A 57,671-nucleotide genomic window follows, 5' to 3' on the forward strand; every position below is an offset into this window, starting at 1 on the left:
TTGGGGGCGCTGCCCTGCAGGCGCGGCTCGATAAAGCTGGCGTACCAGTCCACGAACTGCTGCACGCCGCCCTCGTGGAGCTGCGAATAGGGGCCGGGCTCATAGGCGGGCGAGCGAATGCCCAGCGCGTTTTCCTCGACGATACGGCGGTCCTGATCGTTGGTCTGCATCCAGACGTGAGTCAGGTCCTCAAGGTTGTAATCCACCCCCTCCACGGCATCCTTGTGGACCAGCCACTTGGAGGTGACGGCGGTTTCATTGGGCCCGATCGGCGTCACGCGGAAGGTGACGGCGTGATCGACCAGCACATGGTTCCAGGTGGTGGGATAGTGGAACAGCATCAGCGCACCGATCTTCTCGGCGGTGACAGCATCGGAGAGCGGACGCGACACGGCGCGCTTGCCGGTCATGGTGTAGCTTTCGGCCTCGCGCAGCAGCGGCGCGCGGATGGCGCGGAACTGGCCGCTGTCATGGATCTGGAAACGGGCGGGCAGACCGGCCTGTTCGCAGTGGTCCCAGTGGGCAGCCATCTGGGGATCTTCGCCGCCGCCGCTCACGCCGGTGACATTGGGCGCTTCGTCATAGGTCTTGCACAGTTCGGGGTGGCTGCCCGCGCAATGGTAGCATTCGCGGTTGTTTTCCCAGACCAGCTTCCAGTTGCCCTTTTCCACGATGGTGGATTCGAAGGCGACCTTGGCATCGGCCAGATTGTGGGGCGCGAAATAGGGCTCCATCAGGCTGCGGAAGGGCTGGAAATCGACCGGCTCGTCGGCCAGACAGATGAAGATGTATCCCGCCACGCTGTTGCAGGCGATGGGCTTGAGCGCATGGTCGGAGACATCGAAGCCCTCGCCCATCTGGCGCGCGAAGGCCAGCTTGCCGTCCAGATTGTAGGTCCATTGGTGATAGGGGCAGACCAGCTTGGCGGCGGTGCCCTTGGGCTGGTTGCACACGCGGCTACCGCGATGGCGGCAGGAGTTGTGGAAGGCGCGGATCTCGCCCTCGCGGTCGCGCAGCACCACGATGGGATAGGCGCCGATCTGCAGCGTGAGATAGCTCCCCGCTTTGGGCAATTCGCACGTGTGCCCGGCAAAGAGCCAGTCGCGATACCAGATCAGCTCCATATCGAGGTCGAAGAAGGCCTGATCGGTGTAGAAGGGTTGGGGCAGGGAATAGCCGGGCTTGCGGCCACGGATCAGATTGAGCATCTCACTGCGCAGGTCCATGATCTTGTCCTTTGTTCGATCCGGACCCGCCCGGCGGCAACCTTGCGGTCCATCGCGCCAAAACGGGAGTCCAGACATCCTTCTCGGTCTTTTGTGTCGATCTGTTTTGAGCCGGTTTGCTGCTGCCTTTGGGGCTTTGTGCAAGGTCCGGGGCCAATCGCGACAGTCTTTCTCCATTCACAGGGCTATCGCAACGGCCTGTCCAGCCAATAGGACGATTGCGCCATGCATGGCGCCATATGCGACATGCCCTATTGCGGCCAGCTGACATCCACCTCCACATGATCCAGCACGCCGCGTACCGGGGCATTGGGCTTGCGGATCACCACCCGGGCTTGCATCACCCGCGCGAAACCCTCGCACAGGGATTTGGCGATATCGAGCGCCAGCGCCTCAATGAGGAAACGGCGGCGGCCCGAGACGATGCGTTCGATCTCCTGAAAGACCGCTCCGTAATCGACCGTATCGGCGATCTCATCCTCCTCCAGCCCGCGCAGGGCATCGACCTGCAGCTCGACATCGACATGGAAGCGCTGCCCCAGCGCCTTTTCCTCGTCGAACACGCCGTGATTGGCGAAAAAGCAGCAGTTCTTCAGTCGGATGACATACATGGCGGGGCGTGCCTGAAGGCGATCCGGCGCGCAGGCCCCGGATCGCGTGAGGGTGAGGGCGGTCAGCTCTTGGGCTTCAGGTTCTGGGGGTCATAGAGCGGCTTGTAACCGACCGAGGCGACCTCCACCGGATAGATCTCGCCGAAATATTCGACCTGAAGCGCGCGGCCTTCTTGGGCATAAGCCCAGGGCAGATAGGCCAGAGCGATGTTCTTGCCGATGGTCGGCCCGAAGGCCACCGAGGAGGTGTAGGACCGGCGGCCCAGCTCATCGACCAGCGTTTCGCCCGTTTCCGGATCCATCACCGGCATGATGCCGACGGGATAGCGCTTCACCCCCGTGCTGTCGGTGTGCTCCGTGAAGACCAGCGTGCAAAGCTTGGCGGGCTGATGCTCCCGCGCGCGATGCTCCAGATGCTTGGCCTTGCCGCGGAAATCGGCCTCCTTGGCCTTGGGGCGGGCCAGATCGGCTTCCAGCAGATTGTAATGCGTCAGCAGATCGGCGTTCTGCAGGCGCAGGCTCTTTTCCATGCGGCGCGAGTTGGCATAGGTTTCCACACCCACCGCCGTCACCCCGGTCGAGCGCAGCGCGTCCCAGACGGCCAGACCGTCCTCGTAGCGCATATGCAGTTCCCAGCCCTGTTCGCCGACATAGGAGATGCGGAAGGCCGTGACGTCCTTGCCCGCGATGCGCAGCGGGCGGATCGCCGCGAAGGGGAAGTTTTCCAGCGACAGCGCCTCGGGGTCTTCCACCACCTTCTGCAGATTGACGCGGGCGTTCGGGCCCCAGATGCCGACCGTCACATACTGCTCGGTCACATCGGTGACGGTCACGTCCAGCCCGCGATCCTGCGCCACGCGGCGCATGTAATTCACATCGCGCGGGCCGGCATCGGCGCCGTTCACCAGACGGCAGCGGTCGGCCATGCGGAAAACGGTGAAGTCGGCGCGGACATTGCCTTCGTCATCAAGGAAATGGGTGTAGACGCCCTTGCCGATGGTGGCATCCCCACCGACCTTCGCCGCGCAGAGCCATTCCATCAGCGCCACATGATCGGGCCCCTCGATGTCGGTGATGTGGAAGTGCGAGAGGTTGATGAGGCCGCAATCGGCGCTCATCTCCAGCTGCTCGGCGTTGGAGACGCGCCAGAAATGGCGGTTGTCCCACTCGTTTTCGCGGACCGGCACCTGATCCTTGTACTTTTCCAGCAGATGCTCGTTGGCGGCATAGCCATGGGCGCGTTCCCAACCGCCCAGCTCCATGAAATGGGCGCCCAGCTCCACCTCGCGCTCATAGAAGGGCGAGCGGCGGATGCCACGGCCCCCGGCGAAGGGCTCGCGCGGGTGGACGGGGGGATTGTAGATCTTCTGCGCCGTTTCGAAGCAGCGCTCCTCGATGTACTTCGCCTCAAGCTGGAAAGGGTTGAAGCGGCTGTAATCGATGCTGGCATGATCGATGGAGGTGCGCCCATCGGTCATCCAGTCGGCCACCAGCTTGCCCATGCCCGGGCCGTCCTTCACCCAGATGCCCACGGCATACCACAGGCCACGCACCTTCTGGCTCTCGCCGATCGAGGGGCCGCCATCGGTGGTGGTCTGCAGCAGGCCGTTGAAGGAATGGCCCTCATTGTAGCCCAGCTCGCCCAGGATCGGGGTCAGCTCGATGGCGCGTTCCAGCGGTTCGAGGATCTGGTCCATCTCCAGATCGCGCTGCGAAGGAGAGAGGCGGGCAAATTCCTTTTCCAGAATTTCGCGCGGGTGAACCAGACGGGGTTCGGTCTCCTCGTAATAGCCCCATTCGATCTGGCCGCCCTCGGTGGTCTTCGGGTCGCCGGTGTCGCGCATATAGGCCGAATTGCCCTGATCGCGCAGCAGCGGGAAGCCGATGTCCTTGCCGGTGTTCTCGAACTCCTTGTAGGGGCCGAAGAAGGTCAGCGGATGGTCGACCGGGAAGACCGGCAGATCCTCACCCGCCATCTCCGCGATCAGGCGGCCCCACAGGCCGGTGCAGACCACGACATAATCGGCCATGATGGTGCCGCGCGTGGTCTCCACGCCCTTGATGCGCCCGTCTTCGATGATCAGCGAGAGCGCCGAGGTGTTGGCATAGACCTTCAGCTTGCCCGCATCGACCGCCTGATCGACCAGCTTGCCCGCCACCGTCTGCGAACGCGGCACGACCAGACCGGCATCGGGGTCCCACAACCCGCCCTGCACGAGGTCTTCCTCGATCAGCGGGAATTTGGCCTTGATCTCGGCGGGGTCAATCAGCTTGGCGCGCGTGCCGAAGGCCTTGCCCGAGGCGACCTTGCGCTTGATCTCATCCATGCGCTGGTCGTCGCCGACGCGGGCGACCTCGATGCCGCCGATGCGCGAATAATGGCCCATCTTCTCGAAGAAATCGATCGAGTAGAGCGTGGTCCAGGTGGTGAGGTAATCATGGCTGGTGGCGTAGCAGAAGTCCGAGGCATGGGCGGTCGAGCCGATGTCGGTGGGCACGCCGGACTTGTCGATGCCGACGATGTCGTCCCAGCCGCGCGCGATCAGATGATGGGCGACCGAAGCGCCCACGATGCCGCCGATGCCAACGATGGCGACACGCGCCTTTGCGGGAAATGTTGCCATGGAAAATCCTTTCATAAAAGTGTTGCGGGCCTCTGGGGGCAGGGGCTCAGCGCAGATCGGGATCGGGCAGGCCCGCGCGGCGGTGCGCGGCCAGCAGGGCATTGTGCATCAGCGTCATGATCGTCATCGGGCCGACGCCGCCCGGCACCGGGGTGATGGCGCCCGCGCGCTCTTTCGCGACGGCGAAGTCCACATCGCCCACCAGCACCTTGCGCCCATCGCGGACGATACGGCTGGTGCCGACATCGATCACCGTGGCGCCCGGCTTGATCCAGTCGCCCTTGATCATTTCGGCGCTGCCGACAGCGGCGACGACGATATCGGCCTGAGCGACCTTGGCGGCCAGATCGCGCGTGCGCGAATGGGCGATGGTCACGGTGGCGTTGCGTGAGAGCAGCAGCTGCGCCATCGGCTTGCCCACCAGAATGGAGCGGCCCACCACGATGGCGTCCAGCCCGGAGAGCGAGCCCAGCTGCGCCTCCAGCAGCATCAGGCAGCCCAGCGGCGTGCAGGAGACGAGCCCCGGCAGGCCCGAAGCCAGCAACCCGGCGCTGATCGGATGCAGCCCGTCGACATCCTTGGCCGGGTCGATCGCCTCGATCACCGGCAGCGAGTCGAGATGGCCGGGCAGGGGCAGTTGCACCAGAATGCCGTCCACGCTCTCATCGGCGTTGAGCTGTGCCACCAGCGCCAGCAGTTCTTCCTGACTGGCACTTTCGGGCAGCACATGTTCGAAGCTTTCCATGCCCAGCTGGCGGGCCATCTTGCCCTTGCTGCGGACATAGACTTCGCTGGCCGGATCGCTGCCGACCAGCACCACGGCCAGACCGGGACGCCGACCGGTGGCGGCGGTGAAAGCCGGAATGGCGCGGGCAATCCGCTCCCCCAGACCTTGCGAGAAGGCCTTGCCGTCGATGATGTTGCCGCCAATGATGTTGTCGTTTGTGATTTTGGCTGTCATCGCACATCCATTCCCAAAGAGCGTTTCGGTGTTGCTCAGCCCGCGCCGGGTTGTGACTGAGGAGCGCGGCGCGGGCTGAACCTGCCGATCAGGGCGTGAAGACCACCGTGCGATGGCTGTTGAGCATCACCCGCCCTTCCAGATGGCTCTTGACCGCGCGGGCCAGCACGCGGCTTTCGGTGTCGCGGCCCGTCGCCACGAAATCCTCGCTGGTCAGGCTGTGGCTGACGCGCTGGGTTTCCTGCTCGATGATCGGGCCCTCATCCAGATCGGGGGTGACGTAATGGGCGGTCGCGCCGATCAGCTTGACGCCGCGCGCATGGGCCTGATGATAAGGCTTGGCGCCCTTGAAGCTGGGCAGGAAGGAATGGTGGATGTTGATCACCATGCCAAACAGCTTTTCCGACAGATCGTTCGAGAGCACCTGCATATAGCGGGCCAGCACCACCAGCTCCGCGCCCGTGTCCTGCACCAGCTTCAGCAGCTTGGCCTCCTGCTCGGCCTTGTTCTCCTTGTTGACCGGCCAGTGGTGGAAGGGGATGCCCTCGATGTCGGCGGCCTTGCGGGCGTCTTCGTGGTTGGAGACGATGGCGGCCACTTCGGCGTTCAGCCAGCCCACCTTGATCTGATAGAGCAGGTGATGCATCGCATGGTCGAACTTCGAGACCATGATGATGATCCGGGGCTTCTTGGCCACATCGGTGACCTTGAGGTTCAGGTCGAAACGGTCGACCGAGGGCTTGAGCGCCAGCTCGATATCGTCGCGCGTCACCTCGGGGGGCACGATGACGGCGATGCGCAGGAAGAAATGATCGGCTTGTCGGTCCCAGAACTGGTTCGATTCCAGAATGTTGGCGCCCCGGGCGGCCAACGCCGTGGTCACCGCCGCCACGATGCCGGGTTGGTCGGCGCAACTCAGCCGCACGATGTAGGATGTGTCACTCATGATGATGCCTCTCCCGGAGGTCTGGCGTTACAGGGAAAGCTGCTGTTCGAAGGCGGGGACCAGCTCGAAGAGGTCGCCCACCAGCCCGTAGTCGGCGACCTGGAAGATCGGCGCATCCGGGTCCTTGTTGATCGCGACGATGACCTTGGCGTCCTTCATCCCCGCCAGATGCTGGATCGCCCCCGAGATGCCGCAGGCGACATAGAGATCGGGCGCAATGATCTTGCCGGTCTGGCCCACCTGCCAGTCATTGGGCGCATAGCCCGCATCGACCGCCGCACGTGAGGCGCCCACGGCGGCCCCGAGCCGGTCGGCCAGCGGCAGGATCGTGTCGCGGAAGCTTTGTTCGGAGCCCAATGCGCGTCCCCCCGAAACCACCAGCCGGGCCGAGGCCAGTTCGGGCCTTTCGCTGACGGCAAAGCGGTTTTCCTTGAAGGCCGACAGGCCAGAGGCGGGCGATGCGCCGATGTCCTCGATGGGCGCTGCCGCATTGCCATGGGGGGCAGGGGCGAAACCGGCGGTGCGCACGGTGATGACCCTGGTGTTATCGCTGCTCTGCACGGTCTGCACCGCATTACCGGCATAGATCGGGCGCTTGAACGTATCGGGCGCAACCACGGCAATGATCTCAGACACCTGCATCACGTCGAGCAGGGCGGCGACACGGGGCAGGATGCTCTTGCCGGTGGTGGTCGCCGCAGCGACGATGTTGGTGTAGCCGGAGGCCAGAGAGAGCAGCAGCGCACTGGCCGGTTCGGCGAGGTGATGTTCGAGATCGTCGCTCTGGGCGAGCAGCACCTTGCGGATGCCTTGCAGATGCGCGGCAGCCTCGGCCACGGCTTGCGCCGCCTTGCCGATGACCAGAACATCGACCTCGGCGCCGATCTGGAGCGCTGCCGTCAGCGCGCGGGCGGTCTGTTCGGACAGGACCGCATTGTCATGTTCCGCGAGAAGAAGGGTGGACATGATGAGAAACTCCCGGAAAAATCAGAGCACGGCGGCTTCGGTCTTGAGCTTGCCGACCAGTTCGCCAATGTCGCTGAGCTTGATGCCGGCCTTGCGCGCAGCCGGCTCCTCGGTGGCGATGACCGTCAGGCGGGGGCGGATCGCGACGCCGTAATCGGCGGGGGCCTTTTCCTCGATCGGCTTTTTCTTGGCCTTCATGATGCTGGGTAGCGAGGCATAGCGCGGCTCGTTCAGCCGCAGATCGACCGTGACGATGCTGGGCAGCGTGACCTCGATCACCTGCAAGCCGCCGTCGACTTCACGCGTGACCTCCGCCTTGTCGCCGGACAGGCTGATGTGCGAGGCGAAGGTGGCCTGCGACCAGCCCAGCAGGGCCGAAAGCATCTGGCCGGTCTGGTTGCAATCATCGTCGATGGCCTGCTTGCCCAGCAGGACGAGGCGGGGCTGTTCAGCCTCGATCACGCCCTTCAGCAGTCGGGCGACATCGAGTGGCTCGACGGCCTCATCGGTCTTGATCAGGATGGCGCGGTCGGCGCCCATGGCCAGGGCATGGCGCAGCACATCCTGAGCCTGCGCAGGCCCGACGGAGACGGCGATGATCTCCTCGACCAGACCCGCTTCCTTCAGCCGCACGGCTTCCTCGGTGGCGATTTCGTCGAAGGGGTTGATGGACATTTTGACATTCGCCAGATCCACGCCCGAACCGTCGCTTTTGACGCGGATCTTGACGTTGAAATCCACGACTCGTTTCACCGGCACCAGGACTTTCATGACCTCATCCTCTCAGGTTTTCGGGCGAGCGGCGGCGCGCGGATGACCTGCACCGGCGGGCGTGCTGCCCATCGGCCGATTGCGATCGCTCTTCCCGTTTTCCCTTGTCTGCCCGGTGCGGGGGTTCCGGCCGGACAGACGGTTTCCTTATGCTTTTGCTGCGATCTCCCCGGGCTCTTGCAAAGGGCCGGAGCGCCTTGGTCGGGGCTCCGGCTCAGGTGCAGGATGCTGCGGGGTGTCCATCAGCAGACGAACTATTGCGTCGCATCCGTCCCGGCGAAAAGAATGATTGCGTCAAATCACACCCATCTCTACGACATCGGGCAGAAAATAATGGAGAGTGATGCATGGATTTGTCGCGCAATGAGTCGCGTCCCGGCCTCCAGTCAACCCTTGCAGCAGCAGCGCGGCATCGAGCAGGCGGCCCCCGCCTTTCGATCGGGTTTATCCTGACCAAGCGCTTCACTTTGTGTGCTTTTGCCAATTTCGTCGATGTGCTGCGACTGGCCGCCGATGAGGGGGATCGCAGCCGCCATATTCTGTGCGAATGGACGATCGTATCGGATACGATGCGCGCGATTCCCTCCAGCTCGGGCATCGCCATTCAGCCCGATGAGCGGTTGGGCGATCCGCGTCGCTTCGATTACATCGTGGTGGTCGGCGGGCTGATCGATGAGATCGAGGATTTCGGCAGCGATTACATCGCCTATCTGCAACAGGCAGCGGCGCTTGGTGTCCCTCTGGTGGGGGTATGCGGGGGCGCTTTCCTGCTGCATCTGGCCGGGGTGCTCAAGGGCTACAAATGCTGCGTGAGCTGGTTTCATCACCGCGATTTTCTGGAGCAGTTCGAAGGGCTTGACCCGGTGTCCGACCAGATTTTCATCGTCGATCGCGACCGGCTGACCTGTTCGGGCGGCGCGAGTTCGGCGCATCTGGCGGCCTATCTGGTTGAGAAGCATATCGGGCGCGCGCAGGCCAGCAAGAGCCTGCACATCATGATCATTGATGATGCCTTGGCCGGCGAAAAACCGCAGCCGGGCATTCCGCTCGATCTCAAGGCGCAGGACCCCATCGTTCAGCGCGCCCTGCTGATCACCCAGCAGAACATCGAAACGCCGCTCTCCGTGGCCGAGATCGCCACCCGCATGGGCAAGAGCAAGAGGCAGCTTGAAAGGCGCTTCCAGACGGCGCTGGGCGTGTCGCCTCAGGTGGCCTTCATGGATGTGCGCCTGTCCTTCGTGAAGCATTTTCTGGAGACCACGGACCGCTCGATCACGGCCATCGCCGTGGAATGCGGTTTTTGCGATTCATCGCATATGAGCCGGATGTTTCGCCGCCGTTTCGGCCATTCGCCTGTAGAGGCGCGCATGCAGGCGGGCAAATCCGGGCCGGTGGCAGCGCCCCGGATCGAGGAGGTGGCCGCGATCCCCGTGGCTTGATAGTTCGGCCCGGCTAGCTGCCGGGCTGACCGTCAGAAGTAATAGCCCATCAGCACCAGGACGGCGGATTTGAGCCGGTTGTCTCCCCCTTGCGCCGCGCCCGAGACATATTGCCCTGCGCCCACATAGGGATCGTTGCGGCCCACCATCAGTTCGGACCACACGCGCACATGGCCATGGGCCTTGTCGGTCCAGAAAGCGCCCAGCGTCAGGCGTTCGCTGTCGGCGAAGCCGGCCTGTTGTTTCAGAAAGCGGGCGTAATTGGCATAGAGGCTCAGCTTGACCGGCAGCTTGCCGGTGTCGATCTGGCGGCCCACCTCACCGAACAGCATCGTGCCTCTGGTGGCGATGTTGAAGGAGGAATCGTAATCGCCCACTGCGATCAGATCGTTGCGGATGGGATTGCGCGCATCGATATCCTGTCGCGCGGCCAGCAGCTTGGCATGCCAGGCGCCCTGTTCGAGCTTGGCGCTCAGTGCGAAAGCGCGGCGGGTGCCGTCCTGCCCGGTGTCGAAATTATGGATGGTTGAAAACCAGCCTGATCCCATCAGCGTCAGCGTCGCGCCCTGCGGGGTGGTGGTGCGATAGTTGACACGCCCTACCACCATATTGCGCTCGGTGTTGTGCGAGGCGGCAGGCAGGTAGCTGTCACCCTTGACGAAATTGACGGAAAAGCGGGCACTGTCCTCGCTGATGCCGAAAGCATTGGCGGCCGTTGTCGGAAAGTAACCGACATCGAAGCCGACATGCTTGCCTTGATGGGACACTGTTACGCCCATGTTGTAGACTTCTTCCAGCCCATAGACGAAGCCAAGGCTGTTGAAGAAGGCCGATCCCCACCAGCGTTCATCGAAAGGAACCGGTTGCAGCCCGACAGTGACTTTGTCACGCGGACTCAGCTTGGCGCCGACATAGGCATACATGGGAAAGCTGATCTCGCCGGGGTAGTTCTTGTAGCCGCTGGCCCGGCCATAGATGAAGCTGCCGCCATAGAAGCGATATTGTGCCGAACCGAAGATCACCGATGAATCGTAATCGGCGGTGAGAAGCAGCGTGTCGAAAGAGAGATGCGAGGATGTGTCTTTCTGGCCCTGTCCATTCACATCGTTGAAGCGCAGATCGTAGCGTGCCCGGATCGCGCCGCCCAGCTTGAGTTTGCCCTTTGGGGGCGATGCCTCGATGGCGGCGGGCGGATCAGGAGGGGGCTGCGCATCGCTGCTTGCCTCGCTTTGGGGTGGGACAGGGGGCAGTGTGTCGACCGCTCCGTCAGGCAGCACAGCTGCACCGGCCAACGCCGCCAGCAGCAGGGCGATCATGCCGGCCTCCAGCGCAGGATCGCGTGATGCATGGGCACGGGAACAGGCCCCGCGCCGGTCGGTAGGGATGCCATGCGTGAAATCCTCTCTGGGTTGGCGCGTTGCCGGGCTCTTCTGGCCGGTTGCGCTCTATCGGTGATGGCGTTTTGAGGCGGCGGCCCTCACCGCCGCCTCAACGCTTCAGGCTTCTGCCAGTCCGTGGCCGTGTTCGGGGGCTCTGGCCAGCAGGCTGGTCTGCTGGGCCGCCGATAGGGCCAGATAGCGCTCGAACTGGAGCAGAATATCGGCAATCAGCTGATCCTGAGACAGGCCCATCACATCATAGCCCCGGCTGCCGTCCGAGAAGTAGGTGCGTGCCTCATGGCGCTGGTGGGTGGTGATGCCATCGACGCGTGAGAACACCTCTTCAGTCTGACTGGTCGTACGCAGCCCATAGAGGAAACCGCGACGCCCGGCATCGGCTGAGGCCAGCCACAGCAGCCCGTCCTCGCGTGCCACGGTGGCGGGGCGCCCGCGCTGGGTCAGTTCCCGGGCCACGGCCTGAAGCGCCGGCTCGGCGGTCTGGACGATGAACTGGGCGATGTCGCGCTCGCCCGGCCTTTGCAGGGCCAGCGCAAGGCGGGATTGCCATGGCAGTTCGGTCACGGGATGCTGCGGCGCGCGGCTCTGATGCGTGTTATATTGCGCCATATCCGCGGCCATACCCTTGAACAGGCCGAAGATCAGCACCAGCATTACCATGGCAAAGGGCAGGGCCGCGATGATCGTTGCTGCCTTGAGCGCGGCCAGACCGCCAGCGATCAGCAGGATGATCGTCACCAGCGCTTCCAGCACGCACCAGAACAGGCGCTGCAGCAGAGTGGTCTGCGTCTTGCCGCCCGATCCGATGATGTCCATCACCAGTGAGCCCGAGCTTTGCGAGGAGATGAAGAAAATCGCCACCATGAAGATCGCCAGACCCGTGGTGGCGGTGGAGAATGGCAGATACTGGAAGAATTTGAACAGGGCGATCGAGACATTGCCCGTCACCGCTTGTGAGATCGCGCCCGCCGCCACGCCATGGTCGAGGAACAGGGCGGTGTTGCCGAAGACTGTCATCCACATGAAGGTGAAGGCGCTGGGCAGCAGCAGCACGGCCAGAATGAATTCGCGCACCGTGCGCCCGCGTGAGATGCGCGCGATGAACATGCCCACGAAAGGCGCCCAGGATACCCACCACGCCCAGTAGAACAGCGTCCAGGCGTTGATCCAGGGGGTGGGCTCATAGGCATAGATGTTGAAGGTGCGCGGCACGAAGGTGACCAGATAAAGCCCGAGGTTCTGCACCAGATCGCGCATCAGCTGGACCGTGGGGCCCGCCAGCAGCACGAAAAGCATCAGCCCCAGTGCGAGCAGAATGTTCAGTTCGCTCAGCCGCTTGATGCCTTTCGACAGGCCCGAGAGCACCGAGATCGTCGCCACGGTGGAAATGGCGATGATCAGCCCTACCTGAATGGGGATACTCATCGGCACGCCCAACAGATAGTTCAGCCCGCCATTGACCTGCTGCACGCCCAGCCCCAGCGAGGTCGCCAGACCGAAGACCGTGCAGCAGATCGCGAAAATATCGACCACATCGCCGATCCGCCCATAGATCTTGTCCTTCAGCAGCGGATAGAGGCCCGAACGGATCGTCAGCGGCAGATTGTAGCGATAGCCGAAATAGGCCAGCGACAGGCCGACCACCGAATAGATCGACCAGGCATGAATGCCCCAGTGGAAGAAGGTGATGCTCATCGCCTCCTTCTGCGCGGCGATGCTCTGCGCCGGGGCATCGGGAGGCGTGGTGTAATGCATGATCGGCTCGGCTACGGCGTAATACATCAGGCCGATACCCTTGCCGGCCGCGAACAGCATCGCCACCCAAGAGGCGAAGCGGAAATCGGGCTCGCAATCGTCGGGCCCCAGCTTCAGGCTGCCATAGCGGCTGAAGCACAGCACCGTGGCCGAAAGCAGGAAGATGCCCACCGCCAGCAGATAGAACCAGCCCACCTCGGCCAGCACCTGCTTCTCCACGATGGAGAGGAAGGCCTCGGCCTGATGCGGCAGGAAGGCGCCGACGCCCAGCAGGGCCAGAATGACCCCCACAGCGCCGTAAAACACCGGCGGATTGATGACGAATTTGACCATGCACCTCTCTCCCCGAGAGACTGTTGTTTTATCCTGTGATGGCGCCGAAGCGGGGTAAAAGCGAGCCGTTCCAGCCCCGCTTCCGCCCCGCGCCGGGCATCAGGCGGCCAGCAGCCCGTGCGGGTCGAGCACAAATTTCGTCGCAGCGCCCTGATCGAAGGCTGCATAGCCCTGAGCGGCCTCCTCCAGCGCGATGACCTTGGCGTTGACGATGTCGGCAATGGGCAGGCGGTCGTAGAGGATCGCCTGCATCAGCTGGCGGTTGTATTTCAGCACCGGCGTCTGCCCGGTGTGGAAGGATTGCGCCTTGGCCCAGCCCAGCCCGAAACGCAGCGAAAGACTGCCCTGTTTGGCCGCCTGATCGAACGCGCCGGGGTCCTCCGTCACATAGAGGCCGGGAATGCCGATGGCCCCTGCCGCACGGGTGATCTCCATCATCTGGTTGAGCACGATGGCGGGCTGCTCGCCGCCGGTGTGGCCGCGTGCCTCGAAGCCCACGGCGTCGATGGCGCTGTCCACCTCATTGGTGCCCACGACATGGGCGATCAGATCGCCCAGCCGGTCGCTTTGCGACAGATCGATGGGTTCGAAACCGACGCGGGCAGCATGGGCCAGCCGGTCCTTGTTGAAATCACCGACCATAACCACCGCCGCGCCCAGAATGCGCGCCGAGGCCGCCGCCGCCAGGCCGACCGGGCCCGCGCCTGCCACATAGACCGTGGAGCCCACGCCCACGCCCGCCATCATCGCGCCATGGAAGCCGGTGGGCAGAATGTCGGACAGCATGGTGATGTCGCGAATTTTTGCCATGGCCCGGTCGCGGTCGGGCAGTTTCAGCAGGTTGAAATCGGCATAGGGCACCATGACATAACGCGCCTGCCCGCCGATCCAGCCGCCCATATCGACATAGCCATAGGCGCCGCCCGCCCGCTCGGGATTGACGGTGAGGCACACGCCCGTGTCCTGCGATTTGCAGGTGCGGCAGCGCCCGCAGGCCACGTTAAAGGGGACCGACACGATGTCGCCGATCTCCAGCATTTCGACGTCGCTGCCCTTTTCCACCACCTCGCCGGTGATCTCATGGCCCAGCACCAGACCGGCGGGCGCCGTTGTGCGCCCGCGCACCATATGCTGGTCCGACCCGCAGATGTTGGTGGTGATGACCTTGAGGATCACGCCATGATCGATGCGGCGGCCATTGGGAGCCTCCAGCCGGGGATCGTCGATATCGCGGACTTCAACCTTGCCGGGCTCGACGTAGACGACGCCTCTGTTCTTGCTCATCGTGATGGTCCTCTCTTCGCCGATGGTCGCGGGATCAGCCCGTAGCCCGTTCTTGAGGGGCCGACTCGTTCGGCATGGCGAGAGATCAGCATGGCGGAGGCCCCCGCCACCATTAGAACTGCGACATCCATGATGACGGATGCGCCAGCGCGGTGATGTTCGGCGCGAAAATCCTAGGCCCGGAGGCTCAGCTCACTCTTTTTTACAAACCAGCCCGGCCTGCGCTTCACGCGGGCGGCCTGCTTGATGGGTATGGCTGGTATGGCGGAGACAGAGCCCCGGCGCCGCTCCAGCGCGTGCAGCACGATGGCATGTGCCTTGCCGCCCACCGCCATGCGCGACAGCACCAGCAGAGACAGCATGCTGCCGAGCATCGGCATGCCCAGCGCCATGATCTTGAAGGTGAGGATCATCGCCGGGGTCTGGACGGTGCCCGGCACATAGCCCATCCGGGCCAGAACCCAGCCGATTGCGCCGGTCGATGCCGCCGCGCTGGCCTTGACCGTCACCAGCACCAGCGCGACCATCGCGGCCTCGCGCCTTTCGCCATGGCGGAATTCAGCGAAGTCGATCACGTCGGCCAGAATGCCCCAGGGGAACATATAGACGCCCGCAAGACCTGCCCCCAGCAGCACCGTTAACCCGATCAGCAGCCCCTTGTCACTGCCCGCCAGAGCGAAGAGCAGCAGCGCCACCATCGTCACGCCGTGGCTGGCCATCAGCAGTCTGGTCTTGTCGGCAAAGCGCACCAGCCATGTCCAGAGCAGCGCGCCGGGAAACTGGCCCAGCGTAAGGGCCAGCAGCAGAGGCTCGGCCAGATCGGCGCGCCCATAGCCATAGGTGGTAAGATAGATCGCCGTGCGCGCGAACATGGGCATCACAAAGCCGGTGATCACGCCGATGGCCACCATGGCCGCGACCAGCCCGTCAGGCTTGGGGAAGAGGATGAGCGGCGCGGGCCGGATGTTGGCTCTGCGAGGCGGTAGGCGGTCGCTGTGCGAGGCCGCAGCGGCAATCCAGAGCGTGGCGCAGGCAAGGGCGGCTCCGCCCACGCCCAGCAAAGCGAGTGTACCCATCCTGCCATGATGCGCCGCCGACATCACGGCCGGGGCCAGCAAGGTGACCGAGGCCAGGCTGGACAGCGTGCTGAAGAGGGTGCGATAGCCCGAGACCCTGCCGCGTGACCGGCTGTCCGGCGCGACGCGCGCCAGCAGGCTGTTGTGCGGCACGTCGATGATGGCATAGGCGCCCCGGAAGGTGAGCAGGATCAGCCCGAGCAGCCACAGATCGCGCAGCCCCGTCCAGGGAAAGGCATAGATCGCGGCAAAGCCCAGAGCGCAGGGCAGGGCGCCCAGCACGATCATCTTGCGATAGCCAAAGCCTCTTTCCCGCGCTTGCCCGGTGATGGCGCCGGCCAGAATATCGAAGATCAGATCGCCGACAAAGACCATCGTCATCAGCATGCCGACCAGCGCGGGCCGGATGTCGAGCAGGTCGGTGAGCATAAAGAGCAGCGTCAGATCGACCCCGCCCAGCACCAGATTTTTCCCGAAATTGGCCGAGGAATAGCCGATCAGCTGCAATTCGTGCCGCCAGCCGCCCATGTGCGGGGCTCGCGAGGATCGGGCGGCAAACGTGTCGGGCGAGGTCATGAGCGGTGGGCCAAGGGAAAGGGCCCGCCTAGTTCGCGGATGTTACCGGATGAAGTCAGCGCGGGGCAGGCGCCGAACCGGTTTCGGGATTGAAGGCGGGATGGCCCGGGCCGAAAGGGTCCCGCGCCGGTTTTGGCGGCGTGGTGGCCGCCTCGCTCCAGGCGCGGGCGAGCAGATCGCGCAGCATGGAGGCTCCGGCGCCGACCCGCTCATGGAGCAGGGCGCGGGCCTCAGCGTCATTCCCATCCTTGAAGGCGCCGCGCTTGTCGAGTTGATAGACCCGTTCCATCCGGTCGCCGGACTGGTTCAGATAGGCCAGGATCAGCTCGAATGTATCGCCGCTCTGATGGGCGAGGGGCGCCATATCGCGGCGGACATCATCGGCGTTCAGCTTCATGGCCTTGACCAAATCCGTTTCGAACCGGGCATGGACTTCAGAGTCCGTGCTATAACCGTGCGGGTTGGGGCCCAGCCAGCCATTGTGGTTCACGGTGATATGCAGGGGTTGGGAGCCGTCACCGATATAGTGGCCAAGGCGCAGTGCATCCTCGGCGCAGATGCGTTCCAGATAGGTCACCTGCGTGGTCAGGCCTTCGGCTCTTGCCTTGCGCAGCAGACGCATATCGGTGACGAGATGGTCATATTGCTCGATGGCGGCATAGGCCAGCACGCCTGCCTCGCGCACATTGATATGAGCCGCTGCCGCTGGATCTGTTCGTGCCAGACGCCGGTTCTCGTCATGCAGGGCAAGCAGGAACTCCCAGCGCGAGCGGGGGACGGTCTTCATGAAGGCGAAGCTTTCCCGAAACCAGCCATGGTTGGGGTCTTCCTCCAGCTTGCCGAAAGGCTCGGACGTCGACCGCCATTCGTCGGGAATGGTCGACATGGTGGCGATAAAATCGGCCTGACCGCGCAGGAAGGTCGGGCCGTCCTCGGGCAGAGCGGCGATGGCGGCGCGGTCGATGGCATCATGCGCCTGATGCCCCCAGGCCAGCGCGGGGGACGCCGACAGCAGGGAAGCGATGGTTACGGACAAGGCAAGACCCAGCGCAACGGTCTGTCTGATGGTCACACGCATGGGGGATTGTCCTTGGGCAGGCGATGGGAACAGGTCGTCCTGCCTTATAGTGTCAATTGTGACGGATTATGTGCAGAGGATGGTTTTGTATGCATCGGCCGGTCTGGCAGAGGCACAAAGCCCTTAGCTGCCCGCCACCATCAGCACGGCCAGCGTCAGCACTTCCATGCCGGTGCGGATGCTGGGCTGCGGATCGGGCGCGAAGAAAGGCGAGTGGTTGACCGGCACTGGCTTGCCCTCGGCCTTGTACCTGGCCAGCACGGCGGGATCGTAACCGCCCACGCTGAAGAAAGTGGTCTGCGCCACACCGGCGGCGGTGTATTCGGAGAAATCCTCGCTGGCGGTCCAGCCCGGTTCGGTGGCGGGCACCAGCGTTACGTGATCCTTGCCCAGCGCCTGCTCCAGCATGCCCGCCGCGCGCGCCGCCAGCGCCGGATCGTTGATCACCGGCGCCGTGCCATGAATGCGCACCACATCGGGCGCCGGAGCATGCGACATCTGCGCTACCGCCCGCGCCGTATCGCCCACGCCATCGACCAGCAGCTTGCGCACGCCCGGCTCATAGGAGCGCAGCGACAGTGCCAGTTGTGCCGTATCCGGGATGATGTTGCCCACCGTGCCCGCATGGAACGAGCCCACCGTCACCACGCCGAATTTCTGCGGGTCTTTCTGGCGGCTGATAACGGTCTGCACATCCTCCACAAAGCGGGCGCCCATCACGATGGGGTCGATGCTCTTGTCCGGCATCGAGCCATGCGCGCCCTGCCCGTGGAACGTGATGACGATGGAATCGCTGGCCGAGGTGGTCGCCCCCTGCTTCACCGTGACCTCGCCCGTAGGTGCCGAACCGATATGGGCGGCAAAGGCAAAATCGGGCTTGGGAAATCTGGTGTAGAGCCCGTCGTCCAGCATGGCTTTCGCACCGGACACGACCTCTTCAGCAGGCTGGCCGACCATCACCAGCGTACCGTGCCATTGCGCCTTCATCGCAACCAGCGCCTTGGCGGTGCCGATCCACCAGGCCATATGGCTGTCATGCCCGCAGGCGTGATCGACGAAGGTGAGCTTGCCATCGACCGTCTGCTGGGCGTGGCTCGCATAGGGCAGGCCGGTTTTTTCCTCCATCGGCAGCGCATCGAGTTCGGTCCGCAGCATCACCACCGGGCCGGGGCCGTTCCTGAACACGCCGACAACGCCGGTCTTGCCGACATGCTCTGTCACTTCGAAGCCCAGTGCCTTCAGCCGTTTGGCCAGCAGAGCGGCGGTGCGGTTCTCCTGAAAGGCGACTTCGGGGTTCTTGTGGATGTCCTGATAGAGTGCCTGAAGGTCGCTCCATTGCGCATCGAAGCTGGCATCGACCTGTTTGCGCAGCGCTGCCGGGTCGGCGGCATGGGCGGCCAGCGGCGCCAGCAGCAGGGCAGAGGTAAGCGCGAAACGAAGAGGACGCATGGCAGTTGTCCGGCAAGAGAAAAGGCAGCAGGCCATGTGCAGGCCCGCCGCCATGGCATCAGGATAAGCAAGGTTTGTCAATCTGTTCCCGGCAAGCTGCGCCAACCTGTCAAGCTGTTTGCCCCCTTTGCCAGAAAGAGGCGGGCCGGACGCCCGCCCCTGGTCATGCACGCCTACTGTGCGGGCGCTTCCAGCACCGGATATTTGATGCCAAGCTGCTCCAGATAGCTGCCGTATTTGCTGGAATCGTAGTAATATTTCTCCATATCCGGGCGATATTCCTTCATCACCTTGGCGTTCAGCCAGATGGCGGGCTTGTCGGCAGGCGTGATGATCGGATCGTAATGATCGCTCTTCTCCTGCACATCGTGGAAATAGGCCTTGGCATCGGAAACCAGCTTGGGGGTGGTCATGATGTCCAGCACGGTCAGCGCCAGCGCCTTGGCCCCCGCTTCGGCACCCTTGTGAGCGATAGGCGTGGCTTCGGCCATGGCGGAAAGCGCATTATGGCCGATCATGTTGGGAATGTTGGCGGGATAACGGATGGTGATGGTCGGCACCGTCCACATGATGTCGCCAATATCATCCGAGCCGCCGCCGATCGAGCGCGGACGGTTTTCCGGTGTGGAAAGCTCGCCCACCTTGTCGGGCAGGGGCTGGACCTTGCGGTGGTTGATGGTCTGCACCGCCTTGGTGAAGGCCTGATCGTCGGCGCTCCATTTGGGCATGCCCACCGCCTTGATGTTGGCATAGGCCGCCTCGGCCAGCGGCTTGTTGCCGAAATCGGGGGCCGCATAGCCTAGCGTCTGCCTGGTGACGGTGGTGCCGGTGGCTTTCGCGGCAGCCTCTGCGATTTCATTGCCGGTGTTGTAGAGGTCGCGGATGGCGGCGAAGTTGCGCTCACGGAAATAGTACCACACGCTGGCCTTGTCGGGCACCACATTGGGCTGGCCGCCGCCATTGGTGATCACATAATGCGAGCGCTGGGTGACGGGCAGATGCTCGCGGCGGAAGTTCCAGGCGGAATCCATGATCTCCACGCCATCCAGCGCGGAATGGCCGTCCCACGGGTCACCGGCGGCATGGGCGGTCTTGCCGTGGAAGGTGTATTCCACCGAGACCATGCCGTTCATGCCGAGATCGCCATAGGCCGTGCCGAAATCGGAACTGACATGGTTGAAGATGCAGACATCGACATCCTTGAACAGGCCTTCACGCACGTAATAGGCCTTGGTGGCGAGCAGTTCCTCGGCCACGCCGGGCCAGATCATCAGGCGGCCGGGGATATGGTTCTTTTCCATCACATTCTTGGCGGAGATGGCGGCCGCAACCACCAGCGGCATGCCGGTGTTATGGCCCTCGCCGTGACCGGGCGCGCCCTCCACGATGGGCTTGAGATAGGGCAGGCCCGGCGTTTGCGAGGTGCCCAGCAGATTGTCGATATCGCTGCCCAGCGCCACAACGGGGCCGCCCTCGCCCCAGGTGGCGGTGAAGGCGGTGGGGATGCCCGCCACGCCGCGCGTCACCTTGAAGCCGTTCTTTTCGAGGATATCGGCGAGATAGGCCGAGGTGTGCACCTCCTGAAAGCCCGGCTCGGCAAAGCTGAAGACGGTGTCGACCATCACCTGGATGTTCTTGCGCTGCGCCTCGACCCCGGCGATCGCCTCGGCCTTTTCCTTCGCCGTGGCGGCCGCTTGAGCAGGCATGGCCTGCGCCACCAGCCCCAGCGACAGGGCCAGGCCCGAAGCCTTCATCACGCTCTTGAAAGACAGTCTTTTCATCATTGTCATACGTCCTTGCGGGGGATCAGAAGTTCAGGCGCGCGGCCAGGCGGAAGGTGCGGCCGTTCACATCGTAAAGGCTGCGGTTGGTCTGGGCATAGGCGGGCACATTGTTGCCGCTGGGCCCGTTGCCCACCAGCACCGGAGCCACATTGGACAGGTTGTTCACCACCAAAGTCACCGATCCCTCATGCCCGGCGGGTTTGATCTTCACGCTGACCGAGGCATCCAGATAGACCGCGCCGGGGATCTGGTTGTTGTTGATGGTGACATAGCGGTTGCGGTCATTGGCGCTGGCATAGGTCGGGCAGGCGGTGGTGCACTGCACATAGTCATTGCCATAGACCCCATCCGAGAAGCCGCGCACCACCAGATTGAAGGTGGTCTTGCCCAGATCGTAGAAGGTGCTGATGCGATAGACCCATTTGGGCTCATTGTAGGTGCCCGACAGCGTGCCGCCATTGACCCCGGCATAATCAACCGGGAAAATGCCATTGTCGACGACATTCTCGATATAATGGGTGGCCTGCGCCTTCATCGAGAAGACACCGGGCAGGATGGTGGAAATGTTGGAGAGCGGCAGGCGATAGCCCGCCTCGATGTCGAAGCCGCGCTCATGCTGGCTGGCGAAATTGTAGGGCTGGATAACGATGCTTGACAGCGTGCCGCCCGAATAGACGATGTTGTTGCAATAGGCTGTCAGCCCCGCATAGCAGAAGTCCACCGTGTTCTGCGAGGTGATCGAGCCGATGGCATCCTTGATGCGGATGTCATAATAATCGAAGCTGAGCGACAGGCCCGGGGCGAAACTGGGCGTCAACACCGCGCCCGCCGTCCAGGTGTTGGCCTTTTCGGGCTTCAGCTTTGGATTGCCGATGGTGTTCTCGACATAGGTCGGCGTGCTGACCCCCAGCGGCGAATTGCTGGGCAGGTTAACGGTGTTGGTGCGCGCCGTGCCCGCCGCGAACAGTTCCTGCAGGTTGGGGGCGCGAATGTCATGGCTGTAGGTGGCGCGGAACTTCACATCGGGCGTCGGCGCCCAGGTGCCGCCCACCTTATAAGTTGTGACATAGCCCGAGGTTGAATAATCGGTGCCGCGCACCGCCGCATCGATGTTGAAGCCCTTGAAGAGCGGCATGCTGAGTTCGGCGAAACCTTCCTTCACATAGTAATGGCCGACATTGGGCAGATAGTTGCCATAGAGCCAGACATTGCTGACGGTGCCGGTGGAGGTGGCCTGCGGCTGAAACTCCTGCGAGACATAGCCGTTGATCCCCTCACGCCGCCATTCGCCGCCGAAGGCCAGGCTGACCGTGCCGCCCGGCAGCTTGAACAGATCACCGTTGAAGCTGACCGAGCCGACATCCTCCTGCACCGTCTCATTGCGATAGGGCTGGTTGCCATAGATATAGGCCAGCGCCGCTGCCGAAGGGCCGGTGGTGCCAAGGCGGTCGATGGGCACGCAGCCATTGTTCGGATTGGTGATGGTGGAGCGGCAGACGACCTGCCCGTTGTAATTCACCGCATCCTGCGCCAGCGCCATCCGCGTGGTGTTCCAGGTGTTGATCAGGCCCTCATGGGCCTTGGTCATGCCATGCTGGAAATAGGCATCCCATGACCAGCTTCCGCTGCCCACGGTGAACTTGCCGCTGCCGCCCACCACCAGTCGGCCCACATCGCGGCTGTTATGGCTGCCCGGTACCGGAAAGCCCGCGTTGGAGGTGCCGATGCTCAGCGAATTGACCCCGGCGGCGGTCATGGCGCTGACCACGGCGGGGTAATTGTTGACGAGATAGGCGTTGTCTTTCTGGATCGTCACGCCGGTGGAGGGCGTCTGCTGGTAATAGCTCTCGCCAATGTAGCGGTTCCACGAGGCCTGCACATAGAGCGAGGTGTCGGGCGTCACATCATAGGCGGTGCGCAGGAAGGTGGAGAGGCGGCTTTCATCGGGGATCAGCGAGTTGGTGCCGACATGGCCCGCCAGCGTCGTCTGATAGTCCCCGCCAACCATATAGGGGGTGGAGGTTGAGTTATAGGTGCCGTAATTCAGCTTGCTGGTCTGGCCATTGCCCAGAAAATAGGTGCCCAGCAGCGGCCCGGAGGTGACGAGACCGCCCGCCGTGTAGGTGCCGGGACCAAAGCCCGATCCCACCAGACGCGAAGGCTGGCCATTGGTGGTGGTGTAGGCCGGATTGACGATCTGGAAATAGCCGGAGTTGTTCCAGGAGCGGTCGATGGTGGCCACGCCCTCCTGTTTGAAGAATTCGGCGCTGGCCAGCACATGGAGCCGGTCATCCAGCAAGGAGAAGCCGCCCGATCCGCCGATCTTGTAATTCGCGCCATCGCCATAGGTGGTGATGCCGCTGTCCGCCGCGATGCGGAAACCCTTGAACTTCTTGTTGAGGATGAAGTTCACCACACCGCCGACAGCGTCAGAACCATAGGCCGCCGAAGCGCCGCCGGTGACGACTTCGACCCGCTCGACCAGATCCTGGGGGAAGGTGTTGATGTCGACGATCCCACCCACAGAGGAAGCCACCGAACGCTGCCCGTCGAGCAGCACCAGCGTGCGCGAAGCACCAAGGCCGCGCAGGTTGACGCTGTTGATCCCCGCAATGCCGTTCGACAGGCTGCCCGAGGAGTTGCCCGAGGTGGAGCCTGTGGTCACCGCCGGCAACTGGTTGACGAAATTGGAGAGATTGGCCGGTGCCTGCGCCTTGATATCGGCGGAGGACAGCACTGCGACCGGCGTCGGTGCGAAGAAGCCATCCTTCACGATGCGCGTGCCGGTGACGATGATATCCGTCTTGGTTTCATCTCCCGCCCCTTGGGCAGGCGCTGCATCGGGCGCGGGTACAGGCGCGGAAAGCTCTGAATTTGCCGGGTTCGGTGCGGTCAGGCGGGTGGACTCGCTGGCCGCAACATGGCCGGCAGAGAGCAATCCGTCGGCGCGGATCGCTTGCGGTTTCGCGGCTTCGATCGAAAAGCCGTCGACAGCAGCATCATCGGCATGAGCGACACCCGCTCCGCCCATCACCAGCGCAAGGGCCGCGCTGTGCCCCAGCCAATGGCGGCGTGCGCGCAGGCGGCGCAGGCTTCCAACATCGAACATCACGGCATCATTGGCCGTATTCATCCCCAAATTTGCCATGCAATCCCCCTATCGACAACAATGTCTGGCCAAGGGCGATCCTCTCCCCGCAAATTTTGAACGCAGATCCTCATCTCCCCGCTCATGGCGAAGATTTTTTCTTTCTATTGTTTGATATTAATCTACCGAAAAAACCTGTGCATGGCATCGGATGGCGACCCGAAGCGCATGAACATTTTCTTTCTTATTTCAATTAATCAACAACATTAATGTAACGCAAAGCGCGTGCAGCATCCAATTAAAATTCCCCATAGTTGGGATGGACGATGGTGGATTTCGCTAAGAAGGCATGCATTCTTCACGCATTCGATCATGCCAGCGGAGAAGCGGTTGCGGTTCTCGGCAATCAAGGAGAAGCGATTCGTCGCATCGCAAAAAGGCGCAAGGCTGAGGTGCCCGGCAATGGCCTGAAGCGACAGGAAATGGGGAAGTGCCGCTCCTTTGCAAGACGCTACCACGGCTTCTTGCCCGAAGGGCAGGAGAGCAGACGCATGATCGACACAGGATCTGTCCATCATCAACACCCCTGTTGATGGAAGCCATCCCGCAGCATGCCCCGCTGCGAGGCCCCCAAAGGACATCACCTTATACCTTGGCTCAATACGCAATTCAGGCAGATATTCGAAACATTGAGATGATGTATTGTATCAATACTTGCCTGTTCGTTTCCGCACTGCCGTTTTGGCTGGCACGCTACGCGCTCGCACGGGATTTGACCTTGATGCGGCAAGGCGCCCGGCGAAGATCATATCCTCACCGGGCTGACTGTTTTATTCACCGTCAAACCAGCCGGTCTCACCACCAATTGGCATGCCGGGGGGAATGGCAGGCGCCGGACGGCCCAGCTTGCCGATCTCCGCGCCCAACGCACGCGGGTCCTTCAGTAACGCAGCAGCAGCAGGGCTCCAGCCATCGTCGCCCGTCACCTTGGCCAGCATGGTGGTGGCCTTATCCAGCCGCTGGCGCAGCACGGCGGCGACATCGATGGGCGTGGCCGGATCGCTTTGCGCACGAGCCAGGCTGACCAGCGTGCGTAGCGCAATGCGCCGCTCGACCGCGCTGCCGGTATGGGCCAGCGTGGCACTGGTCAGCGCATCGAGGACCTCTTCAAGGCCCAACTGGCCGGCATCCCGTGCCTTTTGCTCATAGAGGCGCGTCAGGCGGGCAGGGGCCAGCAGCGTATCAAGCGTCACCTGAGCCGCGACATCGGTGGCCACCAGCGGATCGAAGACGGCGGACCCGGCATTGTCGAACACTTCGGTGTCGAACTGCGCATCGGCCCGCCCGTTGACGCCGGAGGACAAAGCATTCACCAGCGGCGTTGGCACGGTCAGCGCCTCGGGCGTCAGCGTGGCCAGCAGAGCATTCAGCGCCGCGCGCTGGTCCTTGGCCTCCACAGGCTTGGGTGTGGGGCGGCCATCCCCAGCCACGCCATAGGCGTAATCCATGCCGCCCACCCATTTTCCGGTGGCGATCACCTCATAGCGGTGGAACAGCCAGACCGGCACGAATTTGCGCCTCAGGTTGGACAATGCCTCACCCGGCCGCAGATTGCCCGGGCCGAAATGGCTGATCGCCACGCGACGCACCGCCATGATGTGGGCCAGTTCCTCCGGCTTGTCGACGCCATTGTCCCACATGCTGGTCCAGGGGTTGGGCTGATTGTCCTCACGCCCGTCGATATCGGTCAGATAACGCGTGCCCCTGGCCATCTCGGCATCGGCCAGTTTCTTTGCCGCCAGATCGGGATCGGTGCCCGGCCTGGGCTGGCCATAGAGCCAGGCCACGGTGAACTTGTCCCAGCTGCCGATGCCGCTGGCATAAGCGTCGGACAGATCGAGCTGGCCATCCTTCAGCCCCACCTTGGGGCCCGGATAATCCATCACCGAGGTGCGCCCCTGCGTGCTGCCCGCAAAATTGTGAACAAAGCCGATGGCATGGCCCACCTCATGCGCGCCAAGCTGGCTCAGGCGGGTTAGAGAGACCCGCACGGGATCGTTCGGGCCACCGGTGTTGTCGGGCGCGGTGCCGACAAGGCCCTCGAAAATCTGCATATCCTGCCGCACGCGCAGCGCGCCCAGCACCACATTGCCCTTGATGATCTCACCCGTGCGCGGATCGATGATGCCGCCACCATAGGACCAGCTGCGCGTCAGCCGGTCATCCCAATGGACCACGCTATAGCGCGCATCCTGAGGGTCGATATCGGGCGGCAGCAGCTTGACCTGAAAGGCATCGATATAGCCTGCCGCATCGAAGGCATCGTTCCACCAGGCCACACCCTTGGCCAAAGCGCTGTGCAAGGGTTCGGGCGCGGCGGTGTCGATGTAGAAGATGATCGGCTTTTTCACCCGCGAACGGGCGGCATTGGGATCGACCTTATCCAGCCGGAAGTGATTGGCGAATTGCAGTGCCACATCCTGCCCCAGCGGCGTGCCATAATCATAGGCCAGCGTGGCATGCGATCCCGAGCGGATATCGAACTGCCGCACCTGAAAGCCCGGCCCCGGCAGGCGGATCAGCGAGTGGTGGACGGTAAAGCTGATCTGGCGCGGTTCAGCCCCGATCAGCCCCACCTCCTTGCCCGGCGTGTCGGAGGCATAGGTCTGCACCGCCTCCATCTCGATGTTGTCGGGGAAGACTTTCACCGAGGCCGGGTCGGCAGCGCTTAAGGCGTCCACCAGATGAAAGCCCTTACCCTCATGGTTGAGCGTGGCCGCCAGATTCATCGTGTCACGCGTAAGGAAGGGGGCAATGTCCACGGTTGTGCCCTGCGCATCACTGCCCACGATATCGAGCATTGCCACCGTGCTGACGGGGAAACTGTCCACCGCGCCCCTGGCCACGGCTGTCTCACCACTGGCCCGGAAGCGCGGGTTTTCAAAAGCGATTGCCACCTTACGCCCGTAACGGCGGAAGGAGAGGACCTGCGTCGGCCCCAGCATGCCGCGATCAATGCGGATCGGCGCCGAGCCCAACCCGGTCGTCATCGCGGTGGAATAAAGGAAGCGTCCCATCACGCCTTGTGCATCGGCGGGCGGCAGGGTGATCAGCACGCGGCCTTGCTGCGCATCGACCTTCACCGGCAGCAGATCGCCATCGCGGGTGGAGGAAACCGGGACCGGCTCGGCATGAAGCGGGGCGGTTATGGCGATCAGGGCGGAAGCGCTGAGCGCGCGTGAGAGGAAACGGCCAATCAAACGCATGATGATCCCCCGAGGCAGAGCCCGCCACCCGGTCGGCGGGCAAGACTGTCGTGGAGAAGACTATCACAGGATGGGCGCAGGATGTGATGAAAGGCGTTGCAATTCAGAGCGCTTGTCGATGAAATTCGCTGCCGGGGCCGCCTCTTGCGCCGCTTCGCATCATGAGGTGAGGGCGGCCTGCGCCGCCCTCACCGGCGTTACAGCTTGTAGCGCGCGCCGAAGATGATGCTGCGCCCGGTATGCTGATACTCATAGGCGCGCTGTGTGGCGGCATCGGTCCAGTGATCGATATAGCGGTCGAGCAGATTGGTGGCGTCCACCGAGATTTCCATCCGCTTGTTGATCGAATAGCGCAGCGCCGCATCCAGGCTGGCATAAGCGCCATAGCCTTCGAAGATGTTGCCCGTACCGCTGTTCTGATCATTGTAGGGCCCGCGATAGGAATAGCTGACGCGGCCTTCGAAGGGACCCTTCTCGTAATAGAGCGTGGCGTTCCACGTCGTCTTCGACAGGCCGAAGAAGGTCGAGGTCACGGTGGAGGCGGGCAGGGTGATCGTGCCATTGGCGTTGACGCTCGTGCCCGGGCCGCTGACATTGTAGGTGGCGTTGGAATTGGTGAAGGTGGCATTGGCGATCACGCCCAGATTCTTCAGCGGCCCCGGCAGGAAGCGCAAGGGCGTCTGCAACCCCAGTTCCACGCCGTTCAGCTTGGCGCCGGCGCCATTGCCGATCGAGGTGATGGTCCACACCCGCCCTTCCGGATTTTGCGCGGCGGGCGATCCATTGGCCAACAGCGAGATGGGCAGGCCCGTCGAGGCGAAGGTGCCCTGCGTCACCGTGGCGGTCGGGAAGCTGGACACATCCTTGTGGAAGAAGGCCACGGAAAGCAGCGATTGCGGCGCGAAATACCACTCCACCGCCGCGTCATAATTGACCGCGCGATAGGGATCGAGGTTGGGATTGCCATAGCTGACGCCATAGTTGAAGGAATCCACCGAGCCGCCCGGCGTCAGATTGCCCAGTGAGGGGCGCGTCATCACCTTGGCCACGGCCAGCCGCAGGATGATGTCCTTGCGCGGGAAGAAGTTGAGGTTCGCCGAGGGCAGCCAGTCGTCATAGCCGCGATGCACTGTCACCTGCGTGGTGCCGTTCTGCAGGCCGGTCGAGCTTTGCGCGGTATGGGCATAGCGGACGCCGCCGTTCAGCGTGATGTCCATGCCCACGGCATGGGTCTTCCAGTCGCCTTGCAGGTAGAAGCCGCTGTCCGCCTCCCGCACGGAGCGGATGTTCGAGCTGTCAGGCAGCAGGGTGCGGTTGTAGAGGTTGGTATAGGCGGTGGTGGCAGGCAGATTGGCGACGATGAAGGTGCTGGTTGTGCCCGCCGGTTGCCCCGCATTGCCCAGATTGACCGTATCGACCATGCTGGAATTGATCGGGAAGCCATTGTTGGTCACAGAATTGGATGAGCAGGTGATGGTGCCCAGCACCAGATCCTTGCCCGGCGTGGAGGGGCAGACCAGCGTGCTGCGCGTGCCGCCCCAGGTGTTGAAACCGAACTCGCGGTAAAATCCGCCCAGTTTCAAGGTCAGACTCTCGGTGGTCTTCCATTCGAAATCGGTCTTGAAGGTGCGGAAGGTGTTGTTGGTATCGGAGGGCGTGTCGCGGATTTCGGCCAGCTGGAAATTGGCCGGATCGGTGACCGAGGTGCCGAAGCTGAGCACCGGCGATTTCATATTGCTGTAATTGTAGGAATAGCCCTGCGCCGTGCGGTCATCCAGCATGATCGAGGTGGCCATCGGGATCGCCAGCACCGATTTGGAGGCGCCGGTCAGAATATCGACCTTCAAGCGGTCGGTCAGATCATGCGTCAGATGGGCATTGATCTGATAGAAGGTGGAGTTCTGGATCTGGTGGTAATGTTCGTCGCGCTGATAGGCATTGTTGAAGGTGCCCGAAACCATATTGCCATTGCTGTCATATGTCGGGTTGACGACATCGATGCCCTTTTCATTCGAGCGGAACAGCACCTCGGCCCATTCCTCGGTGCGGTCCTCGTGGAAACGCGAGAACAGGCCGTCGATCTCCAGATGGGTGGCGTCATCGGGCTGCCATTCGATGGCGCCGGTGATGCCCAGCCGCTGGCGATCATGGGTGATGATGCCATAGCGCGGAAAGCGCGGATGGAAGGACAGCGAGGCCTGATCGCAGGCCGTGGAATGGAGATAGGTGCTGCCCGCGAAGCAGGGGGTGGTCACCCCGCCGGTGGTCACCGAATTGAAGGGCGCCTGAGCCCAGCGCCCGGTGTTGTTGCCCAATTCCTGCGTGATCCCCTGCGAATAGGCGGCCGAGGCATTGATGCCCAGCGTGCCGTCATCATTCTTCCAGTTGAGCAGCCCGGCCAGACGCGGCCCCACATTGCCCGACAGCGTGTTCCACGAGCCCGAGGCAGAAACCAGCCCGGTCAGCCCCGATTTGGCGCCCAGCGGATGGCCGGTGTTGAGATCGACCACCGCGCCCAGCGAGCCTTCGTCCAGATTGGCCTCGGCGGTCTTGTGGACCACCAGCGACTTGAAGAGTTCGGAGGCGAAAACGTTGAAGTCGAAGGAGCGATCACGGTTGGCCGAGTCATTGGCGCTGCTGGTGGCCTGAGCGGGCAGGCCGTTGAGGCGCGTCACGGTGAACTGGCTGCCAAGGCCGCGCACGGTGATCTCGCGGCCTTCACCGCCGTCGCGGGTGATGGCGACGCCCGAGATACGCTGCAGGGATTCGGCCAGATTCTGATCGGGGAATTTGGCGATGTCTTCCGAAACGATGGCATCGACCGCGCTGGCCGAAGCCTTCTTGAGGTTGAGCGCCGCCTGCAGCGACTGGCGAAAGCCGGTGACCACAATAGCCGCCGGTTCCGCATCTGCTGGCGCGGTGGCAGGAGGTGGGCTGGCCTGATCGGCAGGTGCGCTCTGGCCCTGCGCCATGGTTGGTGCGCCCATGGCCGACGCCAGGGCGGTGCCTGCAATCAGCGCAAGGCGGATGGCATGAGATCCTGATGTTCCGTGTCGCATTCCCATTTCCCTCAAGTCCCTTGACCCACCAGCTTGCCCCTGATGTTGGGCGCGGCCCTGATGGAGGAAATGGCACCGGTGTCATTTTTAGGCAGACGCGCAGGCGCGCACCATGCCACGTAATGACAAGGCTTTTTGCAAATGCATCCATTCCCTCCCGCAATCCGCGGGCTTATCGTCTTTCTTCCGGCATCGATGAAATCAGGTAGCGCTACCATTCATGGAAACCGGTGTCATAGGATTTGCATAGGGACAGGCGGCCTGTCAAGAACCGTAAGACACATGTTGCGGAAACCACGATGTCTGCATGTCAAGGCATGCGGCGGGCAGGATTTGATGCGGGATCGGGATCGATCCATCCCGTCTTGGACGTGGTGCGAGCGGATCGCCGGGCTTACCCCTTCTGATCGGTGGAACGGCGGTTAGGGCAGAAGCGCAAGAGCCCCAAAGGAGAGCACATGCAGTTTTCAAGACGATCCGCACTGGCCGCAGCAGGCGGCCTCGCCGTGAGCAGCATGATGACCAAAGGCCCGGCAATGGCAGCTGAAACGAGTGCTGAAACCGCCACTCCGCTCAAGAGCCTCGACCCCGCTTTTGCCCGCTGCGTCGATGCCCATGCTGTGCCAAAGCGTTTGGCCACCGGCTTCACATGGGCCGAAGGGCCGGTCTGGCTGCCCGGCAGCCGCGCACTGGTCTTCAGCGATATCCGAAGCAACCGCATGATGCGCTGGGACGAAGCCACGGGCGCCGTGTCCGAATTTCGCAAGCCCGCCAACAATGCCAATGGCAACACCATCGATCGACAGGGGCGGTTGGTCACCTGCCAGCATCTCACCGCCAGCATCACCCGCACAGAACATGACGGATCGATCACCACGCTGGCCAGCACATTCGAGGGCAAGCGCTTCAACAGCCCCAATGACATCGTCTGCACATCGGACGGTGCGATCTGGTTTACCGATCCAGCCTTCGGTCCCAATCCTGTCGAGGGGATGCAGGCCCCGATGACCACCGGGCGCATCTACCGCATCGATCCCCATTCGGGCGCGGTGACCATGGCCATGGGCGATATGCCCGGGCCCAACGGTCTGGTCTTTTCACCGGATGAGGCCGCGCTTTATGTGGTCGAGGCGCGGGCCGTCCCGCATCGCCTGCTGGTGCGTTATGATGTGGTGGATGGCGGCAAGCGGCTCGCCAATCGACGGGTCATCTTCGATTGCGGCGCGGGGCTGGCGGATGGATTTCGCGTCGATACGCAGGGCAATCTCTGGTGTGGTTGGGGTGGAGGCCCGGGGCTCGATGGGGTCGCGGTGATTTCCCCGGCGCGCGGGGTGATGATTGGCCATATCGCCTTGCCGGAGCGCTGCGCCAATCTGGCCTTTGGCGGAGAGGATCGCCGCCTGCTGCTGATGGCGGCCAGCACCTCGCTTTATGCGATGCGGGTGAAGGCGCAGGGCGTGGCCGGGCGTTAAAGCCCCGCCTGCTTACCCGAACTGAGGCATCGCCACGGCCGGAGCGATCGTTTCGGCAGGTTGCGCCCGTCCGAACAGATAGCCCTGACCTTGCGCGCAACCCTCCGCCTGAAGAATGTCGCGCGTGCGTTCGGTCTCGACGCCTTCTGCCGTCACCGTGATGCCCAGATTGCGGCCAAGCGTGACCACCGCCCGGATCACGGCAAAGGAATTGTCGTTCTCCTCCATGTCGGTGACGAAGGATTTGTCGATCTTGATCTTGGTGAAGGGATAGGCAAGCAGATAGCGCAGCGAGGAATAGCCCGTGCCGAAATCATCCATCGACAGCCCCACGCCCATGGCGCGCAGGCTACGGATGGTGGAGGCGGTCTGCTCACCCTTCTCCATCAGCACGGCTTCGGTGATCTCCAGTTCCAGCCGCTGCGGCGGCAGGCCCGACGTTGCCAGCGCCTGCACCACCGTGTTGAGCAACTGCCCCGAGCGGAACTGCAACGGCGAGACATTGACCGAGATGGTGATATGCGCCGGCCAGTCCAGCGCGGCGCGGCAGGCGGTGCGCAGTACATGCTGGCCGATGGTGTCGATCAGCCCCATCTCCTCGGCGATGGGCACGAAGCGGTCGGGCGGCATCGGGCCCAGCACCGGATGCGTCCAGCGCAGCAGGGCCTCGTAGCCCTCGATCTCGCCTGAGCCCAGATTGATCAGAGGCTGGTAATGCACATCGAGATCACCGCGCTGCACGGCTTCGCGCAGGTCGTTTTCCAGCCGGGTCTTTTCCTGGGCGGCATGGTCCATCGCGGGCTCGAAATGGCGCACCGTGCCCCGCTTGTAGGTCTTGGCGGCATAGAGCGCCAGATCGGCATAGCGTGAAAGCGTTCCCTCATCCTCGGCATGATGTGGGCAGGTGGCGACGCCCACCGTGGCGCCGATATGCAGCGTGTTGTCGCCCGCGTAAAAGGGGCGGGCCATCACCGCCGTGATCGCCCTGATCACCACATCGATCTGCTCAAGGCTGGAATTGCGGAAGATCACCGCGAATTCGTCGCCACCGATGCGGCACAATTGTGCGCGGGCCGGGATCAGCTCGCGCATCCGCGCCGCAGCATTGGCCAGCAGCGTATCGCCCATCAGATGGCCATATGTGTCGTTGACCTGCTTGAAATGATCGAGATCGACCAGCGCTACGGTCACCGTCTCATAAGGGCGGCGGTTGGCCAGAGCCTCGCCCAGCAATTCGCGGTAATGAGCGCGGTTGGAGAGGCCCGTCAGCTCGTCATGGCGGGCCATATGGGTCATGCGTGCTTCCACGCGGCGGCGTTCCGTCACGTCGAAGAGCGAGACGATGGTCACCTTCTCGCCGTTGAGGCAGGTCTGGCGGGTGAAGAGCACGGTTTCGAGCGGCTCGCCCGTCGCGCTGCGCTGGCGCCAGAACTGTTCGCGCTGCGAGCAGGTGGTCTTCAGCAGTTCGCGCGCCGCGGGCCAGTCCTCCTCGGAGAAGAGGCGCCTTGCGGGCAGGCCTGCCAGCGCCGAAGCGTGGTAGCCGAAATGTTCGGCGGCAGCGTCATTGGCGCTGTGGACCGTCTCGGTGGCCGGGTCATAGACCAGCAGGGGCACCGGATTGCCTTCGAAGAGCAAGCGGAACGCTTCCTCGCGCTGCTTCATCTCGGTGATGTCGACGCGCAGGCCGATGGTGCCGCCATCCGAGGTCTTGCGCTCCTCGATCAGAATGACCCGACCGTCCGACAGGCGCTGTTCATGGCGTTCGCCGGGGTTTTCCAGCAGGGCGATGCGCTCTTCCAGCCAGGCGTCCTCGCGGCCTTGCGCTTCGGGATAGTCGCCGCGCGCGATGCCGATGCGCAGCGTTTCGGCCAGACGGATGCCGGGCTGGAACAGATCCGCCGATTTCGCGTAAATCTCCGCGTATTTCTGGTTCCAGAGAAGGTAGCGGCCCTGATTGTCGAGATAGACAATGCCTTCGGGCAGGGCATCCATGACCTCTCGCAGTCGGCGATCAACCTCCATGGACATCATGGCATCGATGTCGGGCGAGATAGAAGAGGCGACTGCGACCTGAGGCAAGGAATGCGACACGAATTGGCTCTCTATTAAGGAGATACCCGGTTATACAGGGAATGTTAATTTTAGGTGCATTGCAGCAAGCCTTTGCATCGTGTCGCGGCGTGGCAAAGCGTTGAGAAAACAGGGCGCCGGATCGCGTCCTCGTGGTAAATTTGTGCCGAAACCCTCGCCCGATGATGTCCGCCTGCTTCCCTGGTCGAAAAGCAGGCGGGCATTGTGCTTCATCAATAGGTGAAGGTGAGCGATCCCATGATCGTGCGCGGTGCGGCATAATAGGCCTGACCGCCCGACAGGCTGTTGAGATATTTGGCATTGCCGACATTGCGCAGATTGAGCGACGCCCGCAGATGATCGACCACCTGCGCGCTGGCCATCAGATCCACCACGGCATAGCCGTTCTGGCGGATGACGCCATCATTGCCTTCGGCATCCTGCACGCCGGTATCGACGTAATAGGTGCCGTTCTGCCAGCGGACATTGGCGCCCAGCTTAAGATCATGCAGCTTGGGAATGGCATAGGTGGTGGAAAGCTTGAAGGTGTGGTTGGGGATATAGGTGAAGGCTCTGCTGCCATCGGGTGAGCGCAGTGAAAAGCCGGTGTAACCGCCGCTTAGCGTCCAGTTGTTGGTGACCTTGCCCGCCACTTCCAACTCGATGCCCTGCGAGGTGGCGGTCACCCCATCGTAATAGGAGCCGCCTTCCTGCCCCGCCCCGCCGGGCCCGAAGGTGCCGGCATATTCGGCGATGTTGTTCTGCCGGGCGCGGAACCAGGCCGCGCTGGCATAGAGCTTCCCGCCAAACCACTGGCTCTTGGCGCCAGCCTCGATGCTGTTGCCGGTGGCCGGATCGAGGCGGCGGTTGTCGATGCCCACCTGGCTCTGCGGGTTGAAGATGCTGGTGTAGCTGCCGTAGAGCTTGATGTTGCGCGTGATGTCATACAGCGCGCCGACATAGGGCGTCACCTTGCTGTTCTTGCGGCTCTGATCCACGTCATAGCTGCTGCCGGTGCTCTTGAGCCAGGTGGCGGAAAAGCCGCTGATCACTTTCAGGCGATCCGCCAGATTCCAGCGCACCGAGCCATAGACGCGGGTGATCGTATCCACGATATCGGCGGCCAGATAGGGATCGCTATAATTGGGCTGGGGCACGATGGTCTGGCCCAGCTCATAGATCGAGGGGTAGTCGATCGTGGCGTCCGATTCTCCGGCCCATTCCTTGGTATGGGTGCGGCCCGTGGAAACGCCGAAGGCCACGTCGTGCCTGCGCCCCAGCAGTTCCACCGGGCCAGAGGCATAGCCATCGAAGATATTTTGCTGATAGTCGGCGGGATAGATGCCCGAGAAGCCGGTCAGTCCCAGCCCGGTTGTCTGATCGGCGTAAGGATAGGCGTAAAGTAGCTTGGCCTGATATTGCGTGCGGTTCCAAGTGTAGACGCCCTTCAGCTTCCAGTCGTGCCCCAGATCATAGCTCAATTCGCCAAAGGCGCTCTGGTTGCGCGTGTTCCAATAGGTCCACGGCGCCGAGGTGCTGGCGGAACGCGGATAGGACGTGATCTGCTGACCATTCGAGAAGCTGAGCGGCAGCGAGCCCCACAGTACGCCGTTGGAATTGTTCTGCTGGCGGCTGTAGCCCACCGTGGCCTTCAGCTTCGAGGAGACATCCCAATCGACAATCCCGCCCAGCACGGTGCGGTTGACGCTGTAGTAATCGAGATAGGAATCGCTTTCCTCATGCGCGCCGATCAGCCGGCCACGCACGCTGCCGTCTCTGGTGAGCGGGCCGGAGATATCGCCCTCGATCCGCTGCTCGCCATAAGAGCCCAGCGATGCGGTGACCGAAGCCTGAAAGGTCTGCGTCGGGCGCTTGCGCACATAGTTCACCGTGGCCGAGGGATTGCCCACGCCCGTCATCATGCCATTGGCGCCGCGCACCACATCGACCCGGTCCCACAAAGCGGTGTCGAGCGCGCCATAGACCAGCGTGCTGTCCAGCATGGGCAGGCCGATGCCATCGACCTGAAAGTTCGTGATGCCGAAGCCACGCGAGTCATATTGCGTACGGTCGGTCTCGATCCGCTCGACATTCACGCCGGGCACGGTGTCGAGCAGGTCGTTGACATTGGTGAGCGCGAAATCCCTGATCTTCTGCTGGTCGATCACGGTCACGGCCTGAGGTGTGTCGATCACGCTCAGCGGAAGACCCGTTGCGGAGGCAGTCTGCTGCGCTGCGGCTGTGCCGGTGACGACAATCTCGGAATTGCCGCCGGGGGCTGTCTCTGCCGCAAGGGCAGGGGCTGACAGCGCGCAGATGGCGGTGCCGATCGCAAGGGCGACCATGTGAGATTTCATCCGGGAACTCCTATAAGCGCAAAATGATGACGCCCCCTCTGTTGCGCGCGTTAGCGATGAGTGCTGTTGCAAGTCAATATCAATATTTGATTATGCCATTGATCTTGTTGCGCATGGCGCGGCCATAGGACTGGACCGTGGCTTCGTCGGGCCTCCATCCCCCGCTGAAGGAATAGGCCCGCGCTGCGGTCGGTTGGCCTCAGGCGAACATGGCTTTTTCAGCGTGAATGGCTGCGATCAGCTGGTCTAGCTCGGCGGCGGTGTTGAACAGGGCAGGGGTAACACGCAGCCCCGGCCCGGCAGCAAGCCCGGCCTTGGCCACCACCAGCACGCCATGCTTCTGCACAAACCGCGCCTGAGCCTGTTTCGCCTGCTCGATGGTCTTCATGCCGGGCAGGCGGAAGGCGCTGATCGCGCCGTAATTGCCCGGCTCATCGGGCAGCATCAGCGAGAGGCCGGGAACATCGCGCACGCCATCCGCCCAACGGTTGCGCAGATGCTTCAGGAAGCCATATTTCCGCTCGATGCCGATCTGGTCCAACACATCGATGGCAGCAGGAATGGTCAGCCGTGCGGCGAAATCGACGGTGCCGGAGGGGATGCGGGCGCGGATATCATCCTCGGCATAGATGCGGTTGCCCAGCCAGCGGCCAATGTCGGCCTGCCGCTCCTTGCGGATATAGATGCCGCCCACGCCCAGCGGCGCGCCGATCCATTTATGCAGCGAAAAGCCGATGAAATCCGCGCCGATCGCCGTCACATCGAAAGGCATCAGGCCCACCGCCTGCGCGGAATCGAGGATCACGTCCACCCCGCGCGCCTTGGCCATGGCCACGATCTTGGCCACCGGCGGGATCAGCCCGTTGCGGTTGGACACATGGGTGACCAGCAGCAGCTTGGCGCGGGGCGTGTCTTTCAGCACTTTCTCATAGGCGGCCAGAATGTTGGCGCGCGTATGCGGCTCGGGGATCGAGAAACGGACCACCTTGGCGCCCCTGCTTTCACCGAGGTAATCCATGGCATATTGCATTTCGTCATAATCGACATCCGCATAGATCACCGCGTCGCCCGGCTTGATCGGGCGATAATTGGCGATCAGCGCATAAAGCGCCTCGGTGCCACCACCGGCCAGCGCGATCTCATCGGGTTTGGCGCCGATCAGCTTTGCCACGGCATCGCGAGACTTGCCCAGTTCGATATCACGGGAGGCGCCCGGCACCATATCGCGCAGAAAGGTGGAGTTGTAGCGGTTCACCCAGGCGATTTTCTCGCGATAGGCGGCCTCCACCGGATGGGTCATGGCGCCGTAATAGGCGGCATCGAAATTCACAATGCGGCGGTCGACGGTGTAGAGCGCGTCCATCTCGCGCTCCATCGCTGCCCAATCGGTGGAGGTGGTTTCCGCCGCGCCCGGCTGGCTCAGGGCGGGCCTGCTGATTGCGGCCATGCCGATGGCACCTGTCTGCATCAGAAATTCGCGTCGATTGGTCATGATGATCCTGCCACAAGCTTGGAAGGCTTGTGGCAGGATACAATGTTACGTTAACCGGGCAAATGACGTAGCGGGACGATGCTTATCCCTTCAGAGCGCCGCGCGCCTGCCATTTGTAGATCCGTCGGGAATTCTGGAAGAAGAATTTCTCCTGCGTGGCGGGCGATTTCCCCGCGAAATAGGCTTTGGCCAAACCCACCACCTGAGGCAGCGTGGCGACGCTGTCGGACTGCGGATAGTCGCTGCCGAAGGTCACGCGGTCCTCGCCGAAGGTGGCGTAGAGGTTATCGAGCTTTTCGCGATAGGCTGGCAGATCGGTGCGGGCGTTTCCGCCCACCGGATGAATCACTTCGGAGAGTTTGCAGAAAATCTGAGGCCGGCCGGCAAAGTTGCGCAGCGCGGCCTGATAGGCGCTTTGGTCGCTTGGCTTGGGATCGAAGGCGGCCAGATGGTCAATCACGATGCGCAAGTTTGGCACAGCATCGCTGACGCGCAGCGCGGCTTCAAGCAGGGCGATATCCTGATTGGCCGTTTCCAGCACCAGATCGGCATCGGCAAGGCGCTTCAGCCCATCGAGGAAGGCCGGATTGCGCGACTGCGCTGCCAGATCGTAATCCCACAGATTGCCATAGCGGATGCCCAGGAACAGCGGATCGCGATGGAACCGCCCGAACAATTCGGCGAAATCGTGGCGTTCGGGGCGCAGATTGCCGATCATGCCAAGGATGATCGGGTTGGCGGCGGCCTGCTCCAGCACCCAGAGATTGTCCTCCACCCAGGGGCTGGCCTCGACCACGATGGCACCGACAATGCCCAGCGGTCTGGCATGGGCGGCGTAGCCAGCGGGCAGCGAGCCTGTGGTGTGCGTGGGGGATTTATCAGGCCCGGCATAGGGCACACCGTGAGGGCGAGTGGGGTCGAAGAGATGGATATGCGTGTCGATGATCGGCCTTGTCGACGTGCCGCCGAAGGCCGATGTTGGCAGCAGGGCGGTGGTACTGGCGGCTCCGGCGGCGATCAGGGCGCCGCGGCGGGAGAAGGTGGCTGTCGTCATCGGTCGATCCATTGGGGTTGTGGGCGTGATGTCCATGCAAAAAGCATCATCGCGCCAAGGAAACACAAAAGGGCAAGCGCCAGAATACCCGCCGTGGAGGAATGCAGGGCGTTCTCGATGGCAACGCGCACATTGGGCGCCAGAAACGAGCCTGCCGCACCCAGCGCGTTGATCAAGGCGATGGCTCCCGCCGCCTGAGCCTTGGGCAGATGCCTGCTGGCCAGCGCCCAGAACACCGGCTGCACCGCGATAAAGCTGGCAGCGGCAAGGCTGAGGCTGGCCATCAGCAGCACCGGGCTGCTCGCCCATGCCGACCCGGCCAGACCGAGACCGGCAGCGCTAAAGATCAGCGCGGCGATCAGGGCGTGTCGCCCGGTGCGGTCTGCCAGAGCGGGGAAGATCAGCGTGGCCGCCAGCGCCGCCGTCCATGGCACCACCGAGAGCACACCCACCTCCCAGCCCACGCTGCGCCCGATGATGGCCGCGATCTGGCTCGGCAGGAAAAAGACCAAGCCGTAGACGCTCATCTGGATCAGCATATAGATCACGCCAAGATACAGCACTGGCCCCGAGCGCAAAGCGCGGAAAAGTCCGATATGGTGCGGGGTGCCATGCTCCTGCGCAAGCTGGGCCTGCAGGGTGAGCTTTTCCGCAGAGGTCAGCCAGCGCGCCTGCTCCGGCCCATCAGGGAGATGGAAGAAAGCCAGCAAGCCGACCAGCGAGGCCAGCAGCCCCTCGACCAGAAACAGCCATTGCCACCCGGCCAACCCCATCAGCCCGTCAAGCTTGAGCAAGGCTCCGGAAATCGGCCCACCCACAATAAAGCTGAGCGGGGCACCGACATAGAACAGCCCCATGGCGCGGGCACGAAACCGCTCGGGATAGAATTTGGTGAGGTAGAAGACCACGCCCGGGAAAAAGCCTGCCTCGGCAATGCCGAGCAGAAAGCGCAGCAGGTAGAAGGATTTTTCGCCCTGCGCCAGAAACATTGCGGCGGAAACCAGTCCCCAGCTGACCATGATGCGCGCCAGCCAGATCCGCCCGCCAAAGCGCTGCAGCAGCAGGTTGGAAGGCACTTCCAGAAAGGCATAGCCGGTGAAAAAGATCGATGCCCCAAGCGCATAGGCCGCATTGCTGATACCAGTCCGAGCTTGAAAGGCATCCTTGGCGAAGCCGATGTTGGTGCGATCGATAAAGGCCAGCACATACATCAGCAGCAGCAAGGGCATCAGCCGCGCATCGAGCAGCCGGACGATCCGGGGAAGCGACACACGCGTCGCCCTGTCCTGCTGTGCGTCAGGCACCACGGCACCACTCCATCCGCGCCGCGATTGATGGATCGGGCGTCGATAAATCCTGTTATGTGGGACTGGATGCCGTATATTGAAGTAATTGGCAATCGCAATTGTGGCGCGGATCGTGTCTCAGGGCGCAGGAGTAGCGGCAGGAGCGGTGCTTTCCCGCAAGATCAGGCGATGAAGCAGCTTGATCGAGCCGAGATCCGCCTTGTCCCCGTCCAGAACCTCCAGCAACAGATTGACCGTTGTTTTACCGAGGTTTTTCATAGGCTGGCGCACGGTTGTCAGCGGCGGGTCCATCATGCGGGCGTAACGCGTATCGTCAAAGCCGACGAGCGAAACATCCGCAGGGCAGCGCAAGCCAAGCCGCCGCATAGCGGAAAGGGCGCCCATCGCCAGTTCGTCGTTGAAGCAATAGATGGCTGTCGGACGATCGGACGCGCCGAGAAGATCCAGCGTCCGCCTGAAGCCGGATTCGGCGCGCAGTCCTCCGGCTGTTACGTGCAGCGCCATGGGTTCGGGAAAGCTGGTCGCGCAGTCCAGAGCGCCCTTCAGGCGGGCGCCGTCCAGCGTGTGGTTGTCAGGCCCGGCCAGGATCGCGACATGGCGATGACCCAAGCCATAAAGATGGGTGATCACATCGCGAGAGGCCGCCGCATTGTCGATATAGACGCTCAGCACATTGAGGTCGGGATCGTAGTCATGGCCGTTGACGATGGCTAGGCGATCCGGCGATCGTTTCACCGTATAGCGCAGCGCTTCGGGCACGCCGCTGGCCAGGACGATCAGCCCGTCGGCTTCCTTGCGCTGAAACATTTCAGCATATTGGTTCTCTCGCGCCTTGTCATATTGTGTGTCGCCCAGCAGCACGGAATAGCCCGCCTGATGAGCGCTTTCCTCAATGCCGCGAATGACCACCGAGTAAAACGGGTTTGAAATATCCGGCACCATCACGAGAATCTTGCGCGTGCGCGTGGTGCGCAAGATCTTGGCCGCGGCATTGGGTGTGTAATTCAGCTTGGCCACAGCTGCCTGCACCCGCTTGCGCGTCGTTTCGGACACGATGTCGGGCGCGCTGAGCGTTCGGGAAACGGTGGCGGTTGAAACGCCCGCCAGAGCGGCAACGTCCTGAATGGTAGCCATGGCGCTATCCCTGCCTCACGACGGGCGGCCTGACAAGATGGGGGTTGGGTGGCTCGGCGCCATCAGTGGCGAGTCGTATGGGGTCATGGAGGAACAAGCCGTCGATCCTTTGGAAACATAGTCAGCAAATTCAAGACTATGGCCTATTGGATGAATATTTGCCTTTTGGTGGTTGACACCGAAGACAATCTCGGGAGATTTAAGACATAAGATAAATGTAACGGATTTCATAAGGTCCGTACAGACGAGAGGCAGGGGCGATGGACTGGACAGTGGGACCGCTGACGGCGGTGAACGCGGATGGCATAGCATTCCAACCGGATCATCAGATTGTGGCCAGCAGCGAAGGGCTGGATTGGTCTTCGCTCTATGCCTCGCGGCAGATCGAGCAGCCGTATCATGGAAAATTTTCAACTCATAACAGCCACTTCCTTGCGCTGCATCTGAGCGGGCCGGTGACTCTGGAACGGGAGCTGGACGGCGGGATCGCGCGGGCCAAGGTGCGCCCGGGCGGAATGTTCCTGATGCCGGCGGGCTATGATTTCGGCGTCCGTCTGGATGCAAGGCTGGAAACCCTGCGGCTCTACGTACCGGACAGCGTATTGCGCACCGCCGCCGCCGAATTGTGCAAGGGCGATCCCGATGCCATCGAAATCCTGCCCCGATTGGGCGACCATGACCCGCTGATCGAACGCCTCGGCCAAACCTGTTGCCGTATGCTGGCCGAAGGGTTGGGCGATTATTTCGCCGATGGCGTGGCCCGCTGGATCGCGGCGCAATTGGTGACAGCGCATTCCAGTGGTATTCGTCGACCTGATCCCAAGGTGAATGGGCTGACATCATCTCAACTTAAGAAGATCGCCGGCTTTATCGAGGAAAGGCTGGAAGAGCCGCTTAATATTGAGGACATTGCGGCATCTGTCGGCCTCAACCCCATTCATTTTGCCCGGCAGTTCAAGCGTTCTACGGGCAAACCACCCTATCAGTTCGTGATTGAAAAAAGGGTCGAACGCGCACGAGAACTGCTGGCCGCGGATATGCCGATTGCCCAGGTTGCAGCAGCGGCCGGGTTCAGTCATCAGGAACATTTGACGCGCGTCTTCGGTCGCCAGACCGGCATGACGCCCGGGGCCTATCGCCGCAGCCTGCTTCACTGACGGTTTTGCCATTTTATGGATATCATTCTCATAAAATGACAAGGTGCGGGAAATTTTAGGCAGGCCCGGTGCGGATCGTGCAGGACATAAGGGCGCGGCCTATCGATACTTAACCTCATCCAAACACAGCCAATAAGTGATGGAAAGAGGGAGTGCTGATGTCTGCCAAGCGTAAGGCGCAATTCTTGCGTTTCACCATCTTTGCCGCCGCTGCGGTGACGTCGGCCTCGGCGTGGGCGCAATCTTCACCATCGCTGGAGGAGCAGTTCCGCGATCCGCCCGAAAGCGCACGTCCGCGCGTGTGGTGGCACTGGATGAACGGCAATGTCACCAAGGATGGCATCGCCAAGGACTTTGCCTGGATGAAATCCGTGGGCATCGGCGGCATGACCAACTTCGACGCCAATCTGCGCACGCCCCAGATCGTGCCCCAGCGACTGGTCTATATGACGCCCGAGTGGAAGGATGCCTTCCATTTCGCCGCGAGCGAGGCTGAAAGGCTGGGGCTGGAGCTGACCATTGCTTCCTCGCCCGGTTGGTCGGAAACCGGCGGGCCGTGGGTGAAGCCGGAGGATGGTCTTAAAAAGCTGGTGTGGAGCGAAACCCGCATCGCGGGCGGTAAGCCCTTCAGGGGGCGCCTTGCTGCGCTTCCCGGGGTGACCGGGCCTTTCCAGAACATGCCTATTCCCTCGGGCATTCTGGAATCGCTGACGGGCGGCAAGGTGGCTGAAGCGCCCAAATATGGCGGCTCGATCGCGGTGCTGGCCGTGCCCGATACGGCGGTGGCGGAGGGCACGCCCAAGGGTTTCGTCTCGGGCGGCAAGAGCATCGATCCCGGCCATCTGCGTGGCGACGATCTGGTGACGGGTGTGGATGTGCCACGCGGCACGGCTGAGGCGCCGACAACTGTCACGTATCAATATGATGCTCCGCAGACCATGCGTTCGGCCAATATCTTTATTGCCGGCGCCAAGACGATGTTCGCCAAGGCCACCCTGGCGGTCGCACTCGAAGCCAGCGAAGACGGCCAGAGCTGGCAAAAGATCGCCGATGTGCCGATGACCGAAGTGCCCAGCACCGTCAGCTTCGCGCCGGTGACGGCGAAGACCTTCCGTCTGGTGCTGACGCCTTTGCCCTTTGCCGGTTCCAATCTTGGTGCTCCGGCGGAAGGGATCATCGACGTCAACCTGCTGGCGCCGCCCAAGGGGGACACGATCTCGCTGCGGCAATTCCGCCTGTCCAACGCCGCCGCGATCGATCAGTTCGAGGCCAAGGCGGGCTTCGCGCTGGTCAATGACTATTTCTCGCTGGGCGGGCCGAAGGATGGCGCTGCCGGGCCCGCGCCTTCGCAGGTGATCGATATCACCAGCCATCTCAAGCCCGATGGCAGCCTCGATTGGGTGGCGCCGAAGGGCAATTGGCGGATCATCCAGATGGGCTATTCGCTGCTGGGCACCACCAACCATCCTGCCCCGCCCGAAGCCACCGGGCTTGAGGTCGATAAATTCGATGGCGAGGCGGTAAGGCGCTACATCGATCACTATCTGGCGATGTATAAGGATGCCGCCGGGCCCGGCATGCTCGGCGCTCATGGTATTCGTGCGCTGCTGACCGACTCCATCGAAGTGGGTGCCGCGAATTGGACGCCCAGGATGATCGAACAATTCAAGGCCCATCGTGGCTATGATCCCACCCCCTGGCTGCCGACATTGTCCGGCGTGCTGATCGGCAGCCGTGATGATGCCGACCGTTTCCTCTTCGACTACCGCCGCACGCTGGCCGAACTCATGGCTTCGGAGCATTACGGCACCATCGCCAAGGCCGCGCATGAGCAGGGCCTGAAAGTCTATGGCGAGGCGCTGGAAGACAATCGCCCCTCGCTGGGGGACGATATGGCGATGCGCAGCCATACCGATATTCCGATGTCCGCCATGTGGACCTTCCCGCGCGACAAGCAGCCCAACCCCAGCTATGTTGCGGACATCAAGGGCGCGGCCAGTGTGGCGCATATCTATGGGCAAAATCTGGTCGCGGCGGAAAGCATGACCTCGGCCCTGACCTATTGGGCGGATTCCCCGCGTACCTTGAAGCATGTGATCGATCTGGAGTTCGTCACCGGGGTGAACCGCCCGGTGATCCACACCAGCGTCCATCAGCCGGTGGATGACAAGGTGCCGGGCCTGTCGCTGATGATCTTCGGCCAATATTTCAACCGGCATGAGGCCTGGGCGCCGCTGGCCAGGGCCTGGGTCGATTACATCAGCCGTAATGCGCTGATGCTGCAGCAGGGCCGCAATCTGGCCGATGTTGGCTATGTCTATGGCGAGGAAGCACCGCTGACGGGGCTCTATGGGCACCAGCTGGTGGCGGATGCGCCCAAGACGCATGCCTATGATTTCGTGAACAATGATGCACTGAACACGGCGCTGAGCAATGATGGTGCCGAGCTGACCACCCCGGGCGGCGCGCGTTACAAGGCGCTCTATCTGGGCGGATCTTCACGCGAGATGTCGCTGGCGACGCTGCGCCGCATTCATGCGCTGGTGGAGGGCGGAGCCACGGTGATCGGCCTGAAGCCCACCCACAATCCCAGCCTCGCCGATACCGCGACACCGGACGCAAAACAGGCGTATGATGCCTTGCTGGGCCAGCTTTGGCCGGGGTCTGGCACGGCCACGGTGGGCAAGGGGCGGGTGATCGCATCGGGCGATGCCGAGGCGGCGCTGGCCGGGATCGGGGTGGGCTCGGATTTCCGCTACACCGGTGGTCAGGCCGACAGCGATATTCCTTTCCTGCACCGCAAACTGCCCGATGGCGACGCCTATTTCCTCGTCAACCGCCAGTTGCGTGATGAGACCATCGAGGCTCATTTCCGCGTCACCGGCATGCGGCCCGAGATCTGGCATGCGGAAAGCGGCAAGTCCGAACCGGTCAGCTATCGCAGCGAGGGCGACGAAATCATCGTACCGCTCAAGCTGGCGGGCGAGGAATCGCTTTATGTGGTGTTCCGCAAGGCGGGGCCCGCTTCGGCGGTGGTGGCGCCCAAAGCCTCCGTGGCGCTGGGGCAATTGGCGGGGCCGTGGAAGGTCGAGTTCCAGCAAGGGCGTGGCGCTCCCGCTTCGGTGACCTTGCCCCAACTGGCCGGGCTGGAGCAGAATGCCGATGCCGGGGTGAAGTATTTCTCGGGCGTGGCGACCTACAGCAAGGATTTCGCCGCGCCCAAGGGATGGAAAGCCGGGCAGCCAATGTGGCTCGATCTGGGTGATGTGCATGAGCTGGCCGAGGTGAGCGTCAATGGCACATCGGCGGGAATTGTCTGGCATACGCCCTATCGCATCGATCTGGGCAAGCTGGTGCATCCGGGCGGCAATCATCTGACGGTGCGTGTCGCCAATCTGTGGATCAACCGGCTGATCGGCGACGCCCAGCCCAATGTGACCAGCAAGGTGACCTGGACCGCTTTGCCGACCTATCGCCCCGATGCGCCTCTGCGCCCCTCGGGCCTGCTGGGACCGGTCACGCTGCAGGGCGAGGCGAAATAGGATCGCGAGGCAGGCAAGGGGTTTGCCTTCTCCGCCCCTTGCCTGATAGCGATAAGACTGGCGGTTCGGGAGCATCCCGGACCGCCATTTTGTGTGGGTGCCCGGCAGCTTATGAGGCGGAATAGGCCAGATGGATCAGGGGATATGGCTTGCCTTGCCCATCGAGGGGTGAGCGGCCCGTCCGCTTGAAGCCCATGCGCTCGTAAAAGCCGACAGCCTGATCGTTCTGCTCGTTCACATCCGTTGTCATGCCGGGATGGAGCGTGAGGCCATGGCGCACCAGCATGGCGCCAATGCCCTGCCCATGATGAGCGGGATCAACAAACAGCGCTTCCATATGGCCGTCGTCGATCAGCATGAAGGCGAGGGGGCGATCATCCGCGTCCACGGCCAGCCAAAGCGTGACCTCAGGAAGAAAGCCGCACACCAGCTCATCAAGGGCGAGCCGGTCTTCAGGGGTCAGGAAATCATGCGTGGCATCCACGGCGTTGCGCCAGATTTCGATGATACGGTGGCCCTCTCCGGGGCGTGATAGTCTGATCATGACCGTGCGATTACAAGAAGTTGGCGAAGCAAGAAAGCCTCTTGTGGCATAGGCTCAAAAAACGGCGGCACAAAAAATGGCGACCGGGAGGGCAAATCCCGATCGCCGCAGGGAGGAAAAGTGTTGGCTTAGAACTTGTGCTTCAGGCCGAATTCAAAGGTGCGCCCCAGCGTCTGGCCAAGACCTGTGCCATCGATCGTGCCGAAGCCCGCGCCCGTCACATTCTTGTAGGAGGGATCTTCATTGGCGACATTGTTGACGTTGAGCGTCAGCGTGGTGCCGCTCAGCGCGCCAGCATCCTTGATATCATAAGCGAAATAGAGGTTCACCGGATGGAAGGAGTCCACGTGGGTCTGAACGACAGAGCCGGTGGTGATCGGCGCAATATCGAAGCCTGCTGAATAGTTCATCGTGGCCCGCATCGTCAGATTGCCCACGCTGCCGCCCAGTGCCAGCGACAATTGCATCCGGCTCAAACCGCCCTGGCTGGGATCGAAGGCGCTGAGTTGGGTGGTGCCGCCCACCGCCAGGCTGGCGTTCTTGAGATAATAGGTGCCCGCCACCGAGCCATTGATCGAACCGAAGCTGGTCGGGTGCTGGTAGGTCATTTTGAAGTCCAGGCCGCGGTAATAGAAATTGCCCAGATTGGTGCGCGTGGCATTGAAGATCGCATAGGGCGTGGTGCCGTTCGCGATGTTGTTCGCCGAATAGAGCGTGGCGAGGCTGGGGCCCTGAACATGCTCGTTGCCGATCAGCGCCTGCGCCTGAGCCAGCGTGGGGTTCAGCACATAGGTGCTGGCAAAGGCGGGCGTGGTGAAGATGGAGGGCGAATAGAAGGGATAGATGTTGATGGCATGGAACAGATTGACCGCCCAATAGGTGAGGCTCATCGACAGGCCGGGGGCGAATTTCGGCTTGAAATCGGCGCCGAAGGAATAGGTGTGCGCCGTCTGCGGGCCGATGTTGTTGCCGCCGCCCGCCAGCAGGATCGTGGGGCGACCGATGTTGGCGTTGAAGTTCGAGCCCACCGGCTGATAGGGGCTGGAGAGCAGCACCTGAGCGCGGCTGTCGATGGCGCCTGCTTCGTCCTGAAGGCTGGGCGCGTTGAAGGAGGTGCCGTAATTGCCGCGCAGGGTGAAGCTGGAGGTCGGCTGATAGGTAAAGCCGATCTTGGGGTTCACCGTGCCGCCAAAGTCGCTGTAATTGTCGTAGCGCACCGATCCATCGAGGTTGAAGGCGTAGATAAAGCTGTTGCGATTGTCCGATCCCACGACAGGCACATACAATTCGCCCCAGACTGACTTCGTCGTGCGCTTCTGATTGGCGAAAGCGGCGTTGGACAAGTCACCGGGCACCGCATCGGCCTGATAGGCGACGCTCTTTTCATGCGAATATTGCGCGCCCGCTGCAACCTTCACCGATCCGCCCGGAAGACTGAACAAAGGACCGCTGACATCGAGGCGAACCTGCTCCAATGTCTGCTCATTCTGGGCGAATTGTGCGAAATTGGTGATCGACTGGATCACGGCAGGATTGGTCGCGGCGATGTTGTAGGGGTTGAGGGCCGTGGCAGTGTCCGTGGAGGCCAGCGCGGCGGATTCCGCAGCGGCATTGACCTCTGCCGAGCTGGCGTTGGTCTTGCTGTGGCCGTAATTGCCCAGCAGCGTCACATCCCAATGATGCCCCATATCGAATTTCAGCGTGGGGGTGATGCCATATTCCTGCGTCTTGGTGGTGTTGATCGCAGAATTGCCATTGGTGGCGGCGTAATTATACTGCACCGTTTCCGATGTCGCACCGCCGACCGGGATAAAATAGGGATTGGCTGACGTAATCGTACCACTGGATGCAAGCTGAGCCGTCAAGATGGTGGTGTCGCGCCGGGTCCAGAAGGCTGTCATGTCGAATTGCAGGCGATCCGTGATGCGCTGTGTCAGCGATCCGAAGACCGAATTCTGCGTTTCGGCAGGTTGCAGGTCGGTGTAGAGGTCGGCGTCGCACTTGTTGGTGGTGTTTGGTGTCAGATTGGGCAGGGCATAATTGACCCCATTGGCCACCACATTGCCGGGGTTGCAATTGGTCACCCGGTTGTCACTGCCGCCAAAGGGCGTCAGGTTGGTGCGATAATAGTTGCGATAACGCCCGAGAAGATTCGAATTGTGGCGATTTTCATAGGAGAGGATAAAGGAACCCGACCCCCAATCCTTGCCCGCCGTCGCGTTGAAGTCTTGCTTATAGTAATGATTGGCAAGGCCGTAATGGGCATCGACTTCGACCCCATTCATATGCTTGCGCGTGATAAGATTGATCGTACCCGCAATCGCATCCGAGCCATACAGCGCCGAACCGCCATCGGCCACCACATCGACCCGCTCCAGCATGCCGGCGGGAATGATGTTGATGTCAGGCGCGGTCTGCAGAATGCCCACACCCACCATATTGTGCCCGTTGAGCAGCAGCAGCGTGGCCGCGCCGCCCGCCGCGCTGATGTTGCGGATGCTGGGGCGCACGCTGGTGCCGCCGCTCAGGCCTGTGCCGGGCGTGGGCAGGGCGTTGAAGGCATTGGAGATTTCTGGAACCGTCGCCATCACATCCAGCGCGGTGGTGGCGCCCGATGCACCAATGTCGGCGCGCGACACGCCCACCACATTGGTGCCGACAGGCGCGATGCCCTTGATCAGCGTGCCGGTGACGACAATTTCACTGTCGGTGGGCTGGCTCGGCGCTGCCGGAGCAGGGGCATCGGGTGCCGGGACCGCCTGAGCGATGGCGGTGTTGGCCAGCAGGGCCAGGCTGGAGACCGAGGTAACATAGATCAGAGTTTTCAGCATAATCCCTCCCAGGGCGGGCGCGGCTCTTTCGACCGCGCTCGGTGTGACGCTTGGTCGGACTGGCTGGATCAACAGAAGTTGAGGCGCGTCCGGATCTTGTATTTGGAAGTACAGGGGGATGCAGATGCCATCCTGCACGAAATTTCCTCACCATGCACAAAACGGATTGGATGGATCGATTGGCTGTTGAGTGTTGTTTGGTTGCAACAGGATCATTTCAAGGATCTTGTCTATGAAGAAGACGGTCTCGAAGGATGCTGGATTGATGATTTTCCATATATTGGGAAAATCAACTTCATCTGATGAAGGAAACTGCGGATCATCGCAGCCCATAGCGACCTATTGAAGGTTCACGAAAGCCCCGCCATCCACCAGCAATGACGCGCCGGTGACATAGGGCGCCATGTCTGAGGCCAGAAAGATGATTGGCCCCGCCAGATCCTCGGGCTGGCCCAGGCGGCCCAGCGGGATGCGTGCCTCCATGCGGCGGCGCTTCTCCGGATCGGCCAGATCCTCGCGGTTGATTTCGGTCAGGATCGTGCCGGGCATCACCGCATTGCAGCGGATGCCATGCTTGCCCAACGCAATGGCCGCGCTCTGCATCAGCGAATGGACGCCTGCCTTGGTGGGCGTGTAATGCGTCTGGAATTCCCCGCCCACCAGCGCGGAAATCGAGGAGACGGCAACAATCGCGCCGCCTTGCCCCTGCTTCACCATCTGGTTGGCAGCGGCCTGTACCATATAATAGGCGCCATGCAGATTGACAGCAAAGGTGCGATCCACCAGCTCGACCGGCATGTCGAGAAAGGCGTGAAACGGGCAAATCCCGGCGTTGGAGACAAACACATCCACACCGCCGAAAGCCTCCACCGCGCGGGCCAGAAAGGCTTGAGCGGTTGCCGGATCGGCAACATCGCCTGACAGCGCCAGAGCCCTGCGACCCAGCGCTTCGATCTGGGCCACCACCTCCTGCGCGCGCTCATCGCTATGCAAGTAATTGATCGCCACATCAGCGCCTTGCCGCGCTGCCTCAACGGCGGTGGCGGCGCCGATGCCGGTCGATCCGCCGGTGATCAGCACGCGCTTTCCTGCCAGCAATGTCATCGATGCTCTCCTGATGGGGGTGGGCCTGACGGGGTTGGAAACGGGATCACGGCTGAGGTTTGAGCAGCCCGCGATCCTTCATCCAGGTGTAGAGTTCCTCGATCCACAGATCGCTGGACTTGCCCTGTTTGCGCATGCCGAAACCATGACCGCCCGCCTCGAACAGATGGACCTCGATCGGGCGAAGGGCGGCCTGATAGGCGGCGATCAGCCCCAGATCGCTGTGGCCGAAAAAGGGATCATCCATGGCCATGGCGGTGAACATGGGCGGTGCGTCGCCCGGGACAGGACGGGCCGTCATCGGGCCATAGATCGGTGCGATAAAATCGGGCCGACTGGCGCTATCCTCATTCAGGCCGACGCTGAGCGTCGTCATCGCCCCGGCAGAAAAGCCCACAAAGCCCACGCGACGGGGATCGACATGCCATGCCCCGCTGCGTTGCCTGATCAGTCGCACGGCGGCTTGAGCATCGGCCAGTGCTTCAGGCGGTGTCGAGGGCGTGGTTTTGTCGATGCCACTCAGCAGTCCGGTGAGTTGGCCAAGGAAGGCGGCAGGATCACGCGGCGTGGGCTTCAGGCGATATTTCAGCAAAAATGCCGCAATGCCGTGATCGGCCAGCCAGCGCGCCACCTCATAGCCTTCGCTGTCGATCGAGAGCATCATGAAGGCTCCGCCGGGTGCCACCACAACCGCCGTGCCGGTCGCCTTGGCGGGGTCCGGCAAGAAGGGCGTCAGCGTGGGCGCCGTGACATTGCGGACGATGCGGGCACCCATAAAGCTTTCCCATTGCTCGCCAGTGTCTTGCGCATTGGAGAGCAGGGGAATGGCATGCGGGTCTCGGGCGGTCGGCAGCGGCGTGATGGGCATCGCCGAAGCCGGGCCCGCCGCCCCAACCACATGCGCGGATGGGTTTTCCTGCGCGGCAGCGGGCAAGGGGAGCAGCATGCATGTTGCCAGCAGGGTGAGCGTGCAGCGCGATACAGACATGCAGCCTCCTCATGTCGCGTTTCCGCACCCGCTAAAGCCGGGTGCCGATGTCAGAATGAAAGCTAAGCTGGCCATCGTCCTGCATAAATTTGACGGATCGGGCTTTGAGGGATGCATTGCGCGAATGGCCCGAAAGAATGGACTGCAGGCCCCGCCCCATGGACCAGATCTGCGAAAAACCTCCTATCGCTTCAGCCCCGGGCCGTTCGTTTTGTGCAGAGATGCAATTCGCCCGATGGCACCCTATATGCTTGGCTGAAGGGCCTGTGACCGGGCGCCGCATTGAGGAAGCATCATGAAGCAAAGCTTCAAAATTGATTTCGTGTCCGATGTGTCCTGCCCCTGGTGCGTGATCGGGCTGAAGGGCCTTGAAACCGCGCTGGAGGAGATGGATGCGCATGCAGAGGGCGGCATTCATTTCCGCCCCTTCGAACTCAATCCGGCGATGGCTCCCGAGGGAGAGAATCTCGGCGAGCATATCGCGCGGAAATATGGTTCGACGCCCGAGCAATCCGCCGCCAACCGCGCCGCAATCCGTGAGCGTGCCGGGGCGCTGGGCTTTACGATGGCGATGTCGGAAGGCAGCCGAATCTACAACACCTTCGATGCGCATCGTCTGCTTCATTGGGCGCGGGAGGAAGGCAAGCAGCAAGCGCTCAAACTGGCGCTGTTCGCGGCCTATTTCACTCACGGCCGTGATGTGAGCGATCACGCTGTGCTGGTTGAGGTCGCCGGGGAGGTTGGCCTTGATGCTCAGCGGGCGCAGGCCATTCTGGATGGCGATACGTTTGCCTCGGCGGTGCGCGAGGAAGAGGCGCTGTGGCGTCAGCGCGGCATCAACAGTGTGCCCGCGATCATCGTCAACGATCGCTATCTCATCAGCGGCGGACAACCTGCCGAAGCCTTCGAACAGGCCCTGCGCGAGATCGCCAAAGAGACCGCCTGATAGGGTGCAAGCCCGAGGGAATGAAAGCCTCCCTCGGGCCTAATCTGCCTTATTGCACGAATTTGATGTCCGATGCCTGATCGATGGACAGGTCCTGCAGCTTCTCGCCGACAATCCCTGTGTCAGGCGCACGGCGGAACACGACCACGGCGTGGCTGTGCTGATTGGCGACCAGCACAAAGCGCCCATCCCGGGAAAAGGCGAATTCCCGTGGTTCCGTGCCCTCCACCGAGCGGCGATCGACCTGCCGCAAGGCGCCATCCTCAGGCGAGATGGCGAAGCTCACCAGCTGATTGTCCGTCCCGCGATCGGTCACCGTCAAAAAGCGACCATCCGGCGAAACATGGAGCGCGCCAGCCCCCACCTTGCCCTGAAAGCCGGCAGGGGCCAACGGCAGGGTCTGGCGCAAGGTCAGGCGCCCCTCGGCATAGTCCAGCACCGCGATTTGCCCGGCCATCTCCAGCGTCAGATAGGCCTGCTTTCCGCTGGGGGAAAAGACCAGATGGCGGGGCCCCGAACCGGGAGGGAGGGCCAGAAAGGGCTGCTCTTTCAGCGCCGAGAGCGGCGTTTCGGGATGGGAAGGGTCATAGCGATAGGCATAGATCCGGTCGGCGCCCAGATCCTGCGCAAAGACGAAACGGCCATCGGGCGAAGACACGACCGAATGGACATGAGGGCTGGCCTGCCGCTCGGGATTGACCAGGCTGGCGCGGTGGGTCTTGATCTGGCTCACCGGTTTCAGCGTGCCATCCGGGGCGATCGGCAGCACGGCCAGCGTCCCGCCCGGATCGCTCGATACCGAATAATTGGCCACGAACAGCGCGCGACCATCCTTGCTCAGGCTGGATTGCGTGGGTTCGCTGCCCAGTGAGGAGGTGCGGTTCAGAAAGCTCAGCCGTCCCGAGGCCGCATCCAGCCGATAGGCCGAAACCCGCCCCACCGGATCGCGCTGTCCCTCGCCATTTTCATCGACGGCATAGAGAAAGCGCCGATCCTGAGACAGCGTCAGCCAGGAAGGGTTTTCAGCGGACGTGACCTGCACCGGCGAGGGGGCAATATGCCCCGTCTGCTCATCGAAATGATAGAGGTAGATGCCTTTGCTTTCGCCACCGGTGTAGGTGCCGATCAGCAGCGGCACCGGCGCGGCGAGGGCAGGCGTTGCGATGGCGGCCATGGCCGTTGCCGCGATCAGATAATTCGCTCCGCGCATCCTGTATCCCTCTATGGTCTGAAGCTTGTCACCGGCTCTCCGGAGCCTTTGGATGGGCCATATCTGTCCGACAGAAATTTGTCTATCGGGCAGTTTTTCGCGCAAAATCGGAAAATCTGTCCGATCGATTTGGTGAACAGGGCGAGGCGGGGGCCTTGGTGAGACCGCGCTTGACCCAATATGGAAACCGGTGTCATTGTACGGCGATCGGCTCGCAAGCAGCCTTTTGCGATGGAGAGATGATGCCTGTCGACCGGCGTGCCTTCCTGTCTGCCTCGGCCATTACGGCACTGACGGTATCGGGTGCATCATGGGCTGCGCGGGCAGGGGCGTCTCCTATCCTGCCTACGCAGATGCCAGCGCCGCAGACTGGTGTCAGGCTCGATCCCCGCGCATTCGGCGCCAAGGGCGATGGCAGGGCCAAAGATACGCCGGCAGTACAGCAAGCGCTGGATCGCTGCGCCGTGCTGGGCGGTGGCGAGGTGGTTCTCGCGGGCGGTGTGTTTCGTGTCGGCAGCCTGCGCATCGGTTCCAACACCAGCATGCGGATCGAGAAAGACGCTGTGCTGAAAGGCTCGGACGATCTGGCCGATTATCCGGTGATCCAGGTCCGCTGGGAGGGGCGCTGGATCTCCGGCCATGCGGCTTTGCTCTGGGCTCAGGATGCGCGCAATATCCGGTTGACCGGAGGCGGGCGGATCATCAGTTCATCGGCCTTCGCGGGGCGGATCGCGCCCTCCGGCCTGCGCCATCCCGCGCTGCTGGAGTGGATCGAGGTGCGCGGGCTGACCGTCAGCGATCTGTCCACCGAGCAGGGCGACATGTGGTCCATCCACCCGGTTTACTGTGAGGACGCAAGCTTCTCCCGGCTTCTCGTGCATGGCGGGGCCGATGGGATCGACATCGATTCCTGCCGCAGGGTGCTCGTCGAAGGCTGCAGCTTCGACACGGCGGATGACTGCATCTCGCTCAAATCCGGCAGGGGGATGGAGGGCGCCACCATCGCCCGCCCGACCGAGGATGTGACGATCCGCGATTGCATATTCCGCGATTCCCGCTGGGCCTGTATCGGCATCGGCAGCGAGACCAGCGGCGGCATCCGCAATGTGCTGGTCGAGCGCTGCCGGTTCGAGCAGGCCTATACGTTCAGCATCTACATCAAAAGCCGCCCGGGGCGCGGCGCTTTTATCGAACATATCACCATGCGCGATCTGGAGGTTACTCAGGCCGGGCAGGGCTTTCTGCGCCTGAATTTCCTCGACAGCGGCAAGCAGGATCAAGTCCCGGTTCCCGGTCTGGAAGGCATCCCGCGCGTCGGCGGTTTCATCTTTGAGCGGGTGAACATCCGCAGCGTGCCCATTCTGGTGGACGGGGTGAACATCCATCCTGACAAGCCGTTGAGCGGCTTTGTGTTGCGCGATCTTCACGGCGTGAGCGAGCGCGGCATCGCTTTGGCCAATATGCGGGACGTGTCGCTGGAGAACATCAGCGTCAAGGTCAGCAAGGGTCCGTTGCTGACGCTTGCCCATGTCACAGGCAAAGGGCTTGAAGGTGCCGTAACGGGCAAAGATGTGCCACGTCCTGCCGATGTCCAGACGACGATGCCTTTTCAGCTTGGCATGGATGCGGGACGGCCAAACTGAGAATGGATAATCCAGTTATGATAATCTATCTTATGTTAAATAAAAGGACTTCAGGCCTGGGAGGCTGATTAAGCCCCCTGCCGACAGGACAGCTGCTGAAAGGCACCAGAACATGCCTCAAATCCCGATATATCTCGATCGTTTCGCCCATACTTGACCGGATCATCACCTTTGCTAGTCAAACTGATCGAGCTAGAGCATTTTCGAACGGGCCGTTGATGGTCACCGACTCGTGCAATGCGGCATTCAAAGACAAGAGCTTTTTCGCCCCCCGTGAAAAGGCTTCAGGACAGGTATCGTGATGGCAAGTGTGGCGCGAGGCGAAGGCAGGCTCTATGAGCGCATCGCGAATGAACTTCGCAAGGCGCTGAATGAAGGTGATTTCGCGGTGGGTGATCGTCTGCCGTCGGAACGCGATCTGGCCCAGCAATTCGGCGTCTCCCGGCCGACCGTGCGTGAAGCGATCATCGCGCTCGAACTCGATGGACTGGTTGAGGTGAAGACCAATTCCGGGGTCTATGTCGCAGCGCTGGCCCCCAGCGGCGGCACACCATCTGACACCGATGTCGGCCCCTTCGAGCTGCTGGAAGCGAGGCGCCTTTTCGAGGCTGAAATCGCAGGGCTGGCCGCGCAGCATATCGACGCCGCCCGGTTGGACCGGCTGCGCACGCTGGTCGTGGAGATGGACAGCAAGGACCTGCTGGAAGCCGAAGCTGCCGATCGCGAATTCCATCTGGAAATCGCGCGCGCCACGGAAAACAGCGCCATGGAAAAGACGGTGCTGATGCTGTGGAATGCCCGCGATGAATCCCCCCAATACAAGTTGCTCACCACCAAGGTGCGTGCGGCAGGCGTCGCTCCGGCGGTTTCCGAACATATGCGGATCGTCGAAGCGCTGGCCAAGGGCGACAGTGAAGCCGCCCGTGAGGCGATGCGCGAACATATCGACCGCGTGATCGACCATTTGCTCCACGCCACCGAGGTGGAAGCGGTGGAACGTGCCCGGGCCGAAGTGGAAGCCAAACGCAAACGCTTCGCCGCTTTGCGCTGAGGATCTGGCCGGGCGGGGTCAATCCGCCCGGCCAGATCCGGCAATGCTGCGCAGGATCGCGCCAAAGCTTTCCGCTGTCAGGCTGGCACCCCCAACCAGCACGCCGTTCACCATGGCATTCGCCACCAGCGCCTCAACATTGCTCGCGCTGACCGATCCGCCATAGAGGATACGCACAAGCCGCCCTGCCTCGCCATAATGCGCGACAAGGCTGGAGCGAATGGCCCGATGCATGGCTTCGACCTCATCCTGAGCCGGGGTTTGCCCAGCTCCGATCGCCCAGACAGGCTCATAGGCAATGGTCAGCCTCTCGGCACTCCCCTCGCCTTGCGGCAGAGCTGCTGCCAGTTGCCCGACCACAGCGCTTTTGGCCTCCCCTGCCTCACGCTGCCGCGCGGTTTCGCCCACGCAGAGGATGACCGAAAGGCCCGCGCCCAGCGCTGCGTCCACCTTGGCGCGGACTCGTGCATCGTCATCACCCTCGGCCCGGCATTCGCTGTGGCCGAGGATAACGAAGCGGGCGCCGCTCTCGGCCAGCATCGCTGCCGAAATTCGCCCCGTGTGGGCGCCATGTGAAGCCTCGTGGCAGTCCTGCCCGCCCACGGACAGATGATGCACCATCGCCGCCATCGGCGACAGCAACGTGAAAGGCGGCGCCAGTCCGACCTCCACGCCGGGAAGCTCCCCCGCCAGAGTGTCGATGGAAGCGGCTTCGGCCAACGCTCCGCTCAGGCCGTTCATCTTCCAATTGCCGACGATCAGGGAACGCATAGCAGTTGTCACGCCAAAGCCTCCCCCAGCCGAGGCAGGTGGGCATAAGTGACATCCGGACACCAATCCGAGGGCAGCAGCCCCCCCTTGCCCAACACGGCCTGCAGAACTCCCTCTTCGCCCTGCGCCGCCCAGACCACCGCGAGTTCCCCCGCAAGCGGATCATCCACAGGGCGAACATCACCGCGCACATGGCGCAGCCAGGCCCCCAGCGCGGTGAGGATCGCAGGAGAGGTCCGCCCAGCCTGCTGGTTGGCCGCCAAAGTCGCCAGCCAACGCTGAGGGATCTTCTGACTGCCATCCATGGCGATCTGGATCAAACGGTGGTTCAGCGCCGGATTGGCGAAACGCCGCAGCAAAGCCTCGGCATAGGCATGCAGATCCTGCCCCGATCCGGTCTGGATGGTGGGCGCAGCTTCATCGACCATCAGGCGATGGATCAGCGGACGCAAAGCCGGATCAGCGATCGCCTCATGAACAAAGGCATGCCCATGTTCCAGCCCCAGATAGGCCAGCGCCGAATGAGCGCCATTGAGCATGCGCAACTTGGCACTTTCATAAGGCGCCACATCGCTGACAATCTGCGCGCCAACCTGATCCCATGCGGGGCGCGGCCCGGCAAAGGCATCCTCGATCACCCATTGGCTGAAGGGTTCGGTGACCACCGCGCCATCATCGCGCAGGCCGGTCATGGTCTCGATCTGGCTGCGATCCTGCGCGGTGGTGGCGGGCACGATGCGGTCAACCATGCTGCTAGGCGTGGTGCAATACGCCTCGAACCAGTCGAGCAGGGCCGGATCGCGCGCGGCGAGATCCTCGCGCAGCAGGCCGCGTAGCTGGTGGCCATTGTCGGCCAGATTGTCGCAGGACATCAGCGTCAAGCCGGGAAGACCCGCCTGACGGCGCCGTTCCATCCCTGCGGCCAGCAGGGGGTAGAAACCCCTTGCGGCCAGAGCATGATCCAGCCTGCCGTCTGGGCTGCGACAATAGCCTTTTTCCGTCACGGTGAAGCTGACGATATGGGTGCCAGGCGCGGCCAGATGATCCACAATGGCGGCGCGATCCGCTCCGGCCAGCAGCACCTGCGCCACACTGCCGATCAGGCGCAGATGCGTGCCGTCACCCGAGCGTTCCGCCAGCGTGTAGAGTCCATCCTGTGGATTGAGCTGCTCACCGACTTCGGGCGAGCGCATCGAAACGCCGGTGATCATCCAATCGCCGCCGTGCAGATCCATCGCGCGGTCGGTGTACCAGGCCTGATGCGCGCGGGTAAAAGCGCCAAGACCGAAATGGACAATGCCGACAGATT

39 protein-coding genes (2 of these 39 only partly in view) are annotated in these 57,671 nt (G+C 62.5%); 9 read left to right on the forward strand and 30 right to left on the reverse strand.

Features of this window, described 5'->3' with window-relative positions; translation table 11 throughout:
• The 7 genes from HGK27_RS29425 to HGK27_RS29455 all read right to left on the reverse strand — a co-directional run.
• A protein-coding gene (locus tag HGK27_RS29425) for an aromatic ring-hydroxylating oxygenase subunit alpha (RefSeq protein ID WP_206244327.1) crosses the window boundary here: on the reverse strand, positions 1-1,226 show its 5' portion. It extends 22 nt beyond the left edge of the window; 1,226 of the gene's 1,248 nt are visible here — the first part of the coding sequence; it begins with the start codon at positions 1,224-1,226; its stop codon lies off the left edge, out of view.
• 251 nt (positions 1,227-1,477) lie between these two features.
• On the reverse strand, positions 1,478-1,837 hold the full coding sequence (folB, locus tag HGK27_RS29430) for a dihydroneopterin aldolase (RefSeq protein WP_206244328.1): 360 nt from the start codon (positions 1,835-1,837) through the stop codon (positions 1,478-1,480).
• Between the two features lie 62 nt (positions 1,838-1,899).
• On the reverse strand, positions 1,900-4,461 hold the full coding sequence (locus HGK27_RS29435; protein WP_206244329.1) for a GcvT family protein: 2,562 nt from the start codon (positions 4,459-4,461) through the stop codon (positions 1,900-1,902).
• Positions 4,462-4,507: 46 nt separating this feature from the next.
• A complete protein-coding gene (folD, locus tag HGK27_RS29440) occupies positions 4,508-5,422 on the reverse strand; it encodes a bifunctional methylenetetrahydrofolate dehydrogenase/methenyltetrahydrofolate cyclohydrolase FolD (protein ID WP_206244330.1) in 915 nt (304 codons plus the stop codon).
• Between the two features lie 88 nt (positions 5,423-5,510).
• A complete protein-coding gene (purU, locus tag HGK27_RS29445; RefSeq protein WP_206244331.1) occupies positions 5,511-6,368 on the reverse strand; it encodes a formyltetrahydrofolate deformylase in 858 nt (285 codons plus the stop codon).
• A 27-nt stretch (positions 6,369-6,395) separates the two neighbouring features.
• Entirely contained in the window at positions 6,396-7,334 is a 939-nt protein-coding gene (locus tag HGK27_RS29450; protein WP_206244332.1) for an electron transfer flavoprotein subunit alpha/FixB family protein, read from the reverse strand.
• 21 nt (positions 7,335-7,355) lie between these two features.
• Positions 7,356-8,105, reverse strand: a complete 750-nt coding sequence (locus HGK27_RS29455; RefSeq protein WP_206244333.1) for an electron transfer flavoprotein subunit beta/FixA family protein — start codon at positions 8,103-8,105, stop codon at positions 7,356-7,358.
• A 347-nt stretch (positions 8,106-8,452) separates the two neighbouring features.
• Between HGK27_RS29455 and HGK27_RS29460 the strand changes: the two genes are divergently transcribed.
• Positions 8,453-9,544: a GlxA family transcriptional regulator gene (locus tag HGK27_RS29460; protein ID WP_206244334.1), complete on the forward strand. Its 1,092-nt coding sequence runs from the start codon at positions 8,453-8,455 to the stop codon at positions 9,542-9,544.
• Positions 9,545-9,576: 32 nt separating this feature from the next.
• Here the strand turns inward: HGK27_RS29460 and HGK27_RS29465 are convergent, their stop codons facing one another.
• The 8 genes from HGK27_RS29465 to HGK27_RS29500 all read right to left on the reverse strand — a co-directional run bounded on the left by HGK27_RS29465 (position 9,577) and on the right by HGK27_RS29500 (position 23,424).
• Positions 9,577-10,860, reverse strand: coding sequence for a hypothetical protein (locus HGK27_RS29465; protein WP_241127601.1), 1,284 nt, complete (start codon positions 10,858-10,860; stop codon positions 9,577-9,579).
• A 180-nt stretch (positions 10,861-11,040) separates the two neighbouring features.
• Positions 11,041-13,029, reverse strand: coding sequence for a BCCT family transporter (locus HGK27_RS29470; protein WP_206244335.1), 1,989 nt, complete (start codon positions 13,027-13,029; stop codon positions 11,041-11,043).
• Between the two features lie 99 nt (positions 13,030-13,128).
• The gene (gene fdhA / locus HGK27_RS29475) at positions 13,129-14,313 is read right to left on the reverse strand and encodes a formaldehyde dehydrogenase, glutathione-independent (RefSeq protein WP_206244336.1); all 1,185 of its coding nucleotides are present in this window, start codon (positions 14,311-14,313) and stop codon (positions 13,129-13,131) included.
• A 173-nt stretch (positions 14,314-14,486) separates the two neighbouring features.
• Complete coding sequence (locus HGK27_RS29480) at positions 14,487-15,965, reverse strand: MFS transporter (RefSeq protein ID WP_206244337.1); 1,479 nt, start codon at positions 15,963-15,965, stop codon at positions 14,487-14,489.
• Between the two features lie 55 nt (positions 15,966-16,020).
• On the reverse strand, positions 16,021-17,043 hold the full coding sequence (locus tag HGK27_RS29485; RefSeq protein WP_206244338.1) for a phospholipase C/P1 nuclease family protein: 1,023 nt from the start codon (positions 17,041-17,043) through the stop codon (positions 16,021-16,023).
• 123 nt (positions 17,044-17,166) lie between these two features.
• Positions 17,167-18,492: an amidohydrolase gene (locus HGK27_RS29490; RefSeq protein ID WP_206244339.1), complete on the reverse strand. Its 1,326-nt coding sequence runs from the start codon at positions 18,490-18,492 to the stop codon at positions 17,167-17,169.
• Positions 18,493-18,665: 173 nt separating this feature from the next.
• On the reverse strand, positions 18,666-20,198 hold the full coding sequence (locus HGK27_RS29495; RefSeq protein WP_241127891.1) for an amidohydrolase: 1,533 nt from the start codon (positions 20,196-20,198) through the stop codon (positions 18,666-18,668).
• A 100-nt stretch (positions 20,199-20,298) separates the two neighbouring features.
• Entirely contained in the window at positions 20,299-23,424 is a 3,126-nt protein-coding gene (locus HGK27_RS29500; protein ID WP_241127603.1) for a TonB-dependent receptor plug domain-containing protein, read from the reverse strand.
• A 266-nt stretch (positions 23,425-23,690) separates the two neighbouring features.
• Here HGK27_RS29500 and HGK27_RS29505 point away from each other — a divergent pair, with 266 nt between their 5' ends.
• The gene (locus HGK27_RS29505; protein ID WP_206244341.1) at positions 23,691-23,957 is read left to right on the forward strand and encodes a hypothetical protein; all 267 of its coding nucleotides are present in this window, start codon (positions 23,691-23,693) and stop codon (positions 23,955-23,957) included.
• A 237-nt stretch (positions 23,958-24,194) separates the two neighbouring features.
• Here HGK27_RS29505 and HGK27_RS29510 read toward each other — a convergent pair whose 3' ends face one another.
• Complete coding sequence (locus tag HGK27_RS29510; RefSeq protein WP_206244342.1) at positions 24,195-26,630, reverse strand: zinc-dependent metalloprotease; 2,436 nt, start codon at positions 26,628-26,630, stop codon at positions 24,195-24,197.
• 197 nt (positions 26,631-26,827) lie between these two features.
• Complete coding sequence (locus tag HGK27_RS29515) at positions 26,828-29,689, reverse strand: TonB-dependent receptor (RefSeq protein WP_206244343.1); 2,862 nt, start codon at positions 29,687-29,689, stop codon at positions 26,828-26,830.
• A gap of 458 nt (positions 29,690-30,147) precedes the next feature.
• On the opposite strand from HGK27_RS29515, the gene HGK27_RS29520 reads away from it, so the two are divergent.
• Entirely contained in the window at positions 30,148-31,161 is a 1,014-nt protein-coding gene (locus HGK27_RS29520) for an SMP-30/gluconolactonase/LRE family protein (protein WP_206244344.1), read from the forward strand.
• Positions 31,162-31,173: 12 nt separating this feature from the next.
• Here the strand turns inward: HGK27_RS29520 and HGK27_RS29525 are convergent, their stop codons facing one another.
• The 6 genes from HGK27_RS29525 to HGK27_RS29550 form a co-directional block, all read right to left on the reverse strand.
• A complete protein-coding gene (locus HGK27_RS29525; protein ID WP_241127607.1) occupies positions 31,174-33,252 on the reverse strand; it encodes a putative bifunctional diguanylate cyclase/phosphodiesterase in 2,079 nt (692 codons plus the stop codon).
• 212 nt (positions 33,253-33,464) lie between these two features.
• Positions 33,465-35,588: a TonB-dependent siderophore receptor gene (locus HGK27_RS29530; protein WP_206244345.1), complete on the reverse strand. Its 2,124-nt coding sequence runs from the start codon at positions 35,586-35,588 to the stop codon at positions 33,465-33,467.
• Positions 35,589-35,787: 199 nt separating this feature from the next.
• Positions 35,788-37,080 carry an aminotransferase class V-fold PLP-dependent enzyme gene (locus HGK27_RS29535; RefSeq protein WP_206244346.1) on the reverse strand — a complete coding sequence of 431 codons (1,293 nt, stop codon included), beginning with the start codon at positions 37,078-37,080 and terminating at the stop codon, positions 35,788-35,790.
• Positions 37,081-37,162: 82 nt separating this feature from the next.
• Positions 37,163-38,134: an amidohydrolase family protein gene (locus tag HGK27_RS29540; protein WP_206244347.1), complete on the reverse strand. Its 972-nt coding sequence runs from the start codon at positions 38,132-38,134 to the stop codon at positions 37,163-37,165.
• Complete coding sequence (locus HGK27_RS29545) at positions 38,131-39,441, reverse strand: MFS transporter (RefSeq protein ID WP_241127609.1); 1,311 nt, start codon at positions 39,439-39,441, stop codon at positions 38,131-38,133. The genes HGK27_RS29540 and HGK27_RS29545 overlap by 4 nt, the downstream gene beginning before the upstream one ends.
• A 117-nt stretch (positions 39,442-39,558) precedes the next feature.
• Positions 39,559-40,575 (reverse strand): LacI family DNA-binding transcriptional regulator, encoded by a 1,017-nt coding sequence (locus HGK27_RS29550; protein WP_206244348.1) that lies wholly within the window; start codon positions 40,573-40,575, stop codon positions 39,559-39,561.
• Between the two features lie 290 nt (positions 40,576-40,865).
• Here HGK27_RS29550 and HGK27_RS29555 point away from each other — a divergent pair, with 290 nt between their 5' ends.
• Positions 40,866-41,732, forward strand: coding sequence for a helix-turn-helix domain-containing protein (locus HGK27_RS29555; RefSeq protein WP_241127611.1), 867 nt, complete (start codon positions 40,866-40,868; stop codon positions 41,730-41,732).
• Positions 41,733-41,890: 158 nt separating this feature from the next.
• Positions 41,891-45,274, forward strand: coding sequence for a glycosyl hydrolase (locus tag HGK27_RS29560; protein ID WP_206244350.1), 3,384 nt, complete (start codon positions 41,891-41,893; stop codon positions 45,272-45,274).
• A 109-nt stretch (positions 45,275-45,383) separates the two neighbouring features.
• Here the strand turns inward: HGK27_RS29560 and HGK27_RS29565 are convergent, their stop codons facing one another.
• A complete protein-coding gene (locus HGK27_RS29565) occupies positions 45,384-45,818 on the reverse strand; it encodes an acetyltransferase (RefSeq protein ID WP_206244351.1) in 435 nt (144 codons plus the stop codon).
• A 128-nt stretch (positions 45,819-45,946) separates the two neighbouring features.
• Positions 45,947-48,649 (reverse strand): TonB-dependent receptor domain-containing protein, encoded by a 2,703-nt coding sequence (locus HGK27_RS29570; RefSeq protein ID WP_206244352.1) that lies wholly within the window; start codon positions 48,647-48,649, stop codon positions 45,947-45,949.
• A gap of 102 nt (positions 48,650-48,751) precedes the next feature.
• Here HGK27_RS29570 and HGK27_RS29575 point away from each other — a divergent pair, with 102 nt between their 5' ends.
• A complete protein-coding gene (locus HGK27_RS29575; RefSeq protein WP_206244353.1) occupies positions 48,752-48,952 on the forward strand; it encodes a hypothetical protein in 201 nt (66 codons plus the stop codon).
• Between the two features lie 36 nt (positions 48,953-48,988).
• Here the strand turns inward: HGK27_RS29575 and HGK27_RS29580 are convergent, their stop codons facing one another.
• Together HGK27_RS29580 and HGK27_RS29585 are read right to left on the reverse strand one after the other, a co-directional pair.
• Complete coding sequence (locus HGK27_RS29580) at positions 48,989-49,753, reverse strand: SDR family NAD(P)-dependent oxidoreductase (protein ID WP_206244354.1); 765 nt, start codon at positions 49,751-49,753, stop codon at positions 48,989-48,991.
• A 46-nt stretch (positions 49,754-49,799) separates the two neighbouring features.
• Entirely contained in the window at positions 49,800-50,741 is a 942-nt protein-coding gene (locus HGK27_RS29585) for an alpha/beta hydrolase (protein WP_206244355.1), read from the reverse strand.
• 295 nt (positions 50,742-51,036) lie between these two features.
• On the opposite strand from HGK27_RS29585, the gene HGK27_RS29590 reads away from it, so the two are divergent.
• Entirely contained in the window at positions 51,037-51,687 is a 651-nt protein-coding gene (locus HGK27_RS29590; protein WP_206244356.1) for a DsbA family oxidoreductase, read from the forward strand.
• Positions 51,688-51,736: 49 nt separating this feature from the next.
• Here HGK27_RS29590 and HGK27_RS29595 read toward each other — a convergent pair whose 3' ends face one another.
• A complete protein-coding gene (locus HGK27_RS29595) occupies positions 51,737-52,897 on the reverse strand; it encodes a lactonase family protein (RefSeq protein WP_206244357.1) in 1,161 nt (386 codons plus the stop codon).
• Between the two features lie 239 nt (positions 52,898-53,136).
• Between HGK27_RS29595 and HGK27_RS29600 the strand changes: the two genes are divergently transcribed.
• A complete protein-coding gene (locus tag HGK27_RS29600) occupies positions 53,137-54,540 on the forward strand; it encodes a glycoside hydrolase family 28 protein (RefSeq protein WP_206244358.1) in 1,404 nt (467 codons plus the stop codon).
• A 301-nt stretch (positions 54,541-54,841) separates the two neighbouring features.
• Positions 54,842-55,591, forward strand: coding sequence for a FadR/GntR family transcriptional regulator (locus tag HGK27_RS29605; RefSeq protein WP_206245636.1), 750 nt, complete (start codon positions 54,842-54,844; stop codon positions 55,589-55,591).
• 18 nt (positions 55,592-55,609) lie between these two features.
• Here the strand turns inward: HGK27_RS29605 and tpiA are convergent, their stop codons facing one another.
• On the reverse strand, positions 55,610-56,362 hold the full coding sequence (gene tpiA, locus HGK27_RS29610; RefSeq protein WP_206244359.1) for a triose-phosphate isomerase: 753 nt from the start codon (positions 56,360-56,362) through the stop codon (positions 55,610-55,612).
• An 8-nt stretch (positions 56,363-56,370) separates the two neighbouring features.
• Positions 56,371-57,671, reverse strand: the 3' portion of a protein-coding gene (locus tag HGK27_RS29615; RefSeq protein ID WP_241127613.1) for a mannitol dehydrogenase family protein. It continues 67 nt past the right edge of the window; 1,301 of the gene's 1,368 nt are visible here — the last part of the coding sequence; its start codon lies off the right edge, out of view; its stop codon occupies positions 56,371-56,373.

This window comes from Novosphingobium terrae, from assembly GCF_017163935.1.
Lineage (GTDB): Bacteria > Pseudomonadota > Alphaproteobacteria > Sphingomonadales > Sphingomonadaceae > Novosphingobium > Novosphingobium terrae.

Coding starts and splice junctions, on each gene's coding strand:
- folB (WP_206244328.1), bottom strand. CDS start 1,837: ATGTATGTCATCCGACTGAAGAACTGCTGCTTTTTCGCCAATCACGGC.
- HGK27_RS29435 (WP_206244329.1), bottom strand. CDS start 4,461: ATGGCAACATTTCCCGCAAAGGCGCGTGTCGCCATCGTTGGCATCGGC.
- folD (WP_206244330.1), bottom strand. CDS start 5,422: ATGACAGCCAAAATCACAAACGACAACATCATTGGCGGCAACATCATC.
- purU (WP_206244331.1), bottom strand. CDS start 6,368: ATGAGTGACACATCCTACATCGTGCGGCTGAGTTGCGCCGACCAACCC.
- HGK27_RS29450 (WP_206244332.1), bottom strand. CDS start 7,334: ATGTCCACCCTTCTTCTCGCGGAACATGACAATGCGGTCCTGTCCGAA.
- HGK27_RS29455 (WP_206244333.1), bottom strand. CDS start 8,105: ATGAAAGTCCTGGTGCCGGTGAAACGAGTCGTGGATTTCAACGTCAAG.
- HGK27_RS29460 (WP_206244334.1), top strand. CDS start 8,453: ATGGATTTGTCGCGCAATGAGTCGCGTCCCGGCCTCCAGTCAACCCTT.
- HGK27_RS29465 (WP_241127601.1), bottom strand. CDS start 10,860: ATGATCGCCCTGCTGCTGGCGGCGTTGGCCGGTGCAGCTGTGCTGCCT.
- HGK27_RS29470 (WP_206244335.1), bottom strand. CDS start 13,029: ATGGTCAAATTCGTCATCAATCCGCCGGTGTTTTACGGCGCTGTGGGG.
- fdhA (WP_206244336.1), bottom strand. CDS start 14,313: ATGAGCAAGAACAGAGGCGTCGTCTACGTCGAGCCCGGCAAGGTTGAA.
- HGK27_RS29480 (WP_206244337.1), bottom strand. CDS start 15,965: ATGACCTCGCCCGACACGTTTGCCGCCCGATCCTCGCGAGCCCCGCAC.
- HGK27_RS29485 (WP_206244338.1), bottom strand. CDS start 17,043: ATGCGTGTGACCATCAGACAGACCGTTGCGCTGGGTCTTGCCTTGTCC.
- HGK27_RS29490 (WP_206244339.1), bottom strand. CDS start 18,492: ATGCGTCCTCTTCGTTTCGCGCTTACCTCTGCCCTGCTGCTGGCGCCG.
- HGK27_RS29495 (WP_241127891.1), bottom strand. CDS start 20,198: ATGCCTGCTCAAGCGGCCGCCACGGCGAAGGAAAAGGCCGAGGCGATC.
- HGK27_RS29500 (WP_241127603.1), bottom strand. CDS start 23,424: ATGGCAAATTTGGGGATGAATACGGCCAATGATGCCGTGATGTTCGAT.
- HGK27_RS29505 (WP_206244341.1), top strand. CDS start 23,691: ATGGTGGATTTCGCTAAGAAGGCATGCATTCTTCACGCATTCGATCAT.
- HGK27_RS29510 (WP_206244342.1), bottom strand. CDS start 26,630: ATGCGTTTGATTGGCCGTTTCCTCTCACGCGCGCTCAGCGCTTCCGCC.
- HGK27_RS29515 (WP_206244343.1), bottom strand. CDS start 29,689: ATGCGACACGGAACATCAGGATCTCATGCCATCCGCCTTGCGCTGATT.
- HGK27_RS29520 (WP_206244344.1), top strand. CDS start 30,148: ATGCAGTTTTCAAGACGATCCGCACTGGCCGCAGCAGGCGGCCTCGCC.
- HGK27_RS29530 (WP_206244345.1), bottom strand. CDS start 35,588: ATGAAATCTCACATGGTCGCCCTTGCGATCGGCACCGCCATCTGCGCG.
- HGK27_RS29535 (WP_206244346.1), bottom strand. CDS start 37,080: ATGACCAATCGACGCGAATTTCTGATGCAGACAGGTGCCATCGGCATG.
- HGK27_RS29540 (WP_206244347.1), bottom strand. CDS start 38,134: ATGACGACAGCCACCTTCTCCCGCCGCGGCGCCCTGATCGCCGCCGGA.
- HGK27_RS29550 (WP_206244348.1), bottom strand. CDS start 40,575: ATGGCTACCATTCAGGACGTTGCCGCTCTGGCGGGCGTTTCAACCGCC.
- HGK27_RS29560 (WP_206244350.1), top strand. CDS start 41,891: ATGTCTGCCAAGCGTAAGGCGCAATTCTTGCGTTTCACCATCTTTGCC.
- HGK27_RS29565 (WP_206244351.1), bottom strand. CDS start 45,818: ATGATCAGACTATCACGCCCCGGAGAGGGCCACCGTATCATCGAAATC.
- HGK27_RS29570 (WP_206244352.1), bottom strand. CDS start 48,649: ATGCTGAAAACTCTGATCTATGTTACCTCGGTCTCCAGCCTGGCCCTG.
- HGK27_RS29580 (WP_206244354.1), bottom strand. CDS start 49,753: ATGACATTGCTGGCAGGAAAGCGCGTGCTGATCACCGGCGGATCGACC.
- HGK27_RS29585 (WP_206244355.1), bottom strand. CDS start 50,741: ATGTCTGTATCGCGCTGCACGCTCACCCTGCTGGCAACATGCATGCTG.
- HGK27_RS29590 (WP_206244356.1), top strand. CDS start 51,037: ATGAAGCAAAGCTTCAAAATTGATTTCGTGTCCGATGTGTCCTGCCCC.
- HGK27_RS29595 (WP_206244357.1), bottom strand. CDS start 52,897: ATGCGCGGAGCGAATTATCTGATCGCGGCAACGGCCATGGCCGCCATC.
- HGK27_RS29600 (WP_206244358.1), top strand. CDS start 53,137: ATGATGCCTGTCGACCGGCGTGCCTTCCTGTCTGCCTCGGCCATTACG.
- HGK27_RS29605 (WP_206245636.1), top strand. CDS start 54,842: ATGGCAAGTGTGGCGCGAGGCGAAGGCAGGCTCTATGAGCGCATCGCG.
- tpiA (WP_206244359.1), bottom strand. CDS start 56,362: ATGCGTTCCCTGATCGTCGGCAATTGGAAGATGAACGGCCTGAGCGGA.